At 63.3% G+C, this 43,325-nt stretch carries 52 protein-coding genes, 1 tRNA gene and 1 pseudogene; 19 read left to right on the forward strand and 35 right to left on the reverse strand.

Annotation, left to right across the window (positions count from 1 at the left end; translation table 11 throughout):
• The 13 genes and pseudogenes from KAK09_RS15170 to KAK09_RS15230 form a co-directional block, all read right to left on the reverse strand.
• Positions 1–481, reverse strand: a pseudogene (locus KAK09_RS15170) (phage tail tape measure protein); the annotation flags it as partial.
• Positions 478–642: a DUF7697 family protein gene (locus tag KAK09_RS15175; protein ID WP_210879836.1), complete on the reverse strand. Its 165-nt coding sequence runs from the start codon at positions 640–642 to the stop codon at positions 478–480. The gene KAK09_RS15175 and the pseudogene KAK09_RS15170, both read right to left, overlap by 4 nt.
• A 71-nt stretch (positions 643–713) precedes the next feature.
• The gene (locus KAK09_RS15180) at positions 714–1,151 is read right to left on the reverse strand and encodes a hypothetical protein (protein WP_210879787.1); all 438 of its coding nucleotides are present in this window, start codon (positions 1,149–1,151) and stop codon (positions 714–716) included.
• 2 nt (positions 1,152–1,153) lie between these two features.
• A complete protein-coding gene (locus KAK09_RS15185) occupies positions 1,154–2,095 on the reverse strand; it encodes a phage tail tube protein (protein ID WP_210879788.1) in 942 nt (313 codons plus the stop codon).
• Positions 2,096–2,123: 28 nt separating this feature from the next.
• Positions 2,124–2,549 (reverse strand): acyl-CoA transferase, encoded by a 426-nt coding sequence (locus KAK09_RS15190; protein ID WP_210879789.1) that lies wholly within the window; start codon positions 2,547–2,549, stop codon positions 2,124–2,126.
• Positions 2,550–2,699: 150 nt separating this feature from the next.
• Positions 2,700–4,016 carry an acetamidase/formamidase family protein gene (locus KAK09_RS15195; RefSeq protein WP_210879790.1) on the reverse strand — a complete coding sequence of 439 codons (1,317 nt, stop codon included), beginning with the start codon at positions 4,014–4,016 and terminating at the stop codon, positions 2,700–2,702.
• A gap of 168 nt (positions 4,017–4,184) precedes the next feature.
• Positions 4,185–4,817, reverse strand: coding sequence for a DUF6441 family protein (locus tag KAK09_RS15200; RefSeq protein WP_210879791.1), 633 nt, complete (start codon positions 4,815–4,817; stop codon positions 4,185–4,187).
• A 5-nt stretch (positions 4,818–4,822) separates the two neighbouring features.
• On the reverse strand, positions 4,823–5,134 hold the full coding sequence (locus tag KAK09_RS15205) for a head-tail joining protein (RefSeq protein WP_210879792.1): 312 nt from the start codon (positions 5,132–5,134) through the stop codon (positions 4,823–4,825).
• Positions 5,134–6,138, reverse strand: a complete 1,005-nt coding sequence (locus tag KAK09_RS15210) for a major capsid protein (RefSeq protein WP_247651328.1) — start codon at positions 6,136–6,138, stop codon at positions 5,134–5,136. The genes KAK09_RS15205 and KAK09_RS15210 overlap by 1 nt, the downstream gene beginning before the upstream one ends.
• Positions 6,139–6,194: 56 nt before the next feature.
• A complete protein-coding gene (locus KAK09_RS15215) occupies positions 6,195–6,566 on the reverse strand; it encodes a head decoration protein (protein WP_210879794.1) in 372 nt (123 codons plus the stop codon).
• A gap of 6 nt (positions 6,567–6,572) precedes the next feature.
• Positions 6,573–7,709, reverse strand: coding sequence for a head maturation protease, ClpP-related (locus KAK09_RS15220; protein ID WP_210879795.1), 1,137 nt, complete (start codon positions 7,707–7,709; stop codon positions 6,573–6,575).
• Positions 7,666–9,090 carry a phage portal protein gene (locus KAK09_RS15225; protein ID WP_247651325.1) on the reverse strand — a complete coding sequence of 475 codons (1,425 nt, stop codon included), beginning with the start codon at positions 9,088–9,090 and terminating at the stop codon, positions 7,666–7,668. Before KAK09_RS15225 ends, KAK09_RS15220 begins: the two co-directional genes overlap by 44 nt.
• 77 nt (positions 9,091–9,167) lie before the next feature.
• Complete coding sequence (locus KAK09_RS15230; RefSeq protein WP_210879796.1) at positions 9,168–9,383, reverse strand: phage head-tail joining protein; 216 nt, start codon at positions 9,381–9,383, stop codon at positions 9,168–9,170.
• A gap of 62 nt (positions 9,384–9,445) precedes the next feature.
• On the opposite strand from KAK09_RS15230, the gene KAK09_RS15235 reads away from it, so the two are divergent.
• Positions 9,446–10,339 carry a DUF1186 domain-containing protein gene (locus KAK09_RS15235; protein ID WP_210879834.1) on the forward strand — a complete coding sequence of 298 codons (894 nt, stop codon included), beginning with the start codon at positions 9,446–9,448 and terminating at the stop codon, positions 10,337–10,339.
• A gap of 39 nt (positions 10,340–10,378) precedes the next feature.
• Here KAK09_RS15235 and KAK09_RS15240 read toward each other — a convergent pair whose 3' ends face one another.
• From KAK09_RS15240 to KAK09_RS15250, 3 genes are all read right to left on the reverse strand, one after another.
• Positions 10,379–10,618, reverse strand: coding sequence for a CDGSH iron-sulfur domain-containing protein (locus KAK09_RS15240; RefSeq protein WP_210879797.1), 240 nt, complete (start codon positions 10,616–10,618; stop codon positions 10,379–10,381).
• A gap of 99 nt (positions 10,619–10,717) precedes the next feature.
• Positions 10,718–12,709: a phage terminase large subunit family protein gene (locus KAK09_RS15245; RefSeq protein ID WP_210879798.1), complete on the reverse strand. Its 1,992-nt coding sequence runs from the start codon at positions 12,707–12,709 to the stop codon at positions 10,718–10,720.
• Complete coding sequence (locus KAK09_RS15250; RefSeq protein WP_210879799.1) at positions 12,657–13,259, reverse strand: hypothetical protein; 603 nt, start codon at positions 13,257–13,259, stop codon at positions 12,657–12,659. Before KAK09_RS15250 ends, KAK09_RS15245 begins: the two co-directional genes overlap by 53 nt.
• Before the next feature lie 134 nt (positions 13,260–13,393).
• On the opposite strand from KAK09_RS15250, the gene KAK09_RS15255 reads away from it, so the two are divergent.
• The 8 genes from KAK09_RS15255 (at position 13,394) to KAK09_RS15290 (ending at position 16,333) form a co-directional block, all read left to right on the forward strand.
• The gene (locus tag KAK09_RS15255; protein WP_210879800.1) at positions 13,394–13,606 is read left to right on the forward strand and encodes a hypothetical protein; all 213 of its coding nucleotides are present in this window, start codon (positions 13,394–13,396) and stop codon (positions 13,604–13,606) included.
• Positions 13,607–13,651: 45 nt separating this feature from the next.
• Positions 13,652–13,861 carry a DUF6900 domain-containing protein gene (locus tag KAK09_RS15260; protein ID WP_210879801.1) on the forward strand — a complete coding sequence of 70 codons (210 nt, stop codon included), beginning with the start codon at positions 13,652–13,654 and terminating at the stop codon, positions 13,859–13,861.
• Between the two features lie 12 nt (positions 13,862–13,873).
• Positions 13,874–14,191, forward strand: a complete 318-nt coding sequence (locus KAK09_RS15265) for a hypothetical protein (RefSeq protein WP_247651326.1) — start codon at positions 13,874–13,876, stop codon at positions 14,189–14,191.
• Entirely contained in the window at positions 14,184–14,549 is a 366-nt protein-coding gene (locus KAK09_RS15270; protein WP_210879802.1) for a hypothetical protein, read from the forward strand. Before KAK09_RS15265 ends, KAK09_RS15270 begins: the two co-directional genes overlap by 8 nt.
• Before the next feature lie 103 nt (positions 14,550–14,652).
• Entirely contained in the window at positions 14,653–15,054 is a 402-nt protein-coding gene (locus KAK09_RS15275) for a hypothetical protein (RefSeq protein ID WP_210879803.1), read from the forward strand.
• A 95-nt stretch (positions 15,055–15,149) separates the two neighbouring features.
• The gene (locus KAK09_RS15280; protein ID WP_210879804.1) at positions 15,150–15,674 is read left to right on the forward strand and encodes a DUF3489 domain-containing protein; all 525 of its coding nucleotides are present in this window, start codon (positions 15,150–15,152) and stop codon (positions 15,672–15,674) included.
• Between the two features lie 75 nt (positions 15,675–15,749).
• Entirely contained in the window at positions 15,750–16,025 is a 276-nt protein-coding gene (locus tag KAK09_RS15285; RefSeq protein ID WP_210879805.1) for a type II toxin-antitoxin system Phd/YefM family antitoxin, read from the forward strand.
• Positions 16,022–16,333: a type II toxin-antitoxin system RelE/ParE family toxin gene (locus KAK09_RS15290; protein WP_210879806.1), complete on the forward strand. Its 312-nt coding sequence runs from the start codon at positions 16,022–16,024 to the stop codon at positions 16,331–16,333. The genes KAK09_RS15285 and KAK09_RS15290 overlap by 4 nt, the downstream gene beginning before the upstream one ends.
• Here the strand turns inward: KAK09_RS15290 and KAK09_RS15295 are convergent.
• The 18 genes from KAK09_RS15295 to KAK09_RS15380 all read right to left on the reverse strand — a co-directional run bounded on the left by KAK09_RS15295 (position 16,269) and on the right by KAK09_RS15380 (position 31,491).
• Positions 16,269–16,535 carry a DUF7220 family protein gene (locus KAK09_RS15295; RefSeq protein ID WP_210879807.1) on the reverse strand — a complete coding sequence of 89 codons (267 nt, stop codon included), beginning with the start codon at positions 16,533–16,535 and terminating at the stop codon, positions 16,269–16,271. The genes KAK09_RS15290 and KAK09_RS15295 overlap by 65 nt on opposite strands.
• 9 nt (positions 16,536–16,544) lie before the next feature.
• Positions 16,545–17,537 (reverse strand): DNA cytosine methyltransferase, encoded by a 993-nt coding sequence (locus tag KAK09_RS15300; protein WP_210879808.1) that lies wholly within the window; start codon positions 17,535–17,537, stop codon positions 16,545–16,547.
• Position 17,538: 1 nt separating this feature from the next.
• Positions 17,539–18,918 carry a site-specific DNA-methyltransferase gene (locus KAK09_RS15305; RefSeq protein WP_210879809.1) on the reverse strand — a complete coding sequence of 460 codons (1,380 nt, stop codon included), beginning with the start codon at positions 18,916–18,918 and terminating at the stop codon, positions 17,539–17,541.
• 420 nt (positions 18,919–19,338) lie between these two features.
• Entirely contained in the window at positions 19,339–19,785 is a 447-nt protein-coding gene (locus tag KAK09_RS15310; protein ID WP_210879810.1) for a DUF6362 family protein, read from the reverse strand.
• On the reverse strand, positions 19,778–19,981 hold the full coding sequence (locus tag KAK09_RS15315) for a hypothetical protein (RefSeq protein ID WP_472908849.1): 204 nt from the start codon (positions 19,979–19,981) through the stop codon (positions 19,778–19,780). The genes KAK09_RS15310 and KAK09_RS15315 overlap by 8 nt, the downstream gene beginning before the upstream one ends.
• Positions 19,978–20,514 carry a crossover junction endodeoxyribonuclease RuvC gene (locus KAK09_RS15320; protein ID WP_210879811.1) on the reverse strand — a complete coding sequence of 179 codons (537 nt, stop codon included), beginning with the start codon at positions 20,512–20,514 and terminating at the stop codon, positions 19,978–19,980. The genes KAK09_RS15315 and KAK09_RS15320 overlap by 4 nt, the downstream gene beginning before the upstream one ends.
• 362 nt (positions 20,515–20,876) lie before the next feature.
• A complete protein-coding gene (locus KAK09_RS15325) occupies positions 20,877–23,252 on the reverse strand; it encodes an AAA family ATPase (protein ID WP_210879812.1) in 2,376 nt (791 codons plus the stop codon).
• Complete coding sequence (locus tag KAK09_RS15330) at positions 23,249–24,016, reverse strand: hypothetical protein (RefSeq protein WP_210879813.1); 768 nt, start codon at positions 24,014–24,016, stop codon at positions 23,249–23,251. Before KAK09_RS15330 ends, KAK09_RS15325 begins: the two co-directional genes overlap by 4 nt.
• Complete coding sequence (locus KAK09_RS15335; RefSeq protein ID WP_210879814.1) at positions 24,016–24,216, reverse strand: DUF6511 domain-containing protein; 201 nt, start codon at positions 24,214–24,216, stop codon at positions 24,016–24,018. Before KAK09_RS15335 ends, KAK09_RS15330 begins: the two co-directional genes overlap by 1 nt.
• Positions 24,217–24,988: 772 nt before the next feature.
• Positions 24,989–25,597: a hypothetical protein gene (locus KAK09_RS15340; protein WP_210879815.1), complete on the reverse strand. Its 609-nt coding sequence runs from the start codon at positions 25,595–25,597 to the stop codon at positions 24,989–24,991.
• 19 nt (positions 25,598–25,616) lie between these two features.
• Positions 25,617–26,495: an ATP-binding protein gene (locus tag KAK09_RS15345; RefSeq protein WP_210879816.1), complete on the reverse strand. Its 879-nt coding sequence runs from the start codon at positions 26,493–26,495 to the stop codon at positions 25,617–25,619.
• On the reverse strand, positions 26,492–26,974 hold the full coding sequence (locus tag KAK09_RS15350; RefSeq protein WP_210879817.1) for a hypothetical protein: 483 nt from the start codon (positions 26,972–26,974) through the stop codon (positions 26,492–26,494). Before KAK09_RS15350 ends, KAK09_RS15345 begins: the two co-directional genes overlap by 4 nt.
• Complete coding sequence (locus KAK09_RS15355) at positions 26,964–27,737, reverse strand: hypothetical protein (protein ID WP_210879818.1); 774 nt, start codon at positions 27,735–27,737, stop codon at positions 26,964–26,966. Before KAK09_RS15355 ends, KAK09_RS15350 begins: the two co-directional genes overlap by 11 nt.
• Positions 27,734–28,267 (reverse strand): hypothetical protein, encoded by a 534-nt coding sequence (locus KAK09_RS15360; protein ID WP_210879819.1) that lies wholly within the window; start codon positions 28,265–28,267, stop codon positions 27,734–27,736. The genes KAK09_RS15355 and KAK09_RS15360 overlap by 4 nt, the downstream gene beginning before the upstream one ends.
• Positions 28,267–28,620 (reverse strand): hypothetical protein, encoded by a 354-nt coding sequence (locus KAK09_RS15365; RefSeq protein WP_210879820.1) that lies wholly within the window; start codon positions 28,618–28,620, stop codon positions 28,267–28,269. The genes KAK09_RS15360 and KAK09_RS15365 overlap by 1 nt, the downstream gene beginning before the upstream one ends.
• Before the next feature lie 22 nt (positions 28,621–28,642).
• Positions 28,643–29,236, reverse strand: coding sequence for a sigma factor (locus KAK09_RS15370; protein ID WP_210879821.1), 594 nt, complete (start codon positions 29,234–29,236; stop codon positions 28,643–28,645).
• A gap of 109 nt (positions 29,237–29,345) precedes the next feature.
• Positions 29,346–30,287 carry a winged helix-turn-helix domain-containing protein gene (locus tag KAK09_RS15375; protein WP_210879822.1) on the reverse strand — a complete coding sequence of 314 codons (942 nt, stop codon included), beginning with the start codon at positions 30,285–30,287 and terminating at the stop codon, positions 29,346–29,348.
• Positions 30,256–31,491: a hypothetical protein gene (locus KAK09_RS15380; RefSeq protein WP_210879823.1), complete on the reverse strand. Its 1,236-nt coding sequence runs from the start codon at positions 31,489–31,491 to the stop codon at positions 30,256–30,258. The genes KAK09_RS15375 and KAK09_RS15380 overlap by 32 nt, the downstream gene beginning before the upstream one ends.
• 364 nt (positions 31,492–31,855) lie before the next feature.
• Between KAK09_RS15380 and KAK09_RS15385 the strand changes: the two genes are divergently transcribed.
• The 10 genes from KAK09_RS15385 to KAK09_RS15430 all read left to right on the forward strand — a co-directional run bounded on the left by KAK09_RS15385 (position 31,856) and on the right by KAK09_RS15430 (position 42,759).
• On the forward strand, positions 31,856–32,311 hold the full coding sequence (locus KAK09_RS15385) for a DUF2924 domain-containing protein (protein WP_210879824.1): 456 nt from the start codon (positions 31,856–31,858) through the stop codon (positions 32,309–32,311).
• Positions 32,308–33,633 (forward strand): recombinase family protein, encoded by a 1,326-nt coding sequence (locus tag KAK09_RS15390; RefSeq protein ID WP_210879825.1) that lies wholly within the window; start codon positions 32,308–32,310, stop codon positions 33,631–33,633. Before KAK09_RS15385 ends, KAK09_RS15390 begins: the two co-directional genes overlap by 4 nt.
• On the forward strand, positions 33,630–34,028 hold the full coding sequence (locus KAK09_RS15395) for a hypothetical protein (RefSeq protein ID WP_210879826.1): 399 nt from the start codon (positions 33,630–33,632) through the stop codon (positions 34,026–34,028). Before KAK09_RS15390 ends, KAK09_RS15395 begins: the two co-directional genes overlap by 4 nt.
• Before the next feature lie 199 nt (positions 34,029–34,227).
• A complete protein-coding gene (locus KAK09_RS19150; RefSeq protein ID WP_210879827.1) occupies positions 34,228–34,434 on the forward strand; it encodes a ribbon-helix-helix protein, CopG family in 207 nt (68 codons plus the stop codon).
• Between the two features lies 1 nt (position 34,435).
• Positions 34,436–35,596 carry a cysteine desulfurase family protein gene (locus tag KAK09_RS15405; protein WP_127143115.1) on the forward strand — a complete coding sequence of 387 codons (1,161 nt, stop codon included), beginning with the start codon at positions 34,436–34,438 and terminating at the stop codon, positions 35,594–35,596.
• 78 nt (positions 35,597–35,674) lie between these two features.
• Entirely contained in the window at positions 35,675–36,637 is a 963-nt protein-coding gene (locus KAK09_RS15410; RefSeq protein ID WP_210879828.1) for a DUF4007 family protein, read from the forward strand.
• The gene (locus KAK09_RS15415; protein ID WP_210879829.1) at positions 36,634–39,975 is read left to right on the forward strand and encodes a hypothetical protein; all 3,342 of its coding nucleotides are present in this window, start codon (positions 36,634–36,636) and stop codon (positions 39,973–39,975) included. The genes KAK09_RS15410 and KAK09_RS15415 overlap by 4 nt, the downstream gene beginning before the upstream one ends.
• Positions 39,972–40,811, forward strand: coding sequence for a phosphoadenosine phosphosulfate reductase domain-containing protein (locus tag KAK09_RS15420; protein WP_210879830.1), 840 nt, complete (start codon positions 39,972–39,974; stop codon positions 40,809–40,811). Before KAK09_RS15415 ends, KAK09_RS15420 begins: the two co-directional genes overlap by 4 nt.
• A gap of 9 nt (positions 40,812–40,820) precedes the next feature.
• Positions 40,821–41,402 (forward strand): hypothetical protein, encoded by a 582-nt coding sequence (locus tag KAK09_RS15425; protein ID WP_210879831.1) that lies wholly within the window; start codon positions 40,821–40,823, stop codon positions 41,400–41,402.
• A gap of 16 nt (positions 41,403–41,418) precedes the next feature.
• A complete protein-coding gene (locus KAK09_RS15430) occupies positions 41,419–42,759 on the forward strand; it encodes a DNA sulfur modification protein DndB (protein WP_210879832.1) in 1,341 nt (446 codons plus the stop codon).
• Between the two features lie 442 nt (positions 42,760–43,201).
• On the opposite strand, the gene KAK09_RS15435 is transcribed toward KAK09_RS15430, so the two are convergent.
• A tRNA-Ser gene (locus KAK09_RS15435) sits at positions 43,202–43,291 on the reverse strand.
• Positions 43,292–43,325 lie beyond the last annotated feature (34 nt).

Genomic DNA, 43,325 nt, shown 5'->3' on the forward strand with positions numbered 1-43,325 from the left:
TCAGCGCAATCCGCTGGTCGAGCGGCAGCGCCTGAAGCTCTGCGGCCGAGAGGCGCAGCCGGGTCAGCGCATCGACGGCGGGCCCCGTGCCAGCAGCGGCCTGGCTCAGCCGCCGGGTCAGCTGCATGGCGGCCTGTTCGACCTGTCCCATCGAGACGCCCGCCAGATCGCCCGCGCGCTCGAGGACCTGGATACTCTCGACCGTGGTGTTCAAGGAGGCCGCCAGCTTGGCCTGACCGTCGATGACCTGCAGGCCAGAGCGAATCATCGCAGTCGCCGCCGCCGCAATCGCCGCTGCGGCTGCGGCCATCGCCACCCGCGCGCGCCGGGCAAAGGCTGCCAGCCGCGCATTGGCGCCCTCCATCTCGCGCGACAGGCGCCCAAAGCCGCGGGCACCGGCCTCGCCGACGCCCTCAAGCTCCGCCTTCACCTGCCGCCCGCCGGTGGCAGAGAGGCGCACGCTGACGCGTTTTTCCGTCATGGCTCAGCCTCCCTGCTGCCGTCCATCTGGTCGTTGAGATGCCGTGCCATCACCGCCTCGATCACGGGCAGGAACTCGGCTGTGGCGCGGGCGTCCACGCCCAGCGCCTCGGCCATCGACAAGGCCGCGCTCATGTCCCAGCCCAGCACGACGCTGGGCACAGCGCGGATCTGTCCGTTCAGCCGCCCGGACAGGTCCCAGACCTGCCAGCCCTCGAGCGTGCGCGGCGCATTCAGGATTTGCGGGCAGTCTTTGCAGCTTTGCGTGCACGCTGCGCAGTAACCTTCGCCCCCGCCCCAGACCCAGTCTGCGAGGGCGCGGAGGCGTTTTTTTCCGCTTCCAGCTCCAGACCCTTGGCGACATAACCCATCTGGAACTTCTCGAAGATCGGCCAGATGTCGAGAAGGGCGGCGATCCCTTCCGGCGTTACCGACGTAGGGTTGCCGTCGGCATCTCCCACGCCCTCCCAATCGAGGATGGCGCGTTCAGCCAGCACCTTGCCAAATATGACGGCGATCTCGTCGTCGGTCGTGCCCTCGGGCAAACTGCGCACGCCGGGATCGCTGCGCGCGGCCACCATCAGCGCGGTCGTCAGCGGCTCGACGCGCACGCGCACGCCAAGGCCGAGATCGAGCCAGTACGGCTCGCGGGCGAGGTTCAGGCGCAACATGCTCAATAGTCCTCGATGCCGTTGATCAGGGTGACGGTGCACATGCGGCCCAACGCCGTGTCGCGTGCCGCTTGCCAGTCGAAGGTCGCCTGCACGCCCTGCGGCCCGGCAATCTCGATGCGCGGGCGAGGCAGATAGACGGCATGCGCCACCAGCGTGAGGCTCTCGCCCGAAGGCAGCGTGTAGCCAAAATTCATCTCGCAGGGATCGCCATTGATCGCCTGGGTCACCAGCACCTGATCGGCGAAGCGCACCTCGATCCGGCCGGTCAGCGCGGCGATGGAAGGGTCCGCGCCATCGATGCGCCCGTCCGAGCGGATGGTTTCCACCCGGTCGAGATTGTTGGCATAGGTGATCTCGGCCGAGACGATGTTACCCAGCGCCGTACCGTTGCGCGTGATCGCGCCGTTGAAATGGCCGAAGCGCTGCAGGGCGAGGTCGGCGAGTGTCCCGGCGGCCGAACTCGCCGCGGTGATTTCGCCCTGAGCCACCAGGCTGGCGGTCGCAGTCAGTAGTCCCGAGCGCTGCATTTGCCAAGAGAGTGTATCGAGCACGCAGCCGGAATACAGCGCAAAGCGCGGCACTTCCGGCATGCCGGTCTCGATGGCCATCGAGGGCAGGGTCCAGTTTCCCGAGCGGAACTCGTGCGTGTAGGGCGCATCCGCGCCAGTCGTGATCGGCTGCCCGAACGCCGCCTTCAGCCAGAAGCCGAAACCCTGCGCGTCGATGGGCACGACGACATTGCCATCGGCGGTCACCGCATCCTTGATCGGCGGCAGCGGATCGCGGCCATAGCCCAGAAGCTCGCTGTTCAGCAGCGGTTGCTCCGCCCCCAGCGTCGCACTGGCAAAGGGCATGCGGGTGAAGCCGCTCGCAGGCGGGGTTCCATAGGTGGTCTCGAACGCAAGCGCCATCTGCGCCCGCGCGCCTTGCGCACGTGCCATGGGGGTCTCCTCAGGATGTGGGGTGGGGTCAGGCCAAGGGATCGGCCGTGGAATAGTGCAGGACGATGGTGATCACGCCCGCTTTCAGGCTGGCCGCGCCCTCGACCGGCAGATCGACCGGGCGCGGGGCTTCGGCCTCGACCCAGTCGCATCGGCCGCCGAGCGTGCGGTCAGCGCCAATCACCGCGCCAATGCTGGCGCAGAGATCATCGAAGAGCGCGTCGCGACCATCGCTGGCCTGAACCAAGACCTCCAGCTCGGCGCGGTGCTGATAGTGGTAGGCCAGCGGCGACAAGGTCACCGCAGGATCCCCCGGATCGCCGTCGCGCAAGATAATCAACCCAGCAGCGGGGATGCGTTCAGGCAGTACCGCGCCGCGCAGCACCGGCACATGCAGTACCGTGCGCAACAGGTCCGCCATGGCGGTGAGGATGGTTTCTCGAGGGGTGGGCATGCAGACCAGACAAATATTTCTGCCGTCGCCATTGTCGGCGGCAATAGAGTGAATTCAAGCAGAAAGGCTGGGTTTCGATGGAGTAGCATGCGCCCATCGTATGATCGGGGCGCATGCTCGGACAGTCTTATGGATTGCCCCTTGCGGTGCTCAGAGACCGTATTGCTCGCGTGCGTATTCGCCAAGGCCGACTGCGTCCAGACGTGACAGCGGCGCAAGGAACGTTACCTGGATCACACCTGGTGCGCGCCCGATTTCGATGGCGCCGTTCACAGTTGCACGGTTGCGCACTTCCGCCACGGTCATGCCAAGCAGTTTCGCCGCCCTGTCGAGGCCGTTGTCAATTGCGGCGTTCAGGTTCGCTGCCGTTCCGATCACGCTGATCGGGGCGAGGTCATCAATTTCCGACACCCCCCATTTTTCTGCCAGACGCTTGCCCTTGGCTTTCTCGGCGGCGCTGAAGGGGCGCGCCAAGGGAGGCAAGTCCTCCTCCAGTGGAAACAGCACAGGGCCGTCGATCGGGTAATCTTTCACCACCTCGACCTGAAGGGTCACGCTACCTGCAACATCCATCGTATGCCCTGCAATTTCACCATCCCCCTGGCCAGCATGCATGTCGCCCATATAAACACCCGCTCCCTTGACCTTGACCGGACAGACAAGGATCGCACCGGCGCGCACGGCGTCAATATCCATGTGCCCGTCGGTCTTGTGTTCTGCCAGCTGCTCGGCGGTGATCGCATAGGCATGCGGAGCGCCAACCAGGAACGCGCCGAAATCCCCGGCATTATGACTGTCAGGCATCGCGATCGACGGACAGGTTCCAAGCTGCCCGAGGAACGGCCGCATCCGCACCAATGTGCCGGGCATATCCGAGGGCGCGAACGTCAGAATCGAGTGCTGTCGACTCCCATCTGGAAGTGCAGCAAAGTGGTCGGCTTCATGTGCTATTCGCTCTGCTGCCTCCTTGGGCAGTGTAAGACCGACAGTGCGCGTGTCGTCGAATGTGACCGTGTAGCCATGAACGATTTCAAAAGGTTTGACCGCATTCCCGCAGCTGTCGCATTTCACGGCATCCTGTCCGATCCCTTCGATATGGGTTTCGGGCCAAAGCGTATCGCAGACCGGGCAGCGTGCTGCAACATAGGGGTCGCCAAGGCAGAAACCTTCGGGTGAACTGTCATGCCCCGATGCTGTGGCAATGGAAGTGACGGTGATGTCCCGAATTCGGATCGCAACCGCGTCGCCGATCTCGGCGCTATCCACAAAAACCGGCTTCGTCACCTCATGCCCGCCGCGCAGGCGGGGTGTGATCATAGGTCCCCAGCAACCCGGCGCGGTATTGGAGATGATCGTGCCGCCGTTTTCGACTGGCCCCAACATTGGTGCCGTGGGATCAAGAAGGCTATTGGTGAATTCTGAAACGACGACACTGCGGCGTGGCGCCATGATGGATCCGTCTGGCATGGATACCTCCCGATAGTTTGAACGAAGCTGATGACCACCTCTCGACCCTATCTGGCCCAATCGTTTTTGCAAGAGCCGGTGACAGGATGACGCTGGATGGGCCAGTCGTTGATCAGTTCGATCCGGATGATCATCATCGCTTGCAGTTTTGATGCGTCATGCTTCGGATCAAACTACCCTGCTTGAGACCCACGTGGCGACAATCGCGCCTGGCAGCGCATCCTGCGCCCGCTCGGCATCCCGCGCGAGATCCAGCCGCTTGCGCAGCTTGACCTGCGGCACCAGCAGGAAGATCGGCACCGTGGTCACTCCGCGACCCGTCCTCGATCTGCTCGCCACGGCCCGCCCGCGAGCATTCAGCCTCCCTTCGGCGACCAGCAGGCTGGGGCCCGCCGGGCGATAGACAAAGCGCAGGCGCAGCCCCGCGCGGCGTTCCCATTCGCCGGGGGTGATTTTGCCGCCGCGCAACCCGCGTCCGGCGGCGGGCGTAGGGATCGCCAGCCAGAATCCGTCTTTCGAGCGGATCAGCGGTCCGGTGTCATGCGCGCCGATGATGACCGGGGCCTTCGACCAGACGACAGCTGCCGCGCTGAGGCTGGGTCTGCTTTTCGGGAACCGCTCGGAGCGGATGGTGTTGGCCAGGCGCTGACCGAGGCCTGCGCCGGTGATCTGCGCGCGCCAGGCGGACTTGAGGCTGTTGCCTGCCTCGCGCGTGGCAGTGGAAACTGCGCGTTCGCCCGCCTTGATTTCGGCAGCCATCATTGCGACCAGATCGGGGGTGATATCGAGTTTCAGCTGCATGGTGATCAAGCCGGGCGCAGATCGACGGTCCAGATGAGCCGCTCGCGGTCGCGCACTGGCTCGCCCTGAATGATGAAGGCCTCGTCCTCGATCTCGATGCGGTCGCCGGGGCGCGGGGCTGGCACTTCCGCCACACGCAGATCAACGCGCGTGGTCTCCGACCAGAGCCGGGCATCGCCGAAGCTGGTGACGTCATCCGCGCGGCGCGCAACCACGCGGATAAGTTGGGGTGCGCCGCCTTCAGCAATATAGACGGCATCGCGCGCGATGTTGCCGTCCAGAAACAGCGCATCCAGCGCCAAGCCGACGGCGCTCATCACGTCCGCCGCGCGCTGCGCAGCACCTGCGGGCGGGTGCAGATCGGCAGCGGGTTGCTCTCGATCTCAAGCCGCACCCATTCATCGCGGTCGCGATCGGGGATCATGCGTGCATAAAGCGGCAGGCCGACAGTATTGACCGTCTCGAAGGTATCGGCAGGCGCGTAGTAGATCTCGAACAGCCCCTCGACGCCTTCAGGGTAGAAATACGCCTTGTCGGTCGGCACGCCAAATCCCAGCCCGCCCCGATAGCGACGGAAGGTGATGCCGCCAAAACTGACCTCCTCGCCCACGCGGCCGCGAAGATCGGCGGCGGCGGCGGTGTTGAGATAGGTCTCACGCACCTCCTTATGCGCCACCAGATCGGCGAAAAAGGCCGAACCGCATTCGGCGCGCAACTGCACCTGCCCGGCGGCGAGCCCGCCCAGCGTATCCTCGACGCTTTCGATCATCGCCTGGCAGCGCTTGCGCAAAGCGCCCGAACCCGGTGTGGCATTGTCGAGATCGAAGTCGACCTCAGCGGCCGGGGTGATATTGAACTCGGTGTAGTAGTTGATCACCGTAGCCCCGTCGCGCGGATCCTTCACCACGCCCTGGATCCCGTTGAAGAGGTGGAACTCGAAAGTAGCCTCTGCATCATTGCGCAGCCGCCCGAGCTTGCGCGCGACCTCGGTCTGCACCTGCTGCACGGCGGTTTCCGAGCCGAAGTCGCGGATGCCCTGGATTTCTGAGGCCCAAAGCACGTCCTGCTTCTTGAACTGGCGCACGACAAAGGCGCGCATGTCGCGCCGCTCGGGGATCTGGGACTCGTAAGCCGAGCCGCGTTCCGAGAACGGAATGAGCTGCAGCGTACCGTCGCGGCTCTCAATCATCACGGTGCGCGTGCGCACGCCACGGCTGCCAAATAACCCCGCGCCGGACAGGATCGCGGGCTTGAAGGGAATGTTTTCGAGTGCGCGGGTCAGCTCGATAATGGAGAAGGCGTCGCCTTCAAAGATGTCCATGGTGGCCACGGCGTGCCTCCTTCTGATCTGTAATTGATGGGGAATTGCGCCTTGGCTCAGCGCAGGATGATGCCGAGTGCAGCAAGCGCCGTGGTGGCGGTGGTGATCTGGGCCTCGGTGGCACCATCGGGAAAGCTGATCTCGTGGCGGTTGACGATAGCTGGACCGCGTAGCAGCACCACAGCAGGTGCATCAGCATCAGTGGCATCGGCCTGGCCCCAGAGGATTCCGGCTACATTCTGGCTGCCGTTGGTGGCACCCGGCGTCAGCACGGTGAACTTGCCGCCGGTGGTGATCTTGCCCAGCACAGTGCCGGGCGCGAGCTTGCCTGCGCCCGACGCAATGGTGACAGTTTCGCGGGTATAATCCCGCAGGACTTCCCAGATCAGGAAGCCGCCCGCGTGTTTGCCTTCTGTGAGCGTGGTCATTGTGGTTTATCCTTTTTGGCGGAAAGTGCGGGCGATGACATCGCCCCAAGGGCGCGTGTTGGAACTGCGCCCGGGTTGTGGATGATGCGGGTTGATCTGCGGCTCGGTCTCGGCCTTGGCGGCCAGAAGCTGCGCGCGGACCGCATCCAGACCGGCGTCTTCTTCCAAAAACCGCCCTGCCATCTGCGGCTGGCCCGCGAGACGGCACAGGTCGATCACGGCGCGAGCATGGGCAATCACCTCGGCGCGGATGGCGCTGGCGCCGGGTGCTGCGTTGGTGGCTGCAACGCAGCTCTCCGCCCCGCTCGATAGGGTGTTCCCGTCTGCAACACCCTCGCTCTGCCCATTTGAACGCGACGGATCGTCGTTTGCATCCACTTGATCAACGTTCCCGGCGGGAACCTTGCCCGCAGGATCGGGTGCGGTCGCTGGATCACCACCCGCAGCCACTTCGTTCCCTTCTGGAACGATGTCGTCTCCAGTGGCCGCACTTTCTGCATTAACCAGCTCCGCCAGCGAAGGCGGGGCATTGCGGAACCGCGCGATATCAAAACTGGCCGCAATCCGCACCGGCTCTGCCAGACGTGTGGCAAGCCCCAAATCCAGTGCATCTGTCGCGTCGAACCAGGTCTCAGACGCCATAAGCGCGGCGATCTCCTCCTCGGGCTTGCCCGATCTGGCCGCATAGCCGCGCGTCATGCTGGCCGCGATCTTGTCCAGCGTTCCTGCCATGTCGCGCATATCGGTGGCAGTACCCATGACGATGCCAGAGGGGTCATGGATCATCAGGAAGGCATTTTCTGGCATGACGATCTCGTCGCCCGCCATGGCAATGTAGCTTGCCGCCGAGGCCGCGATGCCATCGACCCAAACCGTGATCGTGCCTGCGTGCCGCGTCAGTGCGTTATAAATTGCGACCGCATCAAAGACCGAGCCGCCGGGGCTGTTGAGACGAAGATCAATCGGCGCGTCATCCGGCAGCCCGCTCAGCTCTGCCAGAAACCCCTTGGCCGAAACGCCGTAGGCGCCGATTTCGTCATAGATCAGCACTTCCGCCCCGCTGGCGCGGGCGCGGATCGTGTACCAACTCTTCATGGTGTTACTCCTGTTCGGATTGGTCGTCGGACCCATCATCTGCGGCATCCGGTTCCGGCTTGCGGGCGGGCGTCGCGCGGGCACCCTGCGTCTCTCCGGGGCTGGTTCTGTACACGAGCCCCAACTGCTTGGTGCGTGCGGCATCGGCTGCGTTCTCGCGGTCGACCTCTTCGACATCATAGCCCGTGGCCTCGACCACCTTGCGCCGAGAGGTGATGCCCGCTTCCATCGCCAGCACCTGCGCCTGGATATCCTTCAATGGGTCGACCCAGTCCCAGCGCGGCGGAATCCATTGCACCATCCGCGCGCTCGCGGGATCGGACAGGTCCAGCCTGCCTGCCAGTTGCGCGGTCTCCAGCCAGCGCGCCCAGATCGGGCGGCAGAGCTGATGGGCGATCACCCCGTGCTGCAGCTGCTGCACGCGGCGGCGGAACTCGACCAGCTCTGCGCGCAGGCTCGAATAGTTGGCCTGCCGCACATCGCCGGTCACCAAATGATACGGCAGCCCCAGCGAGGCCGAGACCGCCAGCAGCGTGCGGTACTGGAACGCTTCATAGCCACCGCCGACATCGGCGGGGCTGGAGAACTTCACATCCTCCCCTGGCAGCAGCACCTGCATGGTGCCAGGCTCAAGGCTGGCGATGGCCGCCCCGTCGAGATCGGCGGCACCTTCGCCCATCATCGGATCTTCCGGCGCAGTCTTGGTGATGAAGCCCACAAACATCGCGGCGGTCTTTTTGCGATCGAGTTCCGCATCATCATACTGGTCCAGTAGAAACAGCCGCACCATGGCCGGTGCCACATGCGGCAGCCCCCTGATCTGGCCTGCGTCTAGCGGGCGATAGATATGGAGCACATCTTCGGCTGGTACGCGCACCGTCTCCGGCACAGCGACCCGCAGATCAGTGCTGTCGCCGGGATGGCTGCGGCGGAAATGATAGGCGACGCGCCGCCCGATCAGGTCGAATTCAATCCCGCAGCGGATGCGGTTGCCGTTGGCGGCTGTTTCGGTCTTCTCGAAGGGCAGCATCTCCGATTGCAGCAGCTGCATCTGCAGCGGCACCAAGAGCCCATCTTCCGCCCGGCGTGGCCGCAGCCGCACAAAACACTCGCCTGCGACAAACATCTCCCGTGCCACCATGGCCTGCAGGCCGTAGAAATCGGTCAGCCCGTCGGCGTCCGCCTCATCTGTCCAAGCCAGCCAAAGCCGTTGGACCTGATCGCGCAATCCTGCATCCTCAATCAACGACGACGGCTTGATGCCGTCGCCCACCATGTTGGACGCGAAGGCCTCGCAAGCATTGGCCGCATAGCCATTGGTGACCACCAGTTCGCGGGCGCGGGCCAGCAGACGCGGGCCGCCCGAGGCGACCAGCGCGTTGATGTTCTCCAATGGCGGGTTCCAGCCACGCAGCCGGCGTTTTGACATCGCCCCTTCCAGACGCGCGCGAACGGCTGCCGGGCCGCCCGGCTGAGGGCGGCGAAACCTGTCGAACAGCCCCATGTTTACAGCCCCTTGGTCGTGGTGATGCGCACTTGCCGCACGATCCGCCGCCCCTCGAGCACAGCGATTTCGCGATCCAGCGCCTCGAGCGCGCGGTCGATCTCCGCCACAGATCGGTAGTCGACCGTCTTGCCATCATAGCTTACGCGGGCCACGCCGGAGGCACGCTGCGCCGAGAGCGCGTCGCGGCGGGCGCGAAGGTCAAAGATTGTCGGCATGTGAGTTGACCTGCTTGGGCAAAAAGGGTCTTTCATTCCCATTGAACCGGAAGAGAGAATCCATGACCCCAGACGTGATTATGCGCGAACTCGCGCGGCATGATATTTTCCCGAAGGACGCCATGGCCGCTGCCACCGTGCAAAGCGACGTGATGGCACCGGCTTTCATCGCGCTGCTGGACCGGATCAGTCGGCAACGATCCGGTGCCATGTCCGATGACGATCTGATGGCCTTGATCCCGGCCACCTATCTGCTTGCGCAATGGCGCGAGACACGCGCTTATCGCCCGCTGTTGCGTTTGCTGCGCCGCTCGACACGGACGCTTGATTTGACGCTGGGCGATGCGGTCACCGAAAGCGTGTTTCGCATGGTCGCGGGCACTTTCGATGGCGACCTCGATCCGCTGTTCGAGTCAATCATGGACCTGCGCGCCGATGATTTCGCGCGCGGCTCGATGATGTGCTCCCTTGTTGTGATCGCTCAATTGCACCCGACGCTGCGGCCCGAGATCGAGAGCTTCATCCGCAGCTTCCTCACCCGTCAGCCCAAGGCCCCGGAAGACCTCTTGATCAGCTGGGCAGATGTTGTCGCTGACCTTGGGCTGGAGGATATGACTGAAACCGTGCGGGCGGTCTTTGATAAAGGGCTGATCCCAAAGGATTACTGCGACTTTTCGCATTTTCTTGGCGATCTGGAGGCCACACGCGCGGAAGGGGGCATGCCCGCCAGCCCCCGCTATCGCCATGGCTTGATCGAAGACGCCATCGAGGAGCTGTCGCGCTGGTACTGCTACAGCGATGCCTATTTCGAGAAGCAGAAAGCCCTGAAGGAAAACCCTGATCCGCGCGTGATCCCCATGGCCAATTTCGTGCGCAACCTCGCGCCGACTGCGGGGCGCAATGATCCTTGCCCCTGCGGGAGCGGCAAGAAGTTCAAGAAATGCTGCTTGCAGTGACGTTGCACGGTATGATCGGCAGAGTGAAAGCGGGGATGCTCACAGCTTTGAATGCGTGCCGTCGCAGAGCGGTGCGTTGGCGGTATTCTTGCACCCGCAAAAGAACACGCGGCCTGTCTTCTCGGCTGTGTATCTCACAGGCGTGAACTCGGTGCCCTTATGGCTACCATCGCAGAAAGGCTGCTTGCTGCTCTTGCCGCAGGCACACCAGAAATAATTCTTGGCCTCTTCAACCTCCACGGCGAACGGGGCTTTCTGTGCGATGATTGGCTCTGACATGCGGTTCCTCTGGGTTACATTGCTTCACGAAAGACATAGGAAACATCAGCCGCACGGCAATGGCTCTCTCCCCCTCCTTGCGCGATTCCGGAGAGCTCATCAACTCATGTAGCTCGACCGCACTGTTCGCCGCCGTGCGGATGGGCGCGCTGACGTCGCCGCACCCGACGCTGAGTCGAGCGCGGATGTGCCGGTTTCCACCGCCAACTGCCGCGCCAACTCTGCCCACCGCGCGTCCGACCAGCGGTCCGCACCCGCAATCCACGCAGCAGCGCGGGCGTAGACCCGGCAATCCAGCGCCTCGTTGCGCTCGCGCAGTTTCTGCCATTCGAGCTTCGAGAAGCCGCGCTTGCTCTTGACGGTTATCAGCTGTTCCGCCGTCAACTGTTTCAGCCATTCCCCGTCGGCCCATGTCGGCAGATGCACCGTTCCCGCCGGGAACGAGGCACCGGCAGCGATTTCTTCCGGCGTTGGCCGGTCCTGGCGCAGGAAGCGATAGGTCTCGGCCTTGAAAGTCGAGGTTGCCACCGACCAGAGCCGCGCACCGCGCCGCAGCCGCTTGCCACCGATGGTGGCATCGACATAGGTCGGGCCCGTCACCGGGCTGGACCGGTTGAACCCTTCCAGACCCTTGACCGGAGCCACTTGCGCAAAGCCCACTTGCCGCGCCCATGCGTAGACGGCGCTGGTTTCATAGCCGGTGTCGATGGCAAGCCGCGCGATGGTCAGATGCTGGCTGCTTTCATGCTGCCATGTCCGTCCCAGCAGATCGGTCAGTGTTTGCCAGCAGTCTGGATCGGCTGGGCCGCCTTCGATGACGATATGGTCGATCAGCCAGCTTTCCAGACCCTTGCCCCACGCCCAGATATCTACCTCGATCCGGTCCTTCTGCACATCGGCACCAGCCGTCAGAAACAACCCACCCGCGGGGACTGTGCCGGGTTTCCATGTCTCCCGCCGCTCGGCCAGCCGCTGCCAGTCCGGGGCTTCACCGGTCTCAAACCATGTCTCGCCCAGAATGGTATTGCGAAACGCGCGCATGGCCTCGTCATTGCCCTGTGCCGCCTCCCAGGCGCGGGCAATCCGACCCCAACTGAGCCAGCCGATGGGCGAATAAAGTGCCGAGAGATGGTAGCCGACCGTGTGCGGGTCCGCCGATGTTGCTGTTGCCCGCCATTTGCCATTGGCAAGCATCTGCGTCTTGTGGTGTTCCGCGATGGGTTTCTCACAGCCCTCGCAGTGGTATTCCGCCGTCTCTGGCTGGCCCTTGTCCCAGCGCAGGCGCTCGAACCGCAGCCATTGGCGATGCCCGCAATGCGGACAGGGTACGACATAGCGCCGCTGGTCGCTGGCCTCAAATTCCCGCTCGATCCGGCTCAGCCCCCGGATGGTGGGCGTCGAGATCAACAGCGACTTGCGCCGATGCGCGAAGGTCAGTGACCGCGCCTCTGCCAGCGAAACCGGATCGCCTTCCTCGTCGGCTGAGGCCGGATAGGCATCGACCTCATCGAGAAACAGATACCGCGCCGGCGTCGAGCGCAGGCCCACGGCCGAGTTGGCCCCCGTCATGATCAGGATGCCGCCTGCGAATTCCTTTGACAGCATCGTGTTGCCCGCATCGCGTGAGCGCGCAGGTTTGATCCGTTCGCGCAGCTCCGGGCTTTCCTCGATCAGCGGGTCGATCCGCTGGCGTGAGTTGCGCTTCGCGAGTTCCACCGTCGGCTGAACCGCCAGCATCGGCCCTGGTGCGTGGTGCATCACGAACCCGATGAAACAGTTTCCCGCTTCTGTCGCGCCCACCTGAGCTGCCTTCATGAACACGACCCGCTGCACCGGGCTCGCGGGCGAGAGCGCATCCATGATCTCGCGCATATAGGGCGTGCGCGCCGTGCGATACCGCCCCGGTTCCGCCGAGGCCCGCGACGACAGCCAGCGATGCCGGTCCGCCCATTCCGACACCGTCAGGTCCGGATCAGGCCGGATCCCGCGCGACCAGGCGCGCAGCAGGTCCTGCGCGCCGTCGAAAGCAAGGACATTCTCATCCAAGGCCGCTACGGATATCGGCAAGGCTGTCGAGTTGGGCGCGGACATGGGCTTCCAAGACTTTCTGCATCAACGCCGCCTCCACTGTGACCTCCTCTCCCAGAGCCGCCGCCAATTCCGAGGCCATCAGCGCGGCCACCCGCGCGGGCCATGTCACCCAGGCATCGCGTTCCTCGCGCGCAAGGCGAAACATCAGGGTTTCGGCGCGCGCCCGGTCGACCAGCTCGCCTTTCAGCCTTGAGAGCCGGATGCGGCGTTCTTGCGCTTTCAGCACCTCATTGGCGGTCTTGGCCTGCAGGAAGGTCGTGCCACCGCTGGTGACAGGGGCGGCGAGTCCTTCTTCGCGCAGGGTCTCGCCCACCGACGCAACGGCCGCTTCGGGGACGGGTTTCAGCTTCGCCTTGGGTGCTCGAGTTGCGTTAGGCGCTGCGCGTGATTTCGACGGATCGGTCATCGTCGCGCGGCGCTGATCGGACGCCTCGGCGTCGATGCTGCCGTCCGCGTACAGGACAAGCCGGCCAGCTTCCTTGGCCTTCTGGATCGCCCCGCGCGACAGGCCCACGCGGGCGGCATACTGGCGTTCGCTCAGGCCCTGCATGGCATGTTCCGGCACCTGCTATAGCAATGATATTGCTTCGATTTCAGTTGATTACACTCCGCACCGGAGCGATTCTGTGGATGAAGGAAACGGGTGCATCGCACCGCCCCAAACCACCGCAAGGAGCACTGACAATGACCATCGCAATTCCCTCCGACACGACGCGCATCTTCATAGACCGCAGCCGTTTTGTGCAGGCCATGAGCACCGCCGCGCTGCAGGGTCACCTCAACGACATCAACCTGAATGCCGAGGTCTTCGAGATGGCTGGCCGGGTGGGCATCGACTGCCTGACGATCGAGCTGGCCGATGTTGTCCCGGTCCTGAAACAGCACGGGCTCATCTGAGCCCGCGCCGCCAACACAGACCCTGACCCATCTGGAGGAACGACCATGCCGCGCCGCAAGCCCACTGACCCCAACGCCGCCCGCGACGCCCTGCTGATGAAAATCGCCGAGCGGCACCTGTTCCTTGAAACCCTCAAGACCCGGAACTCCGACAGTCTCGATTTCCACGAAACTGCTGTCTGGGCGATCCGATCCGCGCTGGAGGCTGCCTTTGAAGCGGGCCGCCGCACGGGCCATATCGATGCCCAATCCTGAAAGGACCGGCCCATGAGCACACGCGCACAGATCGCCATCCAGCTCGGGCCCGAGGAATGGGCGCACACCTATGTGCATTATGACGGTTACCCCTCGCACATGCTGCCTGCGCTGGCACCGTGGACGCCAGAGGACATTCTCGCCGCCATTGAGATCCGGCAGGTCCGTCCGATGAGATCGAAGCTTTCGACAATCCCCGCGACCCGATCCTCCTGCCGCACCCGACGCGCCAGTTCTGTCATCTTTACCTCTGGATTGCTGGTGCATGGGTCGAGGCCAATCCCGATGCCGAGTGATCCTCCAAAGCTGAAAGGTTGCTGCCATGCCTGATCTGTCCCTCAACTGCCTGTCCGAAGGTGAAACCCTCGAGGATGTCGTGCGCCGCAACTGCGCCATCGGCTTCGATCTGCGCTTCTGCCGCAGTATGGCCGTGTCGGAGCATGACCGCGACACCATCACATGTGATCCACCCGAGGCCGAGTTTGCCACGCTCTATGCGCTGACTGATCTGGGCGAGGCCATCGCGATCCATGATGCCAGCCTGACCAGCGCGGGGGCCGACGAGGTCGCAACCGTCGCCCGCGCGCTGTTTGTCGCGATCGTCAACGCTCGCCGTGATCCGCCTGACGCCGCCCAGCGGCACGAGGCCGAACAGGCCGCGCTGATCGATCCGGACCGGATCGAATGATCAGATAGCAACTTTATGGCTCTGATTTACCTACACTTTCCAGCACGCTCGAACGATTCTGATTACGCAAAGACGATGCAACCCAGCCCACGGAGCCCCTGCCATGACCACGCCTGCCATCCTGCCCAGCCGCAACCCCGATCACGGATTTTTCGGCACCCTGACCACCTGCCCGGAACGCGACCGCCGCAGCGTGGAGGTCTGGGTACTGGCCTCGACCCTGATCGCCAAGACCATCCGCGCCACCACCGAGGAAGAGATGATCGGCATCCGCGACTTTCTCGACAGCCGCATGGGTCGCCATTTCGCCGATGATGTCGTGGGCAACATGGTGGGCTGCAAGATCGACAGCGAGACAGCGATCAGATCCGCGATCCGCACATGGCAGGACTGGCGCATCTCGCGCCAGCTTGAGCGTGACGAGGGCATCCCCGAAGGCCTGCCATATCTGACCGGCTGGGCGCAGCATTTCGCCATCGCCGCAAGCATGGCGGCAAGCGACTGATCCCACACTGCCCGGTCAGGACGGCCCGCCTGATGGCGGGCTTCACCCGGTAGAAGCCTGCGCATGTCGTGCAGACCAAAACCGGAGACGATCCCATGACCCAGATCCAGCTATCCGACGCCCAAGCCGTCATTCTGTCCGCCGCCTGTGCGCGCGAGGACGGGATGGTGTTTCCCGTCACCGCCAGTCTGAAGGGCGGTGCGGTCGGCAACGTGTGCAAGAGCCTCCTCAAACGAGGGCTGATCGAGGAAGTGCCCTCGACCGACCACGACACTGTCTGGCGCCATGACGATGTGCGCGGGCCCATCACCCTGCGCGCGACGGCGCGGGCCTACAGCTCCCTCGGGATCGCGGACGATCCGGAGGAGCAGCTGGACGGGCAGCACGACGCCGCCACCGCGGCTGCACCCGCCCGCCGCCGCAGCGGCACCAAGCAGGAGGCGGTGATCGCCATGCTCCGCCGCGCAGAAGGCGCAACTATCGATGAAATCGCTGCAGCGACACAGTGGGCGCCGCACACAGCGAGGGGATTTCTCTCCGGCGCGCTGAAGAAAAAACTCGGACTCGCCATCACGTCCGAGAGGGTTGAGGCGCGCGGGCGAGTCTATGCCTTGAAGTAGGCGCAGAATACCTCGACGCGCATCGAAAACAGCGCTATACTCGCACCTAATTAGATGCGCTTCGGGAGGCCCACCATGAACATCACCAAGGACATCAGCCCGTTGACCGAGTTCAAGCGGGACTCGGCGCGCATGATCGCGCAGATCAAGGAGACCGGTCGGCCGCAGATCCTCACCGTAAATGGCAAGCCCTCGGTCGTCGTGATGGACGCCGCCGCATGGCAGGAGATGCAGGACCAGCTCGACTATGCCGAAACCGTCGCCGGAATCCGCAAGGGTCTGACGCAGGCCTGTGCGGGTGAAGGTGTCGAGGCGGGCCAGTTCTTCGATGGCCTCGCCCAGACCAGATGACCACATCTCTGCCGGTGATCATCACGCCGAACGCGGCGGATGATCTGACAGCGTCATGGAACTACCTGCAGGATCGCAACCCAAGGGCAGCGGATGAATGGCTGGCTGGCATCCGCGATACCATCCTTGCCCTTGGCACGATGCCCGAGGCGAATCCCATTGCCCCGGAATCGCGTGATTTCGACTTGGCCGTCCGCCGCGCGCTTTACGGCAAGGCGACGCGCTGGCGCATCTACTACACCGTCATCGACGGGGCGGTTCAGGTTCTGCATGTCCGCCACGGTCGCCGGAACGATTGGCAACCCTGATCCGTTCGAACAGTCGCCGCAAGGCGAAGGATCTGATGATGCTGATCCCTGTGAACAGCGCGCCCATCTTCAGGTTCTGAGCCAGCGTCGCGTGCAGCCCGAAGACCGGGAAGATCAGGACCTGCGTGACGACCGCGACGCCGTAGCCGACGATCACGTTGGTGACGGATTCGACCAGCGACATGAGGCGGGATTGCTTCATGTCGCCCCCTCAACCATCCGCCAGCAGCTCAACTGCCAGAGTTCGCAGCGCATGCGCTGCAACCAGCGGGACCACTCCATTGCCACAGAGGCGAAGCCGGTCCACCCGGTGGGCCAGCCCATCAGCGCCTCGACGAACAGCGGGTTCAAGGTCCGGCGCGCATCGCAGGTATCGCTTCCAGCCATCGGCGTCACGAGGACCTGGCGGCCAAGCAGGCCGTTCACCGGCGTGTTCGCCAGTGTCGTCGCCCCATCCTTGTGATCGCGTGCCGTCGGGGTCATCCACATCCCCGCCGAATGAGTCAAGTCGGCCGTCTTGCGGTTGCCCGCGCTCGGTTTGCATCCGTCGTTGGCCATCGGCGTCGGCCACAGTCGCAGCAGCTCCGTCCGGTTGCCGCCACTCGACCGGGTCCCAGAGCAGGCGCGCGGGGTCGGCCAGTTCGTCCCCTTCACGGATGGCGAGGATGAACAGCCGCTCGCGCTTGTGCGGCGCGCCGACTTCCGCCGCCGTGAAGAGGCCAGCCGCAAGCTTGTAGCCCATGCCGACCAGTCCTGCAGCGACGTCGGGGAAGCCGAGGCGGAGATGATGGGCGACATTCTCGAGGAACACGAAGGGCGGCGCGACCTCGCCGATGATCCGAGCGACATGCGGCCAGAGGTGGCGCGGGTCGTCCGCGCCCCTGCGCTTGCCCGCGACGGAGAACGGCTGGCACGGATAGCCCGCAGTGACGATATCCACCGCGCCGCGCCACGGGCGGCCGTCGAAGGTTCCAATATCGTCCCAGACAGGTGCGCGATCCAGGGACGCGTCTTCCATCCGCGCCACGAGAGTGGCTGCGGCGTAGGTTTCCCGTTCGACATGGCCCACAGCACGATAGCCGGGGATGGCGAGGACGAGCCCGAGGTCGAGCCCGCCCGCGCCGGAACAGAGGGAGAGGCCGAAGAGGCATGCGTCTGCGGCTCCGGAAGCGCGTCCGGAGGAAGGTAAAGCCAGGTCATGCATGTCACGCGGAGGTCTTGCGCTTTCGCGCGGGTTCGGGGGCGGAGTCCGTTGCCGGGGGATCGACCGGGGGTGCGGCGTCGTCGCCCAGCCGCTCGGTTCTCACCTGCGCGAAGGTCCGGCCATCGCCGTCGAGGATCGCTTCACGCCCTGTGTCCGCCTGCCAGCGTTCGACAGCCACGTCGATGTAGGCCGGGCTGATCTCCATCGCGAAGACGCGGCGGCCGTTGGCCTCGCCCGCCATGATCTGCGAGCCGGAGCCGCAGAACGGCTCGTAACAGAGCCCGCCGCGCGCCACATGCTGGCGCATCGGGATCCCGAAAGCGTCGAGCGGTTTCGGGGTCGGGTGGTCGGGGCGCTCGTCCTTGGCGAAGCTGGGCAGCGCCCATGTCGAAGGCAGCGTTTCCTCGGCCACCTTCGGCGGGCGGTTCGGGCGGCGCCAGCCCATGAAGCAGGGCTCGTGTTTCCAGAGGTAGTGCGACCGGGTCAGAACACCGCGGTCCTTCACCCAGATGATCTGCTGATGCACGAACGCCCCGGCTTTTTCCCAGCAGGCTTCCAGCATTGCCTGGCGGCGGGAGGCGTGCCAGCAATACCACGCTGCATCGTCAGTAATGGCCTCGGCGACGGCCGCCGCGATGAAGCCGTCATAGAGTTCCGCCCCCTGGCTGCTGTCGTCCCAGGTCACGCCGTAGGATTGCGACCAATCTTTGTTCCGCGTCGGGTGGTTCGAGCCGTCGTAATCGACAAGATACGGCGGGTCGGTTGCAAACAGGATCGCCCGCTCTCCATTCATCAGGCGACGCACATGATCATGGTTCGTGCTGTCGCCGCACAGCAGCCGATGGTCACCGAGAATCCACAGGTCGCCCGTGCGAGAGGCGGGATTGCGCGGCGGCTCGGGAATAACCACTGGCGGCACGGTGCCATCAGCGCCAACACCATCTTTACCTTCGCCCTCTGGCACATAGGCCAGCAGCTTGTCCAACTCGCCGTCGGAGAAGCCGACCAGCGACAGGTCAAAATCTTCGGCCAGCAACGCGTTCAGTTCCGCCGACAGCAGCGCCTCATCCCAGGTCCCGAGCTCGGTCAATTTATTGTCAGCCAGCCGATAGGCCCGACGCTGCGCCTCGGTGAGATGCCCCAGCACGATCACCGGCGCTTCCGTCAGCCCGAGCTGCGTGGCGGCCAGCACCCGGCCATGGCCCGCGATCAGCTCGCCGTCCTCCGCGACGAGGCAGGGAACGGTCCAGCCGAACTCCGCCATGCTGGCGGCAAGTTTGGCGACCTGGTCCGCGCCGTGCATCTTGGCGTTTTTGGCATAAGGCTGCAGGCGCGCAAGCGGCCATTGCTCGATCCGCTCAGGGGCGAAGGCGAGGGTCATGTCGGATATCCTGTTCGATTGGTTGCTGCGACACCGGGTGGACTCCGCCAGCGTGGGGTCCAGTGGCTTCTGCAGATGGACTCCGGGGTCCAGCAGGTATCCACCTGCGGAGTCCAGTCAGGCCTTTGATTTTACGTCGTTTTCAGACGATATGGGGTGGATTCCGAGCGGGGGTGGACTCCCAAAAAAAACGCCCTGACGCTAGCGAAATTGCGCGCTCAGCCCCCCAGCATACGAATGTCGCCAGGAAGGAACCAAGAACTCAATGGGTTAGCCCATCGGACCCCGGCTGGACCCCTCGCTGGACCCCGGAAGCCAGCGGCGCGGCGTCTGCCTGCGCGCTCCTCTCCCGAGCATATTCGTTTTCTAACGGCCTCGTCGAAATGTGTAAGGCCCTGCGATGTACACCCGAAAATTTCCTCAGAGGACGATTTTTCTTGACAGCCGATTGGCGTTTTCGATGACGAACTGCTGCGAGCGACGGGGCGACGGCACGCGACCGCTCAGCCGCCAGGTGATCACAGCAAGGCCGTATTGCCAGCGCTTGGTCGCGGCCGTGCGTGACAGACCGAACTGCCAGCAGATCGGCTTCCACGCCATGCCGTCTGCGCGGGCCCAGACAAGGCGCCCATCCTCTGGCTCGAGCCAGCGCAGCCAAAGCATCGCTTCCTCCGCCTGCGTGATCTGTCGCGGGCTGGGCCTCGGGCGACGCATCTGCGGCTCCTGACCGACCCTGTCGGCGAAGCTGTGGAAATACTCCGGCCAGGCGTTGAAGAAGCCCTGCGGCATCACGCCCGGCATCTGCCGCATCACGCCGGCCGCAAGTTCCAGCCGGTCCTGCACCTGCGCCGTGGTCCACTCACCCATGACGCGCCTCCCGTTCCCGCTTGCCGTAGAGCCGCTCGCCGAGCTGTCGCACCAGTTCGCGCTCGGGCCAGGTCAGACGGTCGTCGTCGATGGCGACGGCGAACAGGCCCTGCTCCTTCCAGCCATCGCGCTTGACCTCGTCAGGGTTGCGGCGGTGACCGCCATAGCCCTTGGGCGTGAATCGCATGCCGCTCATTGCACACCTCCCCGGGTCTCCAACGCCCAGAGCAGGATCGCGATGGCATCGGCCTCATTGTCATCAACTGGGCTGAACCCGCGCGCCCGGGCGGCGGCGATCATGGCGTCCTTGTTGGCGTTGCCCTTGCCGGTGGCGTGGCGCTTAATCGTACCGACTGGCACGCCCTCGTATGGCACGCCGCGCAGCTCGGCCCATGCCGTCAGCGTGGCCATCAGACCGCCATAGACGTGGGCCGCATCCGTGCCCGCGTGGCGACGGACCTCTTCGAACCAGATGGCAGCGATAGGCCCGGACAACCGCTTCAACTCGCCCAGCCAATTCGTGAAGCGCAGGTATCGCATCCCACCGCCATCGAACCGTCCATTGCGGAACGATGCTGTGCCGCTGGTGATCAGCCCGTCGGAGCCATGCAGCGCCCAGCCCGTGGTTGTGCCAAGATCGAGCGCCAGCAATGTGCGCTGGCCGGTAAACGCGGGCGGCACATTTCGGACGGCGTTCTGATTGGGGTTGGTCATGGTCTGGTCCGCCATGGGCTTTCTCCTTTTGTGATTGGCTGCTCGAGGGGTGGAACGGGTCAGACTGCGACCCGAGAAATTGCCCAGGGGTAGGTGGTGGCTCTCCCCGCCTGTAGCGGGGAGGACACCTACCCCTTTAGGGGGGACTTTTCCGAAATCTGAAATCTGGCGTAGGCCACTGATTTTATTGGCCAAATCCAGATTGCGGAGCAGATTTCGGAAACGCCCTTCCGAAATCTGGAAAGGACCTCCCAAGCCCCTGAAACAAAATGGAAAAAGCCAGATTCCAGATTTCGCCAGGATTTCAGATTTTGCAAAATCTGGCCAGATTTCGGACTTTGAACCGCAGATTTTGGAAGGAAAAACGGCCTGTTTCATCATGCGTCATCCACCTCCCGATAGACCCAGACGGAGGGGTTTTCGACGGGCAGGACGGCACCGGTCTGTGGACATTTGTAGTGGCTGGGCAGGACGTCGATCAGCTCCGGCGTGACCTCTCCGGTGTCGGGTTCTACCCGCTCCCGGTTGGTCGCAAGGCGCATGGTTTCCACGCAGAGATAGCCGTATTTGCTCCGCTCGGTCGCCAGATCCAGCGCTGTCGCAGCGGCCCCGCGGACGAACTTCACATACCCTTTGGTGGTCAGCACGTTCAGCCGTTCGCGGATGATCGATTGCCCGCCAAGACCCCCTGTGTTCTCGAAGGTCTCAGCGAAATGGGTCATCGTGTACATCCGACCCTGAAGGGCCTCTTCATAAAGCAGGCCGCAGATCACCTCGCCCTTGCGATCCCGCTCCGCATCGTGCTTCGCGCCGACGTCCTGGCGCACCAGACGCTCGTTCATCGGGTTGATCTCGACCCATTGGCCGCCGACCTTGTCGATCACCTTTGGCGACAGCGCGGGGCCGTTGCGCAGCTCGATCTCCAGCTTGCGCTCTGACGCATCCTCGTCCGGCCGGTGAAGGATCAGGCCGGAGGTGTAGAACCCACGCAGCGCGCTGGCGCCCGAAAGCGCGAGGAACGGATCCTCCTTCACCTGGTGCTTGCTGAGCTTCTTGGTGTGGTGGATCAGGATGACCCCGCAGTCCGGGTCGATGTGGTCGCGCAGAACCTCGACCCGCTCCTTGAGGAAGAACATCATGGCGGTGTTGTCGTTCTCGCCACCGCCATCGGGTCCGCCATCGAAGAGGTTCCGGATCGGATCGACGCAGAGGATGTCGGGCGGCGCATCCGGGAATGCCGTCCGGATCGCACGGGCAACCCGCACGCTGCCCTCGTTGTCGAGCAGCATTTTCAGCTTGGGTGTGGCGACGAAGGTGTCGCGCGCGGCGGCCAGCACGTCGGGCGGCAGGGCGATCTGCTTCAGCCGCTCGCGCAGATAGTGATACTGGATCTCGGCCTGCAGGTAGAAGATCCGCAGCGGCCGTGGCGGCGTGAAGCCGAGGAAGGGCACACCGGCGGCCATGTGGACAAGCCAGGAGATCAGCAGGTCGCTCTTGCCGACCTTGGGCGCACCGCCCAGCACCAGCAGTCCGCCCGGCGTCAGCACCCGGGGCGCGATGATGTCCTCCGGCATCGGGCTCTGATCGTCCAGCAGCGCGCCCAACGTGAAGGCGGGCATCTCGACCGGTCCCGGTGCGCCGGAGTCCAGCCGGATCAGCGGCGGGCCGTATTTCTCGACATGCCGTTCCCAAAGCCGCTCGGACTCGCGCTTGAGCCGTTCGACCGGCCACTGGGGCCGCAGCATCGCGGCGTTGTAGCCGCAGATGCCGATCCAGCCCTCGTCCTTTGTCATCCGGCCCTCGTGGACCATGCGGATGAAATGCCCGATCGCGGCCGACGCACCCTCGAAGCGGGACCAGTCGTCCTGCGCCCCCTCCCGCACCGGCGTGACCAGCACCTCGTCCATGGCGGGCTTGTCGGGATGGGTGAACGCGGGCTGCAGGGACACAACCGGCGCCGGCGGCATGTCGGTCACGGCTTCGATGAACTCGGCCAGATCGCGTTCGCGGTCGGCGTTCAGTTCGACGATGCGCACCTGCGTCTTGAGGTTGTTCTTGTAGTAGACCGAGCCCGCCACCCGGATCGGCTGATGCGCCGAGCGGAAATGCATGTCGCCGCCGACCTTTGCTGCGATGTCGCCGCGCAGACGGCAGACGCGCGCTATATCGTCACCCTCGGCGGGTTCGGTCAGCGCCCACCAGACGTGGCACTTGCGCTGCCCCTCGGACGTCACGCCGCCGCTTTCCACCACCATGCTGGCTGCGCCGAGGTGGCGCTCGAGGTGCGCGCGCTTGGCGGCGATGTCACCGGTGTCGAGATCGACCACCACGGTCTGCATCTGCAGAATATCGGTGGCCTTGGCCTGGCCGGGCGCGGCGACGGTGCCGGGGATCACATAGACTGCCGCCCCCTCGCGCGAGGCCCATGCCGCGAAGGTCGCCATCTTTTCGGGGGCGGCCTGATCGGCTTCCAGCCAGATGTTGTGCGGGCGGCCATCGATGCCCTGACCCTTGTCGATGAAGCTGCGGACAGGGACCAGACCGTCGCAATACCCGAAGACGACCTGCATGAATTGCGCGATCTGCGCAGGGTCGGGCTCGTCGCCGAAGACGTCGATCTGCGGCGCGGCATCGTTGAAGTCGCGCCATGGGTTGAAATGGACGATGTTTTCCTTGGGCTCGTCGGGCGTGGTGTCGTCGCGCATGGCTGGCTCCTGGTCGGGATCGGATGGCTCGGTGGGCTCGTCGGTCATGCAGCCAGGCTCCAGCACCGCTCGGCATGAGCGCAGAACCGGCATTCGAAGAAGTCGCGGCTTGTGGCGATGCGGGGCAGCAGCTCGCCGGCGTCGGTGGCCTGCAGGATCCGCACCGCGCGGTCGGACATGCGCTGCGCCAGATCGGCATCGAAGGGCACCTGCTCGTGGTGCAGTTCGGCCGTATCCTTGTTGATCGCCGTGAACAGCGCCGGGGCTGCGGAAATGCCCGGCACCGAAGGCTCCATGTAAGCCTGATAGATCGCGATCTGGGCGGCATAGATGGGCTTGGAGACGGCGACCCCGTCCTTGACGCAGGCCCGCCAGTTCTTCGCGTTCATCGTCTTGCATTCCCAGAGCGCCGGGGTGCGCAGACCGAGTGCGGCCGGGGCTGCGGCCACGATCCCGTCGACATGGCCACGGATGCGGCCGCCCGCGACGGAGAATCCGAACTGATCCCCATCGGGCCGATTGCCCTTGCGGGTATAGAGGTCGAGCCCCGCCGCCCGCAGCCAGCGGATCGCCAGATCCTCAAGCTGATGGCCGATGGCGAAGATGCGCAGCGTCTGGCCGCTGAAATCCGCGCCCTCATCCTTGGGCGCGCCTGCGAACTCGAACTGCAGCGCGCGTTCGCAAGCATGCCCCAGGCGGGACGCGCCGAGATAGGTCCGGGGCGGCGTGGCCTCCCGCTCGGCGATCAGCGCGGCGTCGACCAGCGCGTTGATCCGCTCGGCCATGGAGGGGCGCGTGTTGAAATCCAGCATCAGAAAGGGATCTCCGCCTCGGCGGCGATCTCCGCCATCTCGGCGCGGAACGCCTCGACGGTCAGGACGATCAGCCGGTGCATGTCGTTCTGGGTCAGCTGGCCCAGCGGCCGGTCCCAGCCGATGCGCTCCATCTCGGGCGCAAGCGCGCGCATCACGGCGGGCAGCGCCATGGTTTCCTCTTCGGTGAAATCGACCATTCTCAGTCCTCTTTTCGCTTTGCGGGTGAAGGCCGTCTGGCAGCCCATGGAGCAGAACCAGCGGCGGGTGCGGGTTGGGCGCGGTCGGTGCGGATCGAACCAGCCAAAGCCGCGCGCACGGGATGTGCAGACGGCGCAGAGGTGAGCCGGGCCAGAAAACGGTCCGGGGGACCGTTTTCCCGGCGAACGCCGCGGATGCCAGAGGCGATCACGGCCCGGTCGATCCGCAGCCGCTGCGGACGGGGGTGGGACTTGCGCGACATGGCTCACGCGGCCCTCCGCCGCCTCGATCGGTTGGCGCGCGCGACATTCTCAGAGAGCGGGATCCAACGACAATTGTCTGGCGAATAGCCACTTTGCGGATTAATCCGGTCTATGCTGAGATCATCGGCATAGCCGTGTGCCCAAGCCCAGTCGTAGAATTGGACTGGCCTATCCCGCCACTGGCGACAAACATGAATGCCCCGCGCGCCGTAGCGCGGAAAATCCTTGCTGCCGGGATTGTGGCATCGTGCCAGCATGCCACGGCGTATGTTCTCGAGCCGGTGTCCGGTCATCCCATGGGTTAGCCGGGCCGCGGAAATAAAGGCCCGGGTCGCGCAACCGCAACTCTTGACGGTCCCTCTGCGCAAACGACTGCCATCCTTGATGGTCAGCTGTCCGCATCTGCAGCGGCACACCCACTTCGGTCTCGGTGAAGCGCCGAAGCGCTCCACCACTGTCAAAAGGCCAAACTTCCGGCCTGTCATGTTGATCGCAGGCATCGGCATGATCAGTCCGCCCACGAAGGACGCCCATGCGGGGCCGGCGCTTGCGCTCCGTTCGCGGTTTGGTGCGCAGCCGAGGCAAAGTTCGGTGCTTGCGCTGGCGTCGGCGGGATCGGTGCCGCGCCCATGACCTGCGCGTAATCGCGATGATCGGGCGTGACCGCGCTGCGGATCTCGTTCTTGTCGTCGCCGTTGGTGTCGGTGCCGATGTCGATGCGGGCGATGAACTCGATTCCGTCGAGATCGGCAAAGCCGTTGATCCGCCGCGCCGCCTGCGCCTCGGCCGACATGTCCTTGTCGGAAATCCCGCGGGCCGAGTTCAGCATGCCGCGCACAAGGCTGCGGCCCATGTTCGCCCAGTCCGGCCCCTTCGGGCTGTAGAGACCGATCAGGGTGAAGATCTTGCGCCGGGCATACTGGCCCTCGGTGACCGTGAACTCGCCGTTGAGGTAGACAGCCCCGGTCGAGCCGCGCGTGGCGTAGCCGCCGGTCCAGCCTTGCGACGGATCGTCGAAACCGCCCGGGCGGATGGTCAGGCGCACCTTGGCCAGCGTGCCCTTGGGGATCAGGTTGGTGTTGCTCTGCGCGTCGTTGAAATCGTTCCAGGAACCCATGGGGAACCTCCTTTTCTGATCAGGATTGCGGTTGGGATTGGGCGTCAGTCGCCGGATCGGCGGGTGGCGGGGTGTAGGTCAGGCGCTTGGGCGCTGGCGCGACAGGGGCGCGGATCTTCGTCATCAGGCGGCCGAGGTGGGGCTCCTCGACCTGATCCAGACGGCCGGAGCGGTCCTTGGCCGGAAAGCCCCAGGGGTTGATCGTATGGCAGACGAAGGCGCGATAGGGATCGCCATCGGCCTTAAGCTCGGCCATGGTGATCACCTCGTCGACGATCCCCGGCAGCTCCAACCCGGTCTTCGAGCCGTCGATCTGGGGCTGGAAAACCTTGCGATTGAAGTCGTCGAGCTTCTCGTCGAGGATCCCGACGAACCAGACGTTCTTCGCCCGCGTGTGCTGGAGATGCGTGAGCCAGCCGATCATCTCGCGGCCGTGCAGCCCGTAGGCCCCGCGCACATCCGGCTTGCCGGTCTTCTCCGACAGCGCCTCGGGCTGGCCCTTGCACCAGCCGAAGCACAGCCGCCCGGCTACGGTGATCGAGTCCACGAAGATCGTGTCGTAGCGGTCGAGTGCTGTCGGATCGCCGAAGCGGTCGGAGACCGCCTTGTAATGCGCCGGGCTGTAGGGCTGCTCGTCGCGCAGCGCCGGGTTCGGCCCGCCGATGAACACCGCGAAATCCCGGCATTCCGTCCAGGTTCGCGGCCGGATGCTGTCGCCCGCCCAGCCTTCGATGGCGAGATCGCCCGCCTCGAGGTCCATGAAAAGCGTCGTCGACGCGTTCAGGGTCCAGAGGAGCGAGGTTTTCCCGATTCCGGACTTGCCGAAGATGCAGCCCTTGATCCCGCGCGGCTCGGCCAGCCGCTGATCGGCGCTGATGATCGGAAGGCCGCCGGTCATGCCAGCACCTCCTGACGCGCCCGCGCTGCATCCGGGTCGTTGCTGGTCACGGCCGCGAAAAGCGCATCGAGACGATCCGCCTCGTCGAGGCATTCCTTGCCCTTGCGGCGCATGAAACGCCGCGCGTCATCGAGCAGCTCGGGCTCGGCGATGAGGTTCGGGATGGCGACGTATTCCGCGGCGGACTCAACAAAGTAAGACTTCGAGCGCAGATCCTTCACCAGTGGCGCGAAGGACTCGCACACGTCCGCGAAATCGGCCTGACCCACAGCATCGTCCTGCGTGCGCAGGATCCGCTTCACCTCGGTGATGATGCCGGTCCGCAGCATCCGCAGCGCACCTTCCTGCCGCGCCTGGCTGCAGGTCAGCGGGAAGGCATCCTCCATCATGTCATCGGCGATTTTCGGGGCGTTGTTGCCAAGCTGCGAGGCACCCTCCCAGACACGTTCGGCAAATGCCGCCGATTGGCTATCGAGCATCGAACCACTCCTTGATTGTCGTGAAAGCTGCAGACCCCTCGGCGATGGCCGTGGCATCGAGATCGTGAAACGGGGTGTTCCTGGCCTCACGCATGCCCTTGCGGGCAAGGGCGAGGTTTTCGTCCGAGGCCCATTCGGCAAAGGCGCGGAAGATCCCTGTCACATGCCGCCAGGCCGCCTGCTCGGGTGTGGGCGGAACGTAGAGAGGGTTGCGGCGGCTGGCGGACCGCTGCGGGCGGAGGCCGCGCATGGCGGCGTCCACCACCATCTTGCGCAGCGCCGCACGGGTCGGTTCCTCGCCGCGCTCCAGACGATCGTCGAGGGCGCGGCGAACGACGCCCGGGTCGGCGGCTTCGGCGTCGCGGATCTGGCGGGCCTCGTGGATCTGGTCGCGGCGCAGACCAAGATCGGCGGTGGAGGCAGTGTTGTGGTCTTCAACACTGCTCCTGTCGCCACCGTTGCGCTTCACCTCGCCACGCGCCTGCGCCGCATCGTATTCATCAGCCAGCCGCCGCTTGGCACGCGCCTCGATCTCGAGCGCATGGGCCTGCGCGCGGTGGGCCGCCGCGACGAGATCGTCATGGGCGCTCTTGGCGCGCTGCAGCCGCGCCGCGCGTTTCGCCACATCGTAGGCCAGCCCGGCGACCTCGCGCGCCTCGAGCACCTCAGCGGCGGTCTTCGCGCCCGAGAGCATGCTGGCCGCGCGGTCGATCAGGCTGGGCAGATCCTGAGATTGGGTCGATATCGGGGCGAGCGCCGTCATTGATCGCCCCCCTGCGGGACGATCTCGATCTTCAGCGTGCCGGGCCGGACGGTGCGCGCGGGCTCGAAACCGGCACGGATCGCATCGGGCCAAGCGGCGTATTTGCGCTCGGGCACCTTGAAGGCGATGTCGACATACTGGGCGGGGTCGTCCCCGGCGGCGCGGATGCGCTCGACCATGGCGGCGAGGCGATCCTGATCCCAATCGACCCGTTTCGGCAGATCGGCGACCACGGTGAAATCCCCGTCGTCGAAGCGGATCGTGCCGGTGTCCTTGCCCGCCGCCTGCCGTTCCTCGGCGGCGCGGGTGGCGTAGCGGACCGTCAGCGCGCCATCGAGGCGGGCCTTCGCGGCCTTGTCGCGCTTGATGCGCTCGTCGACATCGCGCTGCAGGATGGCCAGCAACTCGACGGGCAGCTGGGCGATGTCCTGCAGGCCGAGGCCCGGCAGGTCGTCGACGGTGGGGGTGTTCGCGGGGAACGGCATGTAAGGGTCTCCATGATCGGCAAAAAGGGTTTGGAAGGCGGTCATCACGCGGCCTCCTGCTCAGCCAGCAGGAGCGCGGACAGCGAGACGGCCGCGGCCTTCGGTTTGGGGCGGGCGACGGCGATGTAGGCGAACTGATCGGGGCCCGTGCGCTCCTGCACCAGGTGCACGAGGCCCTGTTCGGCGGCCCAGAAGGCGCGCGACCCGAGCCGTGCCAGTTCCGCGCGCTGCTGATCCGGGAGCCGGGCGAACATCGGGAAGATGTCGAGAACCAGAAAACCGCGATGGTATTCGAGCCGGTCGCCCGGCAAGGCCTGCGCCACCCAGGCGCAGAACTCGATCTCGGTGAGCGGTTGGCGGGCGCGGACAGTGATGAAGGGGGTGGTGCCCATGAACATGATCTCCTCCTTTCGCCTCTACTCAGGCCGCCGCGAGATCGTCCCAGGCGGGACCGAGACCGTGGGCGGTGAGCACGTGACGGAGATCGGCGAGGCGGCGGTAGAGCGCGGACCGGCTCCCGAAGCCCTCGGCCGCGAGCGCGGTGACGGGGCGATGGGCCAGCGCCGCGCAGAACCGGCGATCCTCGGCCGGAAGCCGCGCGAGAGCTGCCTGCAGGGTGTGGTGCAGTTCGGTGACGGCCGCGGCGCAGCAGGTCTGGCCGTGCCAGGCGGCAAGCCCGTCGTCCTCGGTCAGCGTGTCGCCGACCGGCTCGCGGGTTCCGGCCAGCGGCACCGCGAGCGACAGGATCGATCCACCCTGCGCACGGCGCTGGCGGTGATGGCGCATCGCGATCCGCGAGGACTGGTTGCGCAGGACGATGTTGGCGAAGGCGCCGATGCTGCCACGCCGCGCGTCGAAGCCAGGCAGGCGGCAGATCAGATCAACCAGAAGGTCCTGGCGGAGATCGTCATGATCGGCGGCAGGCAAGACCAGCTTGCGGCGCAGACGGCGTGCAGCGGCATCTGCTTCGTCGATCAGCGTGGTAAGGTCGGCGGGGGTAATCGGGGGGTACATGTCGTGGTGCCTCGGAACATCATTGCTGTTGTTCCAAGACTGCCGGACCCGCCGACGCTTTCGGTGTGATTGGCGTGTGCTTGTTGTGTGTGGATTGTGTGCGGAGGACTCAGTCCTCGACGGCCACCTCTGCGGGAGCGATGCCGAGGCGATAGCCGTAGCCACGCACGGTCACGATCAGGGCATCGGCGGTCGCCCGCGACAGGCCGCATCCGACCAGAGCCTTGCGCAGATCCCGCACGATCTCGTTCGCCGGACGCCCGGTCTGCGCATCGATGGTCTCCTTGCGCAGCACGGTGTCGCGCTGCCCGCCCTGTTCCGCGAAAAGTCGGAGCAGTGCGGACATCTGCGGCGTGAGATCAAGGCGGCGTCCGTCGAACATTGCCGACTGGCGGCTCCGGCTCAGGACGAGGCGGGGCGCGGTCACGGCGATCGGCGAAAGTCGGTCAAACGCGATGTTCTCCGTGCCGTGATCGTCCACCTGGACGCAGTCGGCGAGCGAGCGGGCTTCGATACCGGCCGCACGCAAGTGCAGTTCGGTTGCCGGGTCGAGGTCGATGGTGATGACGGTGATGGGAGCCGATCCGGCGGCCATCCTGGTCGCGAGGATGGTGGCAGGAGCCATCAGCACATGCGTGTCGCGGCAGAGAAAGACGCACATACCCGTCGGCAGCCGTCCCAGCAGCCAAAGCCCGTCCGAAACGACGGTGGCCGCCGCCAGCAATCCGCCGGATGCTGCTATGGCCGAGATCAGTTTGTCGGCGTCGATCCCGAACCGGCGGAGGTCGTCCGGCTCCAGCACCACGTCCGCCCCAACGTCACGCGGACAGCAGGCGAGTAGCTGATCTCCTACGGCGCGGATCGGGCGTGCATCGAGCCCGCAGTCGCAATGCAGGCAGACGGACCAACTGTCGGCCTTCCGCTGCTCGATCAGAACCCGCGCCCGAAGCAGACCTTCGATCTCCCGCTCGGGGAAGCGGCGCAGCGCTCGGCCGGAGACACTGGCCTCCGCCCCGCCGTTACTCAGCCGCTTCCACAACCAGATCAGCATCGCGATCCTTCTCGAGTCCGTTGCGCGCGACCAGTGCGTGGATCGCCTTTTCGAACCGGGTGCGACGGAAGGCGAGCGTGCCGGGCGGCTTCAAACGCACGGTCACCTTGGCGGGCTGTTTCGCATCGCTCTTGAAAAACACCCGGAACGTGATTTCTCCCAGACGCCACCCGCGGCCGAACCGCACCTCGCTGGCCTTGAAATGCCGGAGCGCCGCGCCGGATGCGTCCTTCGATTCCCAACTGCGTACATAGCGCCACTCGCCATCCTCATCCTCGGCGAAGAAATCGGCCGCTGCCGCGACGATCCGCACTTCGAGGATTCTCTCGTCGAACGCATGCTGGAACGCAAAATCTGGACCGAACGCTGTGATGGAATCGAGCGTGTAGAGATCGCGCGCGTCCTTGCCCGCGAAGAAACCGGGGCGCCCCAGAATATGCTCGGCAAAGATGCCCGCCACTTCAGCCTGCTGCGCCCTCGGAACGCCGCCGATGCGCAAGAGCCCTTCGTTCGATGAATAGCGGAGCGCCGCATATTTCACCGCGCGCAGGGTGATGATCTGTTCGCGGTCGCCCGCCACGATGGGTGTGGTCGTCACCGGCGCGCCATGGCTGACGACGAGGTTGATTTCGCCATCCTCCTCGTAGGGGCCGAGACGGCAGTAATCGCCCTGCAAGTCCTGCGCGAACAGCTTCACGATGGCGGCCTTGAATGCCGCCGACGCCTCCTCCGTCAGATCGGCTCCGACATCGCGCTGCGGCCCGCGAAACTCCGCCATCGCGGTCGGCGCCCGCAGCGCCTGGAAATCGGCCGCCGCCTCGAAGATCCGGTGATGATGCAGATAGGCGTGCAGCGCCACATGCTTGGGCTCGTGTTTTGCCGGTGCCGAGTCGGCCTCTTGGTCGTCTGGCTCGGAATAGAGGACAACGCGTTGGCGCCTGGCCTCGTTCAGAATGAGCTGCATTCCTTCGCCGGTTCCAAGCTCGGCGACCCGATGCAGATCGGCGATCAGCCCCTCGGACCAGTCGGTGATCGGGGTCGCGAAATAGTCGGTCATCCGTTTGCGGACTTCGGCGTCGTCCCCCTCGAACGCGACGGGGAGGCCTTCGTCCTTGAAATGGCGCGCGAAGAGGTCGTGCATGAGCACAACGTCAATGCTGTTGAGAAACTTCGGATTTACAAATTTCTTGATGTCGGAACCCATGGAACCCCTTCCTTTCAGACCTGGTTGTTCACTCTATGTTCTATCATTCCGAACAACCCTGAGTCGAGTCCGGATGGGCGCGATCCGTGCACTGACAGCGGCCATGGGACGGTTCGCGATCGCGATGAGTAGAGGCCAGAGGAGACGACCACTCCGAGGCCCGCATGAAACGCCCGAACCCACTCGCCCCTTCGGCGATGACGCCCGCAGAGCGCCGTGCCGAATTATGCGGTCTGTTGGCGCTCGGGCTGGCTCGGCTACGGATGCGGGATGGGGGCGAAGTATCTGACGATACTGGAGAACGTTGCCTACACTATCCGCCCGACCAATGCCGTCATGCAACTCCAACTCACCGGAGAAATGCATGAACAAGCCCGATCCCATCCCCGCGCGCCTGGCCGCGCTCAAGACCACGTCGACGCCCGACCTGAAGATACATTGGCGCGACCTGTTCGATAGCGAGCCGCCGCCGTTCAATCGCCGGTACCTGGAAAGCCGCCTGGCCTACCGCATCCAGGAACTTGCCTATGGCGGGCTCAAACCCGAGACGATCCGGCGCCTCGAACGGCTCGGCGAGGAACTGGACGGCGGCGACAGGAAGAAGCGTGGCATGCGCGCCGACCGTGACCGCCCGATCACCGGCACGCGGCTGCTGCGCGAATGGCAGGGTGTCGAGCAGGTCGTCACCGTCACCACCGACGGCTTCGAGTGGCAAGGTCGGCCGTACAAGTCGCTGTCCGCCATCGCCCGCGCGATCACCGGCACGCGCTGGAACGGCTGGGTATTCTTCGGGCTCAAGAACCACAGGGGGCGGACATGACGAAGCCGCCCGAGAAATCGAAGGTCGTCCGCAAGCTGCGCTGTGCGGTCTACACCCGAAAATCCTCCGAGGAAGGGCTGGAACAGGAGTTCAACAGCCTCCACGCCCAGCGTGAGGCATGCGAGTCCTACATCGCCAGCCAGCGCTCCGAGGGCTGGGTGCTCGTCCGCGATCAGTATGACGACGGCGGCATCTCGGGCGGCACGCTGGAACGGCCCGGTCTGCAGCGGCTGCTGGAGGACATCGAGGACGGGCTGGTCGACGTGGTCGTGGTCTACAAGATCGACCGCCTCAGCCGCTCGCTGGCAGATTTCGCCAAGCTGGTCGAGGTGTTCGACCGGAACGGGGTGACCTTCGTCTCGGTGACGCAGTCGTTCAACACGACGACCTCCATGGGGCGGCTGACGCTGAACATCCTGCTGTCCTTCGCCCAGTTCGAGCGCGAGGTGACGGCCGAGCGCATTCGCGACAAGGTCGCCGCCAGCCGCAAGAAGGGCATGTGGATGGGCGGGGTGCCGCCCTACGGCTACCGCGTCGAGAACCGCAAGCTGGTCATCGACGACGAGAGCGCCGCGCAGGTGCGCTGGATCTTCGCGCGCTTCCTCGAGATCGGGTCCTGCACGGAACTGGCGCGGGAGGTCGGCACGCGCGGCATCCGCACCCCGCGCGGCAACCGGATCGACAAGAAGTACATCTATCGGATGCTCAGCAACCGCGCCTACATCGGCGAGGCGGTCCACAAGGGCGACAGCTATCCAGGCGAGCACGACGCGATCATCGACCGCGAGACGTGGGACCGCGTCCACGCCATCCTGCAGGAGAGCCCGCGCAAGCGCGCCGCGCGCACCCGGGCCGAGACGCCCGCGCTGCTGAAGGGGCTGCTGTTCGGCCCAGATGGCGCGGCCTTCTCGCCAACGCACACCCGCAAGGGCGGGAAACTCTATCGCTACTATGTCAGCCAGACGGTGCTGAAGCACGGGGCGGGAGCTTGTCCGGTCGGGCGAGTCCCAGCAGGCGAGATCGAGGCCGCCGTTATCGACCAACTCCGCGCCGTGTTCCGCCAGCCTGAGATCGTTGCAGGGACGTGGAAGGCGGCGCGCACCCACGCCGACGGCATCACCGAAGCCGACGCCCGTGCGGCCCTGCAGCAACTCGATCCACTTTGGGACGAGCTTTTCCCCGCCGAGCAGGCGCGTATCGTGGCGCTGATGGTCGAGCGCGTGGACATCGGCACGGATGGGCTCAACGTCCGGCTGCGCGTGGGCGGCCTTGGCAGCCTCGCGCGCGAGATGCTGGCCGGCGGAATCGGAGAAGCCGCGTGACCCGCGGGGCTCCGATCCCCGACACGGTGACGCTGCATGTCCCGTTCCGCCTCGTGAAGCGCGGCGGGCGTAAGGAGACGCAGTTGCCGGAAGGCGCCGCTCCGCCGCACCGGAAGGACAGCGCCCTCGTCAAGGCGCTGGCGCGCGCGTTTAGATGGAAGCGCATGCTGGAGTCCGGCGAGTTCACCACCATCGCGGAGCTTGCCGAGCGCGAGGTGATCACCTCCTCCTACATGACCCGCGTGCTGCGTCTGACGCTTCTCGCGCCGGATATCGTCGAGGCGATCCTTGACGGAAAGCAGGGGCCGGAGGTCACGCTGGCGCGAGTGATGGAGTCGGTCCCAGCCGAGTGGTCAGCAAAATTCTTAAAAACCCCTGATATGTCAGACCTTTAGACCCAAGTGAGGGATGTTCTGCTTGATACACCACAGGCGCTTTTCGGGTGAACGCGACGGCAGAACGTTGCATGAACATCGGCCGTCGTCTAGTGTATGCATGCAATTCAGACGTCGAAGCTGGACGAATCCTCCAGTCTGGGGTTGAAGGTAATGCTAATTTGGTGAATGATGGTGCACAAAACAGGCCTTCAGGAACATGCCCCGACCCAAAAGTAAGAAGGACGCTGTCCGCTTCACAGTGAGCTTGGACCCTCAGCTCCACGCGAAGTTGGTGCGCATAGCAGAGAGCAACGATCTCTCGTTGTCATGGGCTGTGCGCCGCGCAGTAGCCGAGTTCGTGGAGCGGCAAGACGAAACCAAGCAGGCCGAGCTGCCCTTCTCGCAGTCGGCTCCGAAGGACTGAGATGAGCATTAGAAAACCGATATATCTGGATTATCAAGCAACTACGCCGCTTGATCCAGAAGTGCGCACCGCAATGCTGCCCTTCCTTGATGACCGGTTCGGCAACCCGCATTCTGAGCACCGGTTTGGCTGGGAGGCTGCCGGGGCAGTGGAAGATGCTCGCCGCGCCGTGGCTGACCTTATCGGTGCCGCACCTGGCGAGATCATTCTCACTGCAGGCGCAACTGAGGCAAATAACCTCAGCGTGATGGGCGTCGCGCAGCGTACGAAGCGCCGGCATATTCTGGTGTCCGCCATTGAGCATAAATGCGTGCTTGCTCCGGCCGCGGCCCTCTCGAAACAGGGCTTTGAAGTTCAGATAATCCCCGTCGACGCGGATGGGATCATCGATCTGGAGCGTTTGGCGCAGCTGATCCGGCCCGACACGGCTTTAGTCTCTGTGATGGCAGCCAATAATGAAATTGGCACGCTGCAGCCTTTGGAGGAGATAAGCGCGCTCTGCTCCGAAATGGGAGCCCTTTTCCACAGTGACGCTGCGCAGCTCGCGGGAAAGCAGCCGCTTGATGTGCTCGCCCTCAACATCGATCTAGTCAGCCTGTCAGCGCATAAATTCTATGGACCGAAGGGTATCGGCGCGCTCTACATCGCCAGCAATGCGCGTTCACGGATTGCTCCAATCATGTATGGCGGCGGTCAGCAGGACGGGATGCGACCCGGCACACTTGCACCGATGCTCTGTGCGGGCCTTGCGGCCGCCGCGGAGAAGGCGCTTGTCCAGCATGATATAGATGAGCAGCATTCGATAGCACTCAGGGCGCGGTTGCTAACCCACCTGCGCGAAAGGATCCCCAGTGTTCGGGTCAATGGCTCAGAAGAGAGTAGCCTCAGTGGCTGTCTAAATATTCGCATTCCCGGCATCGACGCTCATGCTTTGCTGATGATGTTGCAGGCAGACCTTGCCGCATCAGTGGGATCTGCCTGCAATGCTGGCCTGATCGAGCCCTCGTATGTGCTCGGCGCGATTGGCCTTACACCCGACGAGGCCCGCGCGTCACTGCGCCTCGGCTTCGGGCGCTTCACCACACTCGATGATATTGATCAGGCGGTAGAGCTGATCTGCGAAAAGGCAATCCGCCTGTCTCACGCCGTCGCTGCGGAGTAAGACGAAGATGGATCGCCAAACCCTCGCAAAACTCCTTCTGCCTCACAGACTGGATGCCACGTCCAGGAGGAGCATTTCATGATCAGAGGTCCACTCGCCAACCCTGCTTTCCGGGCCCAGTTCTCTGGCCATGAAACCTTCCCGCTTCGCCATCTCTGGCTGAAGAAGGCTTACGATCAGGTTGCCGCTTCCAAGGGCGGCGTCGCGCCAAAATCTCTGTTCAACGATGCTGAGGCCATTGTTACCTTCGGGGTTGGCAAGAATATGGTCGGCGCTATCCGCCATTGGGCGCTAACCTGCGGAATCTTGAAGGAAGACGGCGATGTCTTCCGCACCACGAATATTGGCGATTATCTGTTTTCCGATGAAACCGGCGTCGATCCGTTTCTCGAGGCTCCCGCAACGCTATGGCTGCTCCATTGGATGATGGCGGGTACGCCTGAGCGGTGCACGACATGGTTCTACGTCTTCAATCACCTCACCGTTCAGACCTTCGACCACGACGCGATTGCAGCGCCGCTCCGCGACTATCGCGATCAGCAGAATGCGCGCTTGAAAAACAAGATCCGAGCATCTGATGCGACCATCAAGCGGGACGTCGAGTGTTTCTTGCGCAGCTATGTGCCAACCCGTCAGGGAAAGTTCAGCGATGATCTTTTTGAGCCGGCCTTGGTGCCACTTGGACTGATCCGGGCAGTGAGCAGCAAATCCTACCAGTTCCGGCGCGGGGCTAAGCCGACCCTGCCAGATGGCGTCTTCCTTTATGCGCTTCACGAGTTTTGGATGCGGCATGCGCCAGACCAGCAAACGCTTTCGGTCGAGGCGTTGACTTTCGAGCCAGGCTCGCCTGGGCGTGTTTTTAAGCTTGATGAGGATGCGTTGGTCGAGCGCTTGGCGCGCATCGAGGAAAGCTCGGCCCGAGCTTACCTCTGGTCCGACACGGCCGGGGTCCGAAACGTCGCGCGCCGCTCCCACAACCCTGATCCCATGATGTTCCTGGCCTCCGCCTACGAGACCGCCACGCAGAGGAGCGCCGCATGAGCAAGCTGTCCGACATCGTAACAGTTTCTCGCCGGTTCCAGCGTTCGGTCCGGCTCGACACAGATCACGCAATCGATGGCGCCTTGCAGGGTTATGTGTGCCATGGCTCCAGCCGGCAGGCGATGGAGACTATGGCGCGACTATTCCAGGAAACCGGCCAGCGTGCCTTCACCTGGACCGGTCCCTATGGTGGCGGCAAGTCGAGCCTGGCGCTGTTGCTCTGCCAAATACTCGGCGGCAGCTTCCAGCAGAACCAAGACGGCCTCGAGCTACTTGGAGATATCCCCTGCTTTCATGACGCCTTCCCGCAGGAGGAAGAACCGTGGCTTGTCGTGCCCCTCGTTGGACGCCGCGCTGATCCAGTATCTGATCTTCGCGGGGCCTTGGCGGATGCCGTAGCAAAGGAGGCTAAGCCAGCGCGCACCAAGCGCCGCCAGATTGATCCGGCAGGTCGGGATGTAATCGAACGACTCGTAAAGGAAGCCTCTGCACGGCCAAACGCTGGCGTGCTGCTCGTCATTGATGAACTCGGCAAATACCTCGAAGCAGCGGCTGACGGCACTGCTGACATACACTTCTTTCAAGATCTTGCTGAGGCTGCCGCGCGCTGCGAGGGTCGGCTGCTGATCGTTGGCGTCCTGCACCAATCCTTCGACCAGTATGCGCGCCGTTTCGGTGCCGAGATGCAGGAAGACTGGGCTAAGATTCAGGGCCGCTATGTGGATATCCCGATTGTCACTGCGACTGATGAGGTGCTCGATCTGATTGGCCGCGCCCTGATCCATTCGGATGAGGTTGAGGTCCCCGCCACTATCATCGAGACTGTGGCCGGCGCCATTCGCCGACGCAGACCTGGTAGCCCTGAGGATCTTTCCACGCGCTTGGCTGCCTGCTGGCCGCTGCATCCAGTCACGGCGTCGTTGATCGGCCCCTTGTCGCGCCGGCGCTTCGGCCAGAACGAGCGCAGCGTGTTCGGCTTCCTCAATTCTGCCGAACCGGGCGGGTTTCAGGAATTCCTGAAAACTCATGAGGCCGGCGGGACGCTCTATGAACCGTCACAGCTTTGGGACTATCTTCGGGCGAACCTAGAGCCAGCCATCCTGGCCTCGCCGGATTCCCATCGCTGGTCGCAGGCGGTCGAAGCACTCCAGCGCTGCGAGCACCGGGGTGGGCCACTGCATCTGAAACTGGCCAAGAGCATTGCGGTAATCGAACTATTCCATGGCGGCAGCGGCGTCCTTCCAGAGCGCAGCATACTCGAAAGTTGCGCGCCGGAGGCCACATCTGAGGAAATTGATCAGGCGCTACAGCAGCTTCAGGATTGGTCTGTTGCGGCGTTCAGGGGCCATCTAAATGCTTTCGCTCTATTTGCCGGCAGTGACTTCGACATCGAGACTGCTCTGAGTGAAGCACAGGCACAGCTCGGAGAACTCAACCTGGATCGGTTGTCAGCCTTCGCTGATTTGCAGCCGGTCCTTGCCAAGAAGCATTACTTCACCACGGGCACTCTGCGTTGGTTCACGACGGCGCTCACCTCGCCGCAGGCCGCGCCGAAACTGGTTGAACGTTATCAGCCGACCAATGGGGCTGCAGGCCAGTTTCTCTTGGTGATCCCCGATGATGTGGTGCCAGTCGCCCAGCTGGCGCAGAGCTGCTGTGACGCGTCCCTCAGAGCGGGCTGCTATCCTGTGGCAATCGGCGTGCCTCCCAATGCGCAGCATATCCGTCGAGCTGGCTCGGCCCTGTTGGCTTTGGAGGCCATTCGCCAAGGGCACCCGGCGTTAGAGGGCGATGCGGTTGCGCGCCGTGAGGTCGAGGCTCGGCTTGCCGTGGTCAGCGCAGAGTTAGAGGACACCCTCCGCCGAGGCTTTGTTGAAGCGACCTGGTATGTGCGCGGTGCTAGCTACGAGGCCGGTACCACCAAAGCGATCGCACAGATCGCCTCAACCCTGGCGGACGAAACTTTTCCTCTGACTCCGCATATCCGCAGTGAGCTGGTGAACCGCGAGCAGCCCTCCAGCAACAGCCAAGCCGCCGTACGTGCGCTGTTGCATGCCATGGTCAATCACTCGGACGAGGATGATCTTGGCATGGAAGGGTTCCCGGCTGAGATGGGTCTCTATCGCAGCGTCCTCAAAGCCAACGGACTGCACCGCAAATACAACAGTGCCTTCGACTTCCGTGCACCGACCAAGGCAACCGGTCAGAGCCTAATCCCCATGTGGGATGCAGCCAAGGAGCATGCCCAGAATAGGGATGGCGAGTTCCCCTTGTTGGACGTCTATAGCCTATGGCAGCAGCCGCCGTTTGGGGTGCGCTCTGGCTTGCTGCCTTTGCTCGCCGCCGCCTTTGTCCTAGCCCATCGCTCTTCAATGGCTGTCTATGTCGAGGGCATCTTCCAGCCTGAGATCAATGACTACGTGATTGATCGGTTGCTGCAGGACCCGCGCGATTTGTCCCTCCGGCATGTTGATCCCAAGACGGATGGAAAAGCTCTGCTCAAAGCACTCAGTGCAGAAATAGAAACCGTGATGGGACGTGCGCCCGAGTCCAAACCTTTGGATATCGCACAAGCCTTGGTGGAGTTTGTGATGCGCTTGCCGGACTGGACCCGGCGCACGTCCTCTCTATCCAAGGAATCCCAGGAGCTGTGCCGGATCATGCGCGCTGCCAATGATCCTCACCGCACCATCTTCGTCGATCTTGTGCAGTTAAGCGGCCGCGACACTCCGGCAGCGATAGCGGGTGAAATCGGCGGGATGCTGCGTGAGCTGCATCAAGCGTACGAAGCCATGCTGACCCGCCTAAGGGACAAGATGCTGGATGCGCTTGGCCATGATGGCAGCCTGCTAAAGGAGCTGCAGCGCCGCGCTGAGACAATCAAGGGGATCTCAGGTGATCTTCGCTTGGACGCGTTTGCCTCACGCCTTCAGAGCTTCTCAGGCACCCTTCCAGATATGGAATCCTTGGCCGGATTGCTCGTCAGCAAACCGCCCCGCAATTGGAGTGATCTGGAGCCCAGCCGGGCGGCGATGGAAGCCGGCCAGCTCGCTCTGGCATTCCGCCAAGCCGAAATGCTGGCGAAAGTCCAGGGGCGCGATCCAAGCCGTCATGCCCTTGGGGTGGTGGTCGGTACGGGTGAACATGGCAAGACGGCGCTTTGGGCTGTTGAGTTATCTGCCAAAGAGCAAGACGCCGCCAAGGCGATCGCGGAAAGCCTGCAGGATATCTTTGCCCAAGCCGGCGTAAGTGACGCTGTGGCGCTCGCCGCTCTGGCAGAGGCTGGCATGCAGCGCATGAGCGATCCCAATGACGAAACAAGGAGCCAAGCCGTATGAGTGTGCGCCATGTTCTGGGCTTGTCTGGCGGGCGTGACAGCGCGGCGTTGGCTGTGTTTATGCGCCAAACCTACCCGGACCTGCCGATCGAGTATTTCTTCACCGACACGGGTAAGGAGTTGCCAGAGGTCTACGAATTCTTAGGGCGCTTGGAGGGCTTTCTCGGACGACCTATTGCGTATCTCAATCCCGACCGGGACTTCGATTTTTGGCTCAAGGAGTATGGTAACTTCCTCCCTTCTCCGCGCACACGTTGGTGCACACGCCAGCTTAAGCTGCGTCCCTTCGAGAAATGGGTGAAGAGCGACCTCGACGCCGGAATTGAAATCATCAGCTATGTCGCGATCCGAGCAGATGAGCCTGCACGCACAGGTATGCTAGCCACCCATCCCAATTTGAAGATTACCCTTCCGTTGCGCGAACATGGCCTCGACAAAGCAGCTGTGGTCGAGTTGCTGGAATCGTCAGGCCTTGGCCTTCCCACCTATTATGACTGGCGCTCCCGTAGTGGCTGCACCTTCTGCTTTTATCAGCAAAAGATCGAATGGGTGCGACTGAAACGGACCCATCCAGAGGCCTTCGAAGAGGCCAAGGCATACGAAAAGACGGCACTTGAACATGGCTCGCCGTTTACCTGGAGCGACCGGGAGTCTCTCTCTGAACTAGAGCAGCCGAAGCGCATCAAGCAAATCGAAGAGGATTACGAACGGCGCCTCGCGCGCGCGAAAGCACGTCGGCCAAAGAACCCACTGCGCGCCAATCTCAGTGAGGTCGAGATTGACGAAGCCTACGGCACGGCAGAGGTCGCGGCTTCATGTGTTATTTGTCACAAGTAGGCTAGCAACATGAATGGCACCGAGTACTCCACTCGTTTAAAGAGTATTCTAGCGTTAAATCGGAACCGGTCAATCAAGCGATTGGTCAGTGAAATTCCCATCCAGGCGCTGATAGACGAAGAATTCTGTATACAGGTGAGCTCCGCGATGAATGGCGGCTCGCAAAAATGGCAGAAACTTCGCGCCAATCCTGATGTTGGCCAGATGCTACCAGACAGGCACGGGATCTATATGTTCTGTTGGGAGCCACCGCTCGCGTTTCAAACGGAGGCCGGTGAGAACCGTTTTGACTGGTGTCTTTATGTAGGAAAAGCGTTCGATACCACCATACGGAAACGATTCGAGGGCGAGTACAAAAAGTACATAATGGGCGACCCGCGGCTCCTGTACGAAACGAAAGAAAATATGACGAGAGAGCAGAGACTATCGAAATACCTCTGTCTTCAGCCATTAAGTATTTGGTTTCTTGTGGTTGATGACAAGCTCTCAATCCCAGACCTAGAAGACAAACTTATTGATCTTCTAAATCCACCCCTAAACAAGCAGAAATCAATTCGAGGTCGGTACCTCGAGGCAGAAACTGCGTTCTAGATCGAAAGGAGCACTCGTGGGCAACAAGACACTCATACCAGCCTTCAAAGCGAAAGTTGGTGACTGGAATTACTACATTTGCCATATGAGCTATGGCCAAGTGGCGCGAGAGGTGAATTTCGCGCACGAACTGGCGGGCAACAAGGAGCTCAACCAATTAATTCAACGAGGCCTTTCTGATCGAACGAAAGACATTACAGAGTATTTGATTAACTCGCCTCATCGCTTTCTCGGTGCGTTGATCATTGCCGCATGGGGAGGTGAGCCGCATTACACACCTGTCGAGATAACTGATTCCGACTCACTCACTGAGGGCCTTGACAAGGGCTTCGGAGTTTTAACGTTTGATGGGAACCAGCAATATTTTGCACTTGACGGACAGCATCGCCTAAAAGCAATCAAAGAGGCGGTCATGAAAAATCAAGATCTCCTTACGGAAGATATCTGCGTCATAATGGTGTCGCATTTTGACACCCAAGAAGGCCGGCAGAGAACTCGACGACTTTTCACGAACATAAACAGGAACGCAAAAGTCACTTCTGGTGCCGAGAACATTGTTCTTGATGAAGATGATGGCATAGCGATTCTTACGCGGCGGCTAATTCAAGAGCATGAATTCCTCAGGCAAGAAGGAAAGGTTCGCGTCATCCTTGGTCAGGATAGCGAGGGAAAACTAAAGATTGCCGGCAAGAGCATTCCAAAAGCGGACAGGTCTGCAATCACGAGCATAATGACTCTGTATAATGTCCTTAGGAGCTTGGCATTTGACCAGCCAAAGGAGATCCGTGACGAGAAGGCCCGACCCAGCAACGACTTGCTCGATGCTTCGTATGAGGTTCTCGCCACAAGAGTTGACGACCTTCTCTCCAATTGCGGCGCAATTAAGGATCGTCTTCTGAAGTCTGATAGCGCGCGGGACGTCAGGGCGCCGAAGGACAACGAGGGAGCTGGGCATCCGTTCATGAGGCCAATTGTTCAAGAGGCCCTCGCTAAAGCAGTCGCTCAGTGCATCCAGCAGGAGCTTATCGATTGGAGCGGCGCCATGAAGCAACTTTCCAAGCTCGATTGGAAACTGACCGCAGCGCCATGGACTGCGATCTGGTCTTCAGAGGGCAGCAAGATCCTCAGCGGAACTGACTTTTCGAAAGTACTTGTCGATTTGCTTATCTGCAACATTGCACCGCCGAGCAAGCAATTTGTGAAAGAGGCTCGCCGAAACTATAAGAACCTTCGGGAGCGCGATTATCCACAATCGGCGGAGCTATTGCATGAGAACATCCCCAGCGCACCCGACGGTTCGCCAACCTCTGCTGTGACTGAAGATGGGCATTCTGATGAGACGAGCGGTACCAGTTGAGAGTTTCGACGTTTCGTCGTTAGGGCAAAGAGTGAATGGCAGGTCGTCTCAAACGTACCAGACCGATCACTTTTGTCGACGATGCAGTTCTGGGTTTTTGTGCGGTCAACGCCCGCGTATTTTCCTGCTCCAAACCTATGCGTCCCGATTTCGCCAGGTGTTCGGAGGTGAGCTCTTGGTTTTCGATCCCAGTGCCATCTACCAAACGCCTCTGGAATCGAAGTGCTCAGCCACGAGCTCGAAAAAGACCCATATTTCCAGAGGCTTGAGAAGAATTTACCGATTGCGCGCAGTCATGAGGTCCGGAGAATATCGGTCCTGAGAGACCGCTTCCGGGCCTCCTGGAGCCGGGGCCAGTGCTCAGCCCCTCCCGCATAACCCTCGAAAACAACGAGAAAATCCGGCTGCAGCCGGATCGGGAGAACGCTTTCGCGAGGGCAAGTGGCGGAGAGACAGGGATTCGAACCCTGGAGACGGTTACCCGCCTACACGCGTTCCAGGCGTGCGCCTTCGACCACTCGGCCACCTCTCCGGCCTGTGCTTCTTAGACAATGATGGCGAGCCTT

Source organism: Roseovarius autotrophicus, from assembly GCF_018069895.1.
GTDB lineage: Bacteria > Pseudomonadota > Alphaproteobacteria > Rhodobacterales > Rhodobacteraceae > Roseovarius > Roseovarius autotrophicus.

Excerpts from the sequence above, each read along its gene's own strand:
- KAK09_RS15180 (WP_210879787.1), bottom strand. The coding sequence starts at position 1,151 with ATGTTGCGCCTGAACCTCGCCCGCGAGCCGTACTGGCTCGATCTCGGC.
- KAK09_RS15185 (WP_210879788.1), bottom strand. The coding sequence starts at position 2,095 with ATGGCACGTGCGCAAGGCGCGCGGGCGCAGATGGCGCTTGCGTTCGAG.
- KAK09_RS15190 (WP_210879789.1), bottom strand. The coding sequence starts at position 2,549 with ATGCCCACCCCTCGAGAAACCATCCTCACCGCCATGGCGGACCTGTTG.
- KAK09_RS15195 (WP_210879790.1), bottom strand. The coding sequence starts at position 4,016 with ATGCCAGACGGATCCATCATGGCGCCACGCCGCAGTGTCGTCGTTTCA.
- KAK09_RS15200 (WP_210879791.1), bottom strand. The coding sequence starts at position 4,817 with ATGCAGCTGAAACTCGATATCACCCCCGATCTGGTCGCAATGATGGCT.
- KAK09_RS15205 (WP_210879792.1), bottom strand. The coding sequence starts at position 5,134 with ATGAGCGCCGTCGGCTTGGCGCTGGATGCGCTGTTTCTGGACGGCAAC.
- KAK09_RS15210 (WP_247651328.1), bottom strand. The coding sequence starts at position 6,138 with ATGGACATCTTTGAAGGCGACGCCTTCTCCATTATCGAGCTGACCCGC.
- KAK09_RS15215 (WP_210879794.1), bottom strand. The coding sequence starts at position 6,566 with ATGACCACGCTCACAGAAGGCAAACACGCGGGCGGCTTCCTGATCTGG.
- KAK09_RS15220 (WP_210879795.1), bottom strand. The coding sequence starts at position 7,709 with ATGCCGCAGATGATGGGTCCGACGACCAATCCGAACAGGAGTAACACC.
- KAK09_RS15225 (WP_247651325.1), bottom strand. The coding sequence starts at position 9,090 with ATGTCAAAACGCCGGCTGCGTGGCTGGAACCCGCCATTGGAGAACATC.
- KAK09_RS15230 (WP_210879796.1), bottom strand. The coding sequence starts at position 9,383 with ATGCCGACAATCTTTGACCTTCGCGCCCGCCGCGACGCGCTCTCGGCG.
- KAK09_RS15235 (WP_210879834.1), top strand. The coding sequence starts at position 9,446 with ATGACCCCAGACGTGATTATGCGCGAACTCGCGCGGCATGATATTTTC.
- KAK09_RS15240 (WP_210879797.1), bottom strand. The coding sequence starts at position 10,618 with ATGTCAGAGCCAATCATCGCACAGAAAGCCCCGTTCGCCGTGGAGGTT.
- KAK09_RS15245 (WP_210879798.1), bottom strand. The coding sequence starts at position 12,709 with ATGTCCGCGCCCAACTCGACAGCCTTGCCGATATCCGTAGCGGCCTTG.
- KAK09_RS15250 (WP_210879799.1), bottom strand. The coding sequence starts at position 13,259 with ATGCAGGGCCTGAGCGAACGCCAGTATGCCGCCCGCGTGGGCCTGTCG.
- KAK09_RS15255 (WP_210879800.1), top strand. The coding sequence starts at position 13,394 with ATGACCATCGCAATTCCCTCCGACACGACGCGCATCTTCATAGACCGC.
- KAK09_RS15260 (WP_210879801.1), top strand. The coding sequence starts at position 13,652 with ATGCCGCGCCGCAAGCCCACTGACCCCAACGCCGCCCGCGACGCCCTG.
- KAK09_RS15265 (WP_247651326.1), top strand. The coding sequence starts at position 13,874 with ATGAGCACACGCGCACAGATCGCCATCCAGCTCGGGCCCGAGGAATGG.
- KAK09_RS15270 (WP_210879802.1), top strand. The coding sequence starts at position 14,184 with ATGCCTGATCTGTCCCTCAACTGCCTGTCCGAAGGTGAAACCCTCGAG.
- KAK09_RS15275 (WP_210879803.1), top strand. The coding sequence starts at position 14,653 with ATGACCACGCCTGCCATCCTGCCCAGCCGCAACCCCGATCACGGATTT.
- KAK09_RS15280 (WP_210879804.1), top strand. The coding sequence starts at position 15,150 with ATGACCCAGATCCAGCTATCCGACGCCCAAGCCGTCATTCTGTCCGCC.
- KAK09_RS15285 (WP_210879805.1), top strand. The coding sequence starts at position 15,750 with ATGAACATCACCAAGGACATCAGCCCGTTGACCGAGTTCAAGCGGGAC.
- KAK09_RS15290 (WP_210879806.1), top strand. The coding sequence starts at position 16,022 with ATGACCACATCTCTGCCGGTGATCATCACGCCGAACGCGGCGGATGAT.
- KAK09_RS15295 (WP_210879807.1), bottom strand. The coding sequence starts at position 16,535 with ATGAAGCAATCCCGCCTCATGTCGCTGGTCGAATCCGTCACCAACGTG.
- KAK09_RS15300 (WP_210879808.1), bottom strand. The coding sequence starts at position 17,537 with ATGCATGACCTGGCTTTACCTTCCTCCGGACGCGCTTCCGGAGCCGCA.
- KAK09_RS15305 (WP_210879809.1), bottom strand. The coding sequence starts at position 18,918 with ATGACCCTCGCCTTCGCCCCTGAGCGGATCGAGCAATGGCCGCTTGCG.
- KAK09_RS15310 (WP_210879810.1), bottom strand. The coding sequence starts at position 19,785 with ATGGGTGAGTGGACCACGGCGCAGGTGCAGGACCGGCTGGAACTTGCG.
- KAK09_RS15315 (WP_472908849.1), bottom strand. The coding sequence starts at position 19,981 with ATGAGCGGCATGCGATTCACGCCCAAGGGCTATGGCGGTCACCGCCGC.
- KAK09_RS15320 (WP_210879811.1), bottom strand. The coding sequence starts at position 20,514 with ATGGCGGACCAGACCATGACCAACCCCAATCAGAACGCCGTCCGAAAT.
- KAK09_RS15325 (WP_210879812.1), bottom strand. The coding sequence starts at position 23,252 with ATGACCGACGAGCCCACCGAGCCATCCGATCCCGACCAGGAGCCAGCC.
- KAK09_RS15330 (WP_210879813.1), bottom strand. The coding sequence starts at position 24,016 with ATGCTGGATTTCAACACGCGCCCCTCCATGGCCGAGCGGATCAACGCG.
- KAK09_RS15335 (WP_210879814.1), bottom strand. The coding sequence starts at position 24,216 with ATGGTCGATTTCACCGAAGAGGAAACCATGGCGCTGCCCGCCGTGATG.
- KAK09_RS15340 (WP_210879815.1), bottom strand. The coding sequence starts at position 25,597 with ATGGGTTCCTGGAACGATTTCAACGACGCGCAGAGCAACACCAACCTG.
- KAK09_RS15345 (WP_210879816.1), bottom strand. The coding sequence starts at position 26,495 with ATGACCGGCGGCCTTCCGATCATCAGCGCCGATCAGCGGCTGGCCGAG.
- KAK09_RS15350 (WP_210879817.1), bottom strand. The coding sequence starts at position 26,974 with ATGCTCGATAGCCAATCGGCGGCATTTGCCGAACGTGTCTGGGAGGGT.
- KAK09_RS15355 (WP_210879818.1), bottom strand. The coding sequence starts at position 27,737 with ATGACGGCGCTCGCCCCGATATCGACCCAATCTCAGGATCTGCCCAGC.
- KAK09_RS15360 (WP_210879819.1), bottom strand. The coding sequence starts at position 28,267 with ATGACCGCCTTCCAAACCCTTTTTGCCGATCATGGAGACCCTTACATG.
- KAK09_RS15365 (WP_210879820.1), bottom strand. The coding sequence starts at position 28,620 with ATGTTCATGGGCACCACCCCCTTCATCACTGTCCGCGCCCGCCAACCG.
- KAK09_RS15370 (WP_210879821.1), bottom strand. The coding sequence starts at position 29,236 with ATGTACCCCCCGATTACCCCCGCCGACCTTACCACGCTGATCGACGAA.
- KAK09_RS15375 (WP_210879822.1), bottom strand. The coding sequence starts at position 30,287 with ATGCTGATCTGGTTGTGGAAGCGGCTGAGTAACGGCGGGGCGGAGGCC.
- KAK09_RS15380 (WP_210879823.1), bottom strand. The coding sequence starts at position 31,491 with ATGGGTTCCGACATCAAGAAATTTGTAAATCCGAAGTTTCTCAACAGC.
- KAK09_RS15385 (WP_210879824.1), top strand. The coding sequence starts at position 31,856 with ATGAACAAGCCCGATCCCATCCCCGCGCGCCTGGCCGCGCTCAAGACC.
- KAK09_RS15390 (WP_210879825.1), top strand. The coding sequence starts at position 32,308 with ATGACGAAGCCGCCCGAGAAATCGAAGGTCGTCCGCAAGCTGCGCTGT.
- KAK09_RS19150 (WP_210879827.1), top strand. The coding sequence starts at position 34,228 with ATGCCCCGACCCAAAAGTAAGAAGGACGCTGTCCGCTTCACAGTGAGC.
- KAK09_RS15405 (WP_127143115.1), top strand. The coding sequence starts at position 34,436 with ATGAGCATTAGAAAACCGATATATCTGGATTATCAAGCAACTACGCCG.
- KAK09_RS15410 (WP_210879828.1), top strand. The coding sequence starts at position 35,675 with ATGATCAGAGGTCCACTCGCCAACCCTGCTTTCCGGGCCCAGTTCTCT.
- KAK09_RS15415 (WP_210879829.1), top strand. The coding sequence starts at position 36,634 with ATGAGCAAGCTGTCCGACATCGTAACAGTTTCTCGCCGGTTCCAGCGT.
- KAK09_RS15420 (WP_210879830.1), top strand. The coding sequence starts at position 39,972 with ATGAGTGTGCGCCATGTTCTGGGCTTGTCTGGCGGGCGTGACAGCGCG.
- KAK09_RS15425 (WP_210879831.1), top strand. The coding sequence starts at position 40,821 with ATGAATGGCACCGAGTACTCCACTCGTTTAAAGAGTATTCTAGCGTTA.